This window comes from Tessaracoccus zhenghani (genome assembly GCF_055326325.1).
Genome location: NZ_JBUZNQ010000006.1, coordinates 1 through 57,671, shown reverse-complemented (window position 1 = coordinate 57,671; position 57,671 = coordinate 1). Strand labels below are relative to the sequence as shown.

The following is a 57,671-nucleotide window of genomic DNA, read 5'->3' as shown; positions in this document are numbered from 1 at the left end:
ACAGCGCCAGCAGCACCAGCGTGGGGAACAGTGCGGTGATCCCTGGCTCGGGGTGGAAGTAGAAGGCATGGATCTGCCACTCCAGCGACGCGACCAGCTCCGCCAGCACGAACGCCCGGGCGGTCACGTAGCCGGCGTCGCGGGCGTTGACCGTGGTGGCGATACCGACGAAGGCGAGCATGCACGCGGCCGCCAGCCCCATCCCGAGCGTCCACAGGTACTGCGGCAGCGTACCGGCGAACAGCTGCACACCGACCAGTAGCCCCAGGCCCCCGGCCAGGGCGGCCACCGTGCCGGCCACGCCCCACCGTCGGGGCAGGACGAGGATGTAGACGACGCAGGCGAGCCACTCCGCCAACCCCGTGAATTCCCGCGGGATGTTGGGCAAGATCTCGGTCACGCGGGGTTCCCGCCGAAGTAGGCGGACAGGGCCTCCAGGAACGGCTTCTTCCGCGCGCGGCTGACGGGCAGGGAGACACCGCCGGTGTGCTTGGATTCGCTGCCGCTGAACCCCTCCACATGGCGCAGGTTCACCAGCAGGAAGCTGTTGGAGCGGTAGAAACCCCGCGGCTCGAGTTGGGTGGCCATCTCCTTGAGCGTGCCGATCATCGACAGCTTCTCGTCCACCATGTGGAAGACGAGCCGGTGCTTGATGCTCTCGATGTAGATGACGTCAGCCAGGTTCACGCGCAGCATCTCGCCGCCGACGCTGAGCATGATGTGCTCGTCGCGGGCCTTGTCGAGACGCTCCAGCGACCTCTTCAACTCCTGCGAGAACGCGAAGTACGGAACGGGCTTCAACAGGTAGCTCAGGGCGTCCACCTCGTAGCCCTTGATGGCGAACTGCGCCATGTTCGTGACGAAGATCAGGATGACGCCGGGGTCCACCTCGCGGATCAGGCGGGCGGTGGCGAAGCCGTCCAGGTTGTCCATCTGGACGTCGAGGAAGATGATGTCGAACCGGGGGCGGTAGGAGGCGGTCAGTTCCGAACCGTCGGCGAACTCCTCCACCTTGAACTGGACGCCGCTTTCGAACTCGTACCGGGCCAGATAGCCCTGCAGGAGGTTGCGGCTCTCCGGCTGGTCGTCGACGACGCCGATGGTGATCATCAGTCCCTCCTCGCTCGCCCTCACATTACCAATCTGGCCCCTGTCCACGCTGGTAGCCTTACCCGGGAGCCGCAGCCGGGAGGGAACATGGATCTGTTGGTCGTAGGGTCCGGGCTCTTCGGGCTGACCATCGCGGAGAGGGCCGCCACCGAACTGGGCCTTCAGGTGACCGTAGTGGAATCCCGCAACCACATCGGGGGCAACGCCTGGAGCACGGTCGACGAGGCCACGGGCATCGAGGAACACCGCTACGGCGCGCACATCTTCCACACCTCCAACGACAACGTGTGGGGCTACGTCAACCGGTTCACCCGGTTCACTCCCTACGAGCACCGGGTCTACGCCCGTCACCGCGGCGAGGTGTTCCCGCTGCCCATCAACCTGGGCACCATCAACCAGTTCTTCCGTCGCGGGATGAGCCCCGACGAGGCTCGCGGTCTCATCGCGGAGCAGGCAGCTGAGCTGGGCGGGCGCGAACCGGGCAACCTCGAGGAGAAGGCGATCTCACTGATCGGCCGGCCCCTGTACGAGGCGTTCATCCGCGGCTACACGGCCAAGCAGTGGCAGACGGACCCGCGCGAACTCGCGTCGGGCATCATCACCCGGCTTCCGGTGCGCTTCACCTACGACAACCGCTACTTCAACGACACCTACCAGGGCATGCCCCTGGACGGCTACGCCGCCTGGCTGCAGCGCATGGCGGACCATCCCCGGATAGACGTCCGGTTGGGCGTGGATTTCCTCGAGCCCGGGCACGAATTCAGCCGCGGCTCCGCCGTCGGCCAGGTGCCCGTGGTCTACACCGGCCCGCTGGACCGCTACTTCGGGCACCGCTACGGGACCCTCGGCTGGCGGACGCTGGATTTCGACCGTCGCGTGCTCGACGTCGATGACCATCAGGGCACCGCAGTCATCAACGAGTGCGACGAGGACGTCCCCTACACGCGCACGCTGGAGTTCAAACACTTCCATCCCGAGCGCACCCACCGTTCCGGCACCGTCGTGGTGCGGGAGTTCTCCCGCTTCGCGCAGGCCGCAGACGAGCCGTTCTACCCCGTCAACACCTCCGAGGACCGGGCCGTCCTGGAGCAGTACCGGCAGGCCGCCTCGGACGAACCACGCGTGTTGTTCGGCGGGCGGCTGGGCACCTACCAGTACCTCGACATGCACATGGCGATCGGCTCGGCGCTCAGCCGCTTCGACAGCGTCGTGCGCGCCTGGTTCTGACCCCGGACACACAGCTGCGGGGCCCGCTCGGAAGCGGGCCCCGCAGTTGTCGTCAACCTTCGGTGTGGGTCAGGCTGCGCTGACCTCACCGGAGTGCCTGCGCACCCGGCGCCACACCAGGAACGCGCCCAGGAGGACCAGGGCGCCCAGCACGGCGGTGACCGCGTACTGGATGTAGACCCAGGTGGGGGGCGTGTAGTCCACCGTCGCGCCCGGGGCCAGCCCGTTCATCGCGTTGGAGTTGGCCACCGTGAACAGGATGTTGTGGGTGGCGTTGCGGATGTCCGTGACGGCCTTCGCCGACGTCGTGTCCACGAAGGACTTCGACGGCTGGAACGTCAGCGTCAGGTCCGTGCCCGCGCTGATGCTCTGGTTCGGGTTCATGTACGGGTACAGGTTGAAGTCCGAGATCGCGAAGCCCTGGAAGCCCCATTCGTTCCGCAGCACGTTGGTCATCAGCGCCTCGGAGCCGCCGGCCCACGTGGCGCCGATGCGGTTGAAGGAGCTCATGATGCCCGCCGCGCCGATGGTGGTGTCGGTGCGGGTGCCATCGGCACCCGAAATGTAGGACACGTCCATCGAGATGTTCTTGACGGCCATCTCGAAGGGCTTGAGGTACAGCTCGCGGATCGTCTGCTCGGTTGCCCACGTGGCGATGCCGTTGTTGACGCGGTTGGTTTCCTGCTCATTGAGCGCGAAGTGCTTGAGCATCGTGTAGACGCCCTTCTCGGCGACACCGTTGGCCACAGAGGTCAGCAGCGCACCCGACAGCAGCGGGTCTTCCGAGTAGTACTCGAAGTTGCGGCCACCGAACGGCGAGCGGTGCAGGTTGGCCGCCGGGGCGTACCAGCCGTTGATGCCCTTGTGGAGCGCCTCGTTGCCGAGCATGCGGCCCATCTCGGTGCCCAGGTCGACGTCCCACGTCTGCGCGATGAGGAACTGCGACGGGTAGGCAACGCCGTTGATGGACGAGTTGATGAACGACGAGAAGCCCGCGGGGCCGTCCGGCTCCAGGGTCTGCGGCTTGGCGATCGAGCCGATGCCTGCGGTCTGGTAGGCGCCGTTGAGCAGCAGGTCGGACATCTCGGAGACCGTCAGCGAATCCAGCAGTTCGGCCCACTGGGGATCATCCTTGGCCAGGCCGCGCATGTCGATGAGGGTCAGGTCCGACCCCTTGCCGGTGGCAGGCTTGTCGCCGTCGAACTCGTCGGCCGCAGCCTCGTGGTCCCACGGTGCGAAGCCGGCGACGATGGCGTCGCCCGCCACGTACTGATCCTCCGAGGGGGCGGTCGGGAAGGTGCCCGCGAAGTCGGCGCGCGACATCGAGACGACCTTGCCGTCCTGGGGCTCGGCGGCGAACTGCTCCGAGACGCCGTCGAACTGGTTGGTGACCTCGGTGAGGTCCGTGGAGCGGTGGTTGTCGCCGGAGTACACCACAGTTTCGTCCACGGTGTAGGCGATGGGCTCCACGCCGTCGGCGAGGGTGTGCGAGTCGGTGCGCAGGCTGATCTCGTAGTCGCCGGCCTCCAGGACGTAGGCGCGGTTCTCCAGGTGGTCGTAGGACGCCATGTCCTCGACGGCGAACTCGAGCGTGAGGGTCTCCGAGGCGCCCGGCTCGATCATGTCCGTCTTGGCGAAGGCCCCGAGGACCACCTCTGCCTTCTCGATGCCGCCCGGCGTGTAGGGCGCCGAGTAGTACAGCTCGACGACGTCGCGGCCGGCGACGGCACCGGTGTTGGTGACCTCCACCTCCACCGAGATGGCGCCGTCCACGGCACCCGCCTCGGAGGACACGACGCGCCAAGCGAAGTCGGTGTAGCTGAGGCCGTGGCCGAACGGGTAGACCACCGCGTCGTCGTAGTCGATGAAGCCCTCAGCGGCCGCCGTCTCGTAGTAGCGGTAGCCGATGTAGATGCCCTCCGCGTAGTTCACGAACGGGGCGTCAGAGGTCAGCGTCGCGTTGGAGGTGGCGCGCTCCACGGCCGAGACCGGGAAGGAGGCCTCGATGTTGTTGTAGATGAAGTTGCCGAAGTTCGCGTAGGTGGGGTCCTTCGTGAAGTCGGCGGCCCAGACGTCGGCGGTGCGGCCCGAGGGGTTCACGTCGCCCGCGAGGATGCCGCCGAGCGCGGAGAATCCGCTGGCGCCAGGTGAGCCGGCCAGCAGGATGGCGTCGACCCCGGCGTCGTCCTGGAGATCGCCCAGTTCCATGGTGGTGGAGGCGTTGACGACGACCACCACGGTGTCGAACGACGACTTCGCGAGCTCGATGAGGTCGCGCTCGTCCTGGTTGAGTTCCAGCTGGTGCTGACCATCGACGGCGTTCTCGTCCCAGCCCGCCATGTCACGGGTGAGGTCGCCGCCCTCGCCGCCGGGGCGGCCGATGAAGACGATGCCCGCATCCGCGAAGTCCTGGAACGAGCCCTGGAGGGCCTCGTACTGTGCGACGGGGAGCTCACCGATGGTGTAGCTGGAGGCCTCGGGGTTGTCCATCTCGATGTGGCCCCGACGGTTCTCGGCGGCGAACGCCTCGATGGCCGTGTAGACCTCTTCGTTGATCTCGAACCCGGCGCCCTCGAGCCCGCCGCGGGCGGTCACCGCGGAGCGGGTGTCGACGGAGCCGGAGCCGGCGCCGCCGAAGACGGGGTCCGCGGCCGCGCGGCCCAACATGGTGACCCGCCGGGCCGAGGCGAGCGGCAGGGCCGCGCCATCGTTCTTGGCGAGCACGATGCCACCTGCGGCGATCTCCTCGACGAGTTCCTTGGCCGCCGCGTCGACATCATCGATGGTGGCGAAATCGGCCGTGTAGTACTCGGTGTCCCACCCCTCGGATTCCTCCGAGTTGGTGAAGGTGTACGTACCAGAACCGAGCTGGGAGGCGACCCAGCCGCCGCCGACCACGAGCGCCACGTTGGCGGCGATGATCAGGGCGGTCACCGTCACGAGGACGGGGACCCAGATCCACAGGAACCTCTTGTTCGGCATTGGCGCCTTCCGGCGATCAGAGACCTTCTTCGGTCTGGCGTTCACTACTTGTCTCCTTCGAGCACAGGTTCAATGATGAGGTGTGGGGGCGGTTACTCGGAAACTTCGGAGATTTCGCCGTCCTGGTCGATCTGCCAGGTCTTGTCGTCGGCGGCGGAATCGGCTTCGATGGTGAACTTGCCGTCCTTGATCTCGATGGTTCCCTGCACGCGGGAGGTCTTCTCCGAGAAGCTGTAGGGCATCACGAGCAGGCCGTACTTCACGGTGGGGGCCTCGACGTCGCTGGCCAGCATGACCTGGTTCCAGTCGTCGTCCTTGAGTGCTTCGAGCACGGTCTGGCGGGCGTTCTCCAGGTCTTCGGCCACGTCCACCTCGCTGGCGGCGGGCGCGCTGGCGGCGGGGGCGGCGGCGTCGTCCCCGGCGGAGCAGGCGGTGACGCCCAGGGCGCCGGTCATCGCGAACAGGAGGCCGAGTCCGGTGGTCAGAATCTTGTTGGTCTTCACTTCTTGTTCCTTATCGTCTGTGGCTCCGGGCGGGTCCCGGTGCCGGGAACGGGTGGCGGGCCGGAAGGGGATTCGGCCCGCCACCCGGGCGGTGGGGTGGGTCAGCCGGCGATGGGGCCGGCGTAGTTCAGGCCGAAGCCGTAGTCGTAGGCGTTGCCGTTGGCGTCGGTGTAGGGCGTCACGTCCTTGGCGACGTCCTCGAACTGCTTCTCGACGGTGTCCATGTCCGCGGGGAACTGGATGGGCAGGCGGCCCTTGGGCTCGTACAGGCCCAGGGAGACCTCGATCAGCGCTTGGTCGCTCGTGCCGAAGCCGACGACGATGGCATCGGATTTCGCCTCGAACTCCGCCGGGATGACCGGGTTGGCCGCCTTGAGGACGGTCACGACGGGGATGTCCTTGCCGCTGGCTTCGACGGCCGCGACGGCCCGCTCGAACGAATCCAGGTCGGCCTCGTTGGAGATGCGCGAGGTGTTGCCGAAGTAGGAGCGATTCTGCTTGGTGCCGTCCTCGAGAAGGTCGCCCGAGATCGACACCTTGCGGACGTTCTCGCCGTCGGCGGTGTAGGGACGGTACTGCAAGGACAGCGGGTACCACTCGCCGGTCGCGGCGTCGAAGCCCGAGTTGCCGAACACGGCGCCGGCCACGGGGCTGTCCATGCCGACGAGAACGAGGTCGACATCGCTCAGGTCTGGCGCGGTGTAGCCGACGACCTTTCCGTCAGCATCCTTCTCCACCTCGTCGGTGACGACCTTGGAGAAGTACTTGGCAGCGACGTCGAGGTCCATGGTCGGGCCCTCGGTGTAGGCCGGTTCGCCGAAGATGCTCGCCGTGCCGACGTCGTAGGACTGGGGGATGTACACGGTCTTGTCGGACCACTGTGCCGCCTCGGCCGCGGCGATGGTGCCGTCGTCGTTCTTCAGCATGACCACCGAATCGAGTTGGGCGGCGTAGCCGGCCTCCACCTTGTCCTCGCTCGCCAGTGTCTCGGCCGACTGCTCGGGGTCGAGGAAGGCGCTCTCGTAGAGGCCGGGGTTGAAGAACATGGTAAGGATGCGGGCGCCGGACTCCTGGAAGCGGGTCTCCGCGTCCATCTCGAGCTCGCCGGCCTCGAACTTCTGCTGCCACAGGTCAGCGGCCTCGAGCAGGAAGGTGGCGTCGTTCACGCCGCCGAACATGTCGTGGCCGGTGCCCAGCACCTCGACGTATCGCTCCGCCGGGCTGAGCTCCTCCGCGCCCCACGCGGTGCCGATGAAGGCGCCCTCGTCCTTGGCCCCCGTCATGACTCCCCAGTCGGTGACGATGACGCCCTGGTAGGAGTTGTCCTCCCGGAGGATCGCCATGCGGCTGGCGTCGTACGCCGTGCCCATGCGGTCCTCGAACAGCGGCTCGCCGTCGGCGTCCAGCGCGATCGAGTAGGCCGTCATGACTGCTGCGGAGTCGAGCGCACCCTGGAAGACCGAGACGTGCTCGGCCAGGTTGTCGCCCGGGTAGACGCCGTACTTGCCGGCGTCGGTGTGGGCCTCGCGGCCACCCTCGCCCGGCCCGTCGCCGGCGAAGTGCTTGATCATGGCGTTGACGGACTCCGTCCCCCAAGCGTCTTCGCCCCCGGTGCCCTGGAAGCCGTCGACGTAGGCGGCGGCCAGTTCGGCCGCCTGGGCGGCGTCCTCACCGAAGGTGCCGCCGACGCGCAGCCAGCGGGGTTCGGTGGCGAGGTCGATCTGGGGGCTCAGCGCGGTGGAGATGCCCAGCGCACGGTATTCAGCAGAGGCCATCTCACCGAAGTTCTGGGTGTGCTCCGCGTTGAACGTTGCCGCCAGGCCCAAGTTGGAGGGCCAGCGGGAGATGTCGGCGCCATCGGCGTTGTAGCCGCCGGAGCCGGCGGTCGACCGCGGGTCGGAAGCGAAGTTGACCGGCACGTAGGGGGTGTCCTCCGTGGACAGGGTCTCGACGAACGCCTGCATCTCGTTGACCCACGGCACGGTGACCTTGGCGTCGCTGCCGGCGGCGTTGAGGACGGCGCGCAGGTTGGACTCGGACAGGTAGGTCTTCTGCGCGTCGGTGAGGCCGTCCGCAGGGGTGCGCTCGTGCGAGCTGAACAGCATGAGGCCGGCGATCTGCTCGACCGACATCTGGCCGGCGAGGTCGGCGGCGCGTTCGGTGGCGTCGACCCGCCAGTCCTCCCACGTGTCCAGCTCACCGTTGGCGTTCATGTCCTTGAACGCGTACGTCGCACCCTCGATCTCTTCCTCGAGCAGGGTGACGCCGCTCTCGGCGCCGTACGACAGGGTGGGGCCGTCACCAGGGTTGTCGACGACCTTGAAGGTGGTGGTGCCGTCGGTGACCTCACGCTCTGTGTAATCGCCGGTGGTGGTCTCGCTGACCGATTGCGCAGCCGAAGGTGTCGGGGACTGGGTCCCCTGCTGCGCCGGGGCTGCGGTGCAACCCGAAAGAGCCATGGCCGCGACGCCGGCGAAAGCCAGGACACGCACGGCGGAGCGCTTCATCGGATGCCCCCCTGCACCCTCACGCTGAAGTACCTTCATCTATTTCTCCTCGTCGAGTGGGACGCGGCCGGACGGCCGCGTGTTACCGCGAGAAACTCAATCAGCCGTCCGGAGAGGCGCTCGCCGCCTGAGCACAACCTGTCGGTCTGTGCGCACAATCGGCCGGGAGGGGGCCCATATACGGGCCGGAGCGGCAGCCATCAGGCTGCCGCTCCGGGTGTCGTCGATGCGAGGTGGATCAGGTGAACTGGACAATGTTGTTGAAGAGCCACGTGTCCACGACGCGGTAGGTGGTTGCGCCGGCCGACACCGGCTCAGCCACCTTCGCCATCGCGTACGCGCGGCAACCGTTGCGGCCTGAGGTGGCGGTGTCGCACTCGACGCGCCACCTCCGCCCGTCCGTGGCGGTCCACTCGCCCTTGTAGCCGACGGTGCCGTTGCCGCCCACCGGGTTGCCCTTCCACAGCGCGCGCGGCGACGGCTTGTACGTCAGGTTGTTGAACGCCCAGCCGTCGAGCCGGTTGAACGTGCCCGCCTGGTAGAGGATCTGGGTGGCCCAGATCTCCGTGCGGCACCGCTCCGTGGCGGAGTACGCCTCGCACGTCGTGCGCCACTTTCGGCCGTTGAGGTCCCACGTGCCGGGGGTGGTGTAGACGTTGAACAGCTTGCTGTCCATGGCGAGCTTCCAGTCCATGAACTGCTGCGGCGTGCCGACAGGGGTGAGGCCGGTCTCGCCGTGGGTGACGTTGACCACCCGCATCTCGTAGCGGCCGGAGACCAGCCCGACGGGGAGCTGCCCGCGGAGCTTCGTGATGCCGGCCCCGGCGCCCTGGACGGGCCCGTTGGCGTCGAGCGGGACCCACTTCGTGCCCTGCTTGAGCTGCACGCTGTAGCGCCCCGAGCTCGACGCGTTGTACAGCAGGCGCGTGAACGCACCGTCCTTCGTGGGGGCTGCCTCGAAGCCGCGGTCGCGGGGCCGCTTGCTCACCAGGGAGACGCGGTCCATCCCTGCGTACCGGTCCGCCGAGTTGAGCACCATGCCGCGCACGGGCCGCCAATCGCTGGGCTGCACCGCGATCGTCGCCTGCGAGGTGTACTCGCCGGGCAACGCGCGCGTCTTGATGCTGGCGCGTGCGACGCCGACGGTGTCGGTCGCCTTGACCTTCCTGGGAGTGACCATGACCGGGTCCGAGAGGGGGGCGAACATCACCCGGTTGTCGGCGTCGCGGACCTCGTAGACGATCGCGCTCAGCGAGACGGTCACGCCGGGCACGCCGCGGACGGACACCTGCAGCGTGACGCCCTCCTCCGGGCTGGTGGTGAGGAACTGGGAATCGATCGCGATGGAGCAGGTGGAGCCGTCGGTGGGGACGCCACCGCACAGCTTGATGGTCTCCTCCCCCGCCGTCGCCTGCGCTGCCGGGGAGCCGAAAGCGAGACCAGTCACGGCCAGGGCCGCGGCGATGACCGCTCCCAGCCAGGCTTTCGTGGACTTCATGGGGATCCTGGTGCCGGTGAACCTGCCCGCCCGGTGGAGCACTGCGCCCCCCAGTGCCAGCACCGCAGTTGCTGCGGCGCTGAGAAACTTCTTCGCCATGGATCTTCCCTCTCGTTAGCGGATCCGAGGGCATTCTGTCTGGGTCCGGGGTCACCTGGGGCGCCCTGTCCAGACTGTCCACAGGCCGACGCCCGAGTTCTCGCCTCGCAGCCCGTACGCTTCTGCCATGACCAATCAGATCGCCGAACAGCACTCCGCCCTCGCCGGCAAGCTCGCCGCCATTGCGGCCAACGTCACCGACTGGGACGCACCCACCCCCGTGCAGGAATGGCGCGCCCGCGACGTGCTGGCCCACCTCATGGGCTGGCTCCCCGGCATGCTCAACGGAGCCGGGGTGGAACTGCCCACCGTCGAGGTGGGAGACGACGTGCTCGCCGCGTGGTGGAAGCACACCGCCAACGTGCAGGCCCTCGTCGAAGACGATGAGCAGGTGGCCCGCGTCATCGACGTCGGCCAGGGCGACCAGACGCTCGGCCAGGTGCTCGAGCAGTTCTACCTGTCGGACCTGTTCATGCACCGCTGGGACCTGGCGAAGGCCTCCGGCCAGGACGCCCAATGGGAACCCGAGGTGGTGGCCGGGATGGTCGAGGGCATGGCCCCCATCGCCGAGGCGCTGGGCGCTTCGGGCGAGTTCGGCACCCCCGTCGTGCTGGACGAGTCGCACACCCCTGAGGAGCGCCTCGTGGCCCTGATCGGGCGCGATCCGAACTGGGCTCCCGTCGTCCTCTGAGCCCGCGCCGGGCCAGGGATCTGTTGGAGTGCGGAGCTACCGGGTGACTTCACCCGATAGGTCCGCACTCCATTTGTCATTGGGTCTCGTTCATTGGGTCTCGACGGCCGGGCAGGCGGGGCACTGCTGCATCTGCTCTGACCAACCTCCGCGACGCAGGAGGGTCGCCACCTGGGTGGCCGCTCCACAGGGTTCGTCATTGGTGTTGTGCCAGCCGTAACGGAGCGTGCGGCTGTCGTCGTCCACGATGTTGGCGTTGTCGCGGCGCATGTCGCGGGACCAGTTGCCGTGGTCACGCTGACCGTCCAGTTCGAGGATGAGGCCGTATTCCTCGTACATGCCGTCGACGCGGCCCGCCTCGCGCTGGACCTGCCTGTCGGGCAGCGGCAATCCGTGGGCCTGCAGCACCTTCCGGTGGAACTGCCACTCGAGGGCCGACTCGATGCCCCTCCCAGCGGCCGTCGACAATTCCTCCAGCACAGCCCTGTGCCGGACGGCCCTCCGCTTCCCCACCGTCGCCAGGACGCGCCCCGGTGTCGTCTTCTTCTGTGCGAAGGCACGGGCCAGGGCCGAGACGGCCTCGTTCTCGTCTGCTTCGTCAGCGATGTCCAGCAGCGTCTCTTCGACGCTGGTGCGCCGCGGGGTGAGACGCCCGCGACGGCTGGACCTCCGGAACCGCACGCTCCACTCGCCGACCGCGAACCCCAGGTGCTCGCGCGGTGCCCAGATGGTCACGTCCGAGGGCTCGTCGCGGACCACGCCGTGCAGGAATCCGGCCGCCCGGCTGCCGACCGCCGCGTCAGCGCCGCCCCGGAGAACGCCCGACCAGGCCGCGCCGAGGAACGACGGCGGGTCGAGCAGGTACAGACCTTGGGCGACGCGGTGCCAGTCTCGCGCCATGCGCGAGATCACATCCTGGCTGAGCCCTCCGTCGGTCAGTTGTGCGGTGGTGAGTACTCCTGATTGGTCGTCAGCGAGGCGCCGGAGGGGTGGGGGTAGAGACTGTCGAGGTCGCATACGCCCACCTTGAGCGCGCCGTCGGAGCAACAGCCAGCGTTTCGAGCGAACGGACAACACCCGACCGGGAACGGACAACACCTCAGCGTCCTCAGACAACACTCCCCCCAGCGCGGAGCAACCCGCCATCGAGAAAGCCCCACTCAAGTGCGGAGTTCCTGGGCGTGTATGCCCAGGAACTCCGCAGTCGGAAAACGGTTAGCCGCTGAGCTCAGCCAGCCACCGGTGGATCCGCTCCACCTGGTACCCGCCGCCGCCCTCGTGGCCGTTGAAGGGGTACACCTCGATCGCCTTCTCGCCCGCGTAGTGGTGGTAGGCGGCGTACACCGTCGACGGCGGGGTGATCTGGTCCATCAGCGCCACCGAGAACAGCCCAGGCGACTCCGCCCGCGCGGCCATCGACATCATGTCGAAGTACGACAGCGTGCGCATCACCTGCTCGGCTCGCTGCGGGTAGACCGCCAGGTAGTCGGCGACCTCCTTGTACGGATAGGCGTCGGTCAGCCCGATGGCCCGGCGGAAGTGCGACATGAACGGCACGTCGGCCGCGCACCCGGCGATCCGCACGCCCCGGTGCCGAGCCAACCCGGCCACCGCCAGCGCCATGGCGCCGCCCTGGCTGCCGCCGGTGATGAACAACCGGTCGGCATCCACCCGCTCGTGGCCGGCGGCGGCCTCGGCCAACCGCACGGCGTCGACGAACAGGCGACGGTAGTAGTAGCCCTCCGGGTCCAGAACGCCGGCGGTCATGACGCCGGGCACGCTGCCCGACGTCCGCAGCCCCGGGTCTTCGCTGCCCGGCTTGGGGCTGCCGTTGCGCCATCCCTGACCCCGCGCGTCGATCACGAACTGCGCGTACCCGCCGACGGCGAAGTGGATGTTCTCGAACGGCATGCCGCGGCCCATGGAGTAACCGGTGTACTGCACGACGGCGGGCAGCGGCCCCTCGATGCCCCGGGGCAGCGCGAGCCACCCGTAGACGCGGTGGCCGTCGAAGCCGAGCCAGCTCACCTCGAGCGCGTCCAGCACCGCGAGGTGCGTCTCGACGGGTTCGCAGGTGAAGTCGAGCGGGCCGGAGCCGTGCTCCTCGAAGGTGCGGGCCCAGAACTGGTCGAAATCGGCGGGCTCGTCGAGTTCCGGCGCGTAGGTGGCCAGCTCGGTGGGAGTGAGGTCGAAGAATGCCATGGGATCAGCCTAGGGAGATCGACGGGACCAGGACACGACCCTCGCCCACTTCGCGCACCGCGCCTGTGAGGGTGAAGGCGCCCACCAGCGGCGTGTCCTCGCTGCTCGCACCCACCTTGACCTCCATGGCGCCGGGCTCGACGATGCGGGTCTTGGCCAGCCCCGTGAAGCTCATCAGATCCGCGTGCAGGCCGAACGTGACCGTCCGCGACTCCCCCGCCTCCAGCGGGACCTTCGCATAGGCGACCAACTGCTTCAGCGGGCGCACCACCTGGCCGGTGAGGTCCGAGAGGTACACCTGGACGACCTCGGCGCCCGCCCTGTCGCCGGTGTTGGCGACGGTGGCGGTGACGGTGAGCTCGCCGTCGACGGGCACCTCGCTGGCGGAGAGCTGGAGATCGGAGATCTCGAAGGATGTGTAGGAGCTGCCGTGGCCGAACGGGAACAGCGGCCGCGGGTCCAGGTTGGACACGCCGTCGGAGAACCAGCCCAGCGGGGGCGCGATGTAGGTGCCGGGCTGGCCGCCCGGATGGTTCGGGATGCCGACGGGCAGCTTGCCGGTGGGATTCACGCGGCCGGACAGCACCCCTGCCATCGCCATGCCGCCCTCGGCTCCGGGCATGAAGGCCTGGACGATGGCGGCCACCCGGTCCGCGAACGCGCCGAGCGAGTAGGGACGACCCGAGACCACGAGCAGCACCGTCGGGGTGCCGGTGGCGAGGACGGCCTCGACGAGGTCGGCCTGGGCGCCGGGCAGGCGGAGGTCGACGGCGTCGCAGCCCTCGCCGGAGGTGCCGTGCCCGAACATGCCGGCCTTGTCACCCACCGCCACGACGGCGACCTCGGCGTTCCTGGCCGCCTCCACCGCGGCGGCGATCCCGGAGGTGTCGGGCTCGAGGATGGGCACGCCCCGCTCGACGGCGACCTCAGCCCCCGCGAACTCCGCGCGCAGGGCGTCGGCCAGCGACAGCATGTCCAGGCCCATCTCCATGTCGGGGTGCCGCTGCATGACGTGGTTCGGGAAGGAGTAGCAGCCGAGGAAGGTCAGGGCGTCGTCGGCGATGGGGCCGACCAACGCGATGCTCTTCGCCTGGAGCGGCAGCAGGTTCTGGTCGTTGGCGAGCAGCACGATGGACTCTTCCGCCACGCGGCGGGCGATGTCGCGGTTGCGCTCACTGTCGAGGTGCACGGCGGCGCCGGCCGTGGCCGGGTCCCAGCCGTCGTCGAGCAGACCGAGCTGGATCTTCTGGCGCAGCACGCGGCGGGCGGCTTGGCGGATGTCCGATTCGGCAAGGATGCCGCGCTCGACGGCCTCCGCTAGGTGCCCGAACGCGCCGGTCTCGGGCAGTTCCACGTCCATGCCCGCGTGCAGGCTGAGCGCGCCGGCCTCGGTGAGGTCGTCGACGACGCGGTGCATCGCCTGCAGGAAGCTGACGGACCAGTAGTCGGACACGACGGTGCCCTCGAAGCCCCAGCGATCGCGCAGCACGTGCGTCAGCAGGTGGCGGCTGGCGGCGGCGGGCACGCCGTCGAGGTCCGAGTAGGAGTTCATGACGCTGGCTACCTTGCCCTCGCGCACCGCCATCTCGAACGGGGGCAGGAGGATGTCCTCGATCTCGCGGGTGCCGATGCTCACCGGGGCGTGGTTGCGGCCGGCGCGCGAGGCGGAGTAGCCCACGAAGTGCTTGAGCGTGGCGAGGACGCCCGCGCCCTGCAAACCCTTCACGTAGGCGGTGCCGACGGTGCCCACCAGCATGGGGTCTTCGCCGATGGTCTCCTCGACGCGGCCCCAGCGGTAGTCGCGCACCACGTCGAGCAGCGGCGACAGGCCCTGGTGGACCCCGAGCGCGGCCATGTCCTGCCCGATGGCCGAGGCCATCTCCTCGATGAGCGCCGGGTCGAACGTCGCGCCCCATGCGATGGCCGCGGGGTAGACGGTGGCTCGCCACGCGGTGAGCCCGGTCAGGCACTCCTCGTGCGCGATGGCGGGGATGTCGAAGCGGGAGTGCTCGACGACCCGGCTCTGGAAGCTGGCCAGGTTCCCCACCCCCTCCTCCACTGAGACGGGCGCGCTGCCGAACACGCGGGTGAGGTGGCCCAAGCCGTCGCGGCTGACCTCCTCGAACTCGCCGCTCGACATCACAGACTCCATGGGGGCGACCTCGCCGCCGCCCTCCGCGCGCTCCTTCGGCCGGGGCCAGAAGGCGCCGAGCTGGCCGGCCATCTCGGCGAGCGTCATCTCGTCGAGCAGGGCGTCCACCCTCTCGTCAAGGGGGTGTTCGGTGTTTGCCCAGGGGTTCATGTGGTGCTCCATCGTCATCGAGTGAGTGAGTCGGTTACGAAAACGTTACCGAAAACGTTTGACATCGTGCACTTAGCTTGCCAGGATTAGTCTCACGGCACAACTAAATGCCATCAAAGTCAATGCTGACTGGGAGGAACCACACATGAAGAAGGCCCTCATCGGAACCGCGATCGCGGCTCTCCTGCTGAGCGCGTGCGGCGGCGGGGCGACTGAGCCCGGCGAGACCAATGCGCCCAGCGACGCGGCAAGCTCAGCTGCCGGCGGCGAACCCGTCACCCTGAGCTTCTGGCACAACTCCACCACAGGCCCCGGTAAGGCCTACTGGGAGGACACAACTGCGGCATTCACCGCGGAGAACCCCAACGTCACCTTCGAGATCCAGGTGATCCAGAACGAAGACATGGACGGACGCCTGCAGACGGCGCTCAACTCCGGCGACGCGCCCGACATCTTCATGGCGCGTGGCGGCGGCAAGCTGGCCGACATGGTCGAGGCCCAGCAGATCATGGACATCACCGACGCCATCTCCGACGAGACCAAGGAGGCTTACGGCGACGCGATCGTCAACACCTTCAACGTGGACGGCAAGATCTACGGCCTCCCCACCTCGCTCCTGCCCGGCGGCATCTACTACTCGAAGGACCTCTTCGAGGCGGCCGGCATCGAGGGCACGCCCGAGAACATGGACGAGCTGAACGACGCCGTCGCCAAGCTCAAGGAATCGGGCGTCGAGCCCATCGCGCTGGGCGGCAAGGACGCCTGGCCGGCAGCCCACTGGTACTACTTCTTCGTGCTGCGCCAGTGCAGCCAGGACACCATCAACAAGGCCGCAGAGCTCGACTTCTCCGACCAGTGCTGGCTCGAAGCGGGCAAGCAGCTGAAGAAGTTCGCCGACACCGAGCCGTTCAACCAGGGCTTCCTCACCACCTCCGCCCAGCAGGGCGCGGGCAGCTCCGCCGGCCTCGTCGCCAACCACCTGGCCGGTATGGAACTGATGGGCGCCTGGAACCCCGGCGTCATCGCCTCCCTCACCCCCGACGAGAAGCCGCTGCCCGACCTCGGCTGGTTCCCGTTCCCGGCCGTCGAGGGCGGCGAAGGCGACCCGACGGCGATGATGGGCGGCGCCGACGGCTACGCCTGCCACATCGATTCCCCCGCCGAGTGCGCCGACTTCCTGAACTTCTACGCCAGCAAGGCGAACCAGGAGGCCTACGCCACGGCGTTCAACACCCTCCCCGCCAACGGCGACGCGGCAGACGCGGTGGAGGACCCCGCGCTGAAGGACATCCTCGGCGCCTACTCCAACGCGGCCTACATGACGGTCTGGCTCGACACCTTGCTGGGCCAGAACGTGGGCAACGCGCTCAACGCCGGCGTCGTCAACATGCTCGCCGGCCAGGGCACGCCTGAGGACATCGTGTCCGCAGTCGAGTCCGCCGCCGCCAAGGGCTGACACGGAGGCCGGTCGTGACTGAAACCACCACCACTACTGCTCGGGTCGGCGCCTCCACGGCGCCGGCCCGGGCCGGCCGGCCGCGCCGAGCACGGGCTGACTGGCTCAAGCGCGCGGAGATCATGCTCCTCGCGGGCCCTGCGATCGTGATGTTCGTAGGCTTCGTCATCTTCCCCGTGGTCATGGCGGCCTACTACGGCTTCTTCCGCTGGCGCGGCTTCGGCCCGCCCACCGAGTTCATCGGGCTGCAGAATTACGTCACCATCTTCACCGACGGTCTCTTCCTCTCCGCGGTGCAGCACAACGGGTTCATCGTCATCGCGTCCCTCATCATGCAGGGGCCCATCGCGATCGGATTCGCCCTCCTCCTCAACCAACAGGTCCGGGGACGCTCCGTCATCCGGGTGCTGATCTTCGTTCCCTACGTGATCGCCGAAGTCATCGTCGGCACCGGCTGGTCCCTGATGCTGCAGAGCACGGGAGCCATCAACGACTTCCTCGGCAAGATCGGCCTGGACGCGCTCCAGCAGGACTGGATCGCGAACCCGAAGATCGCCATTTGGACCCTGATGATCATCATCTCCTGGAAGTACATCGGCTTCGCCGTGATCCTCATGCTCGCGGGCATGCAGGGCATCCCCGACGAGCTGTACGAGGCCGCCGCCGTCGACGGGGCGTCCTACTGGCAGATCCAGCGCGCCATCACCCTGCCGCTGCTCGGCCCCACCATCCGCATCTGGGCGTTCCTGTCGATCATCGGCTCGCTGCAGCTGTTCGACCTCGTCTACATCATCTGGGGTCAGTACGTGGCAGACACCGCCGGCACCTCGACGATGGCCACCTACATGGTCCGTGAGGGCCGCCTCGCCGGTAACTACGGCTACGGCAACGCCGTCGCCGTCGTCATCTTCCTGATCTCGCTGGTCATCGCTCTGACCTACCAGCGCTTCGTGCTGCGCCGCGACACCGAGGGCGCCCTCACGGAGAAGCCCGGAAAGGACAAGAACTGATGTCCCAGGCCGCCCTCACTCAACGTAGCCGCGCCGCTCGCCGCCCCCGTGGAGGCAAGAGGCAGAGCAGTTCCAGCGTCCCCTGGGGTAGCCCCAGCCTCTACCTGCTCGCCACGGTGTTGATCGCGCTGTGCATCGGGCCGGTGCTGTACATCATCCTCGGCGGCTTCCGCAGCAACGCGCAAATCACGACGAATCCGTCCGGCCTGCCGAATCCGTGGATCCTGCAGAACTACACCGACGTGCTGACCTCCAGCACGTTCTGGATCCAGTTCGGCAACTCGACGATCTCCGCCACCCTGACGACGGTGGGCTGCGTCGCGCTGGCCCTGGCCGCGAGCTACGTCATCGCGCGCTACCAGTTCCGGGGCCGCAACGCCCTGTTCTCGCTGTTCGCCGCAGGGCTGATGTTCCCGCTGACGGTCGCCATCACGCCCCTGTACATCCTGATCCGGACCCTGGGGCTCACCGACAGCCTGGCAGGCATCATCCTGCCGCAGATCGCGTTCGCGCTGCCCGTCACCGTCATCATCCTCGTGCCGTTCCTGCGGGCCATCCCCAAGGAGATCGAGGAGGCCGCGATGATCGACGGTTCCGGCCGCGTCGGCTTCTTCTTCCGGATGGTGTTGCCGCTGTCGCTGCCGGGCGTCATCACGACGGGCATCCTGGCGTTCATCGGCGCCTGGAACAACTACATGCTGCCGCTGTTCATCCTGAGCTCCCCGGAGAAGTACACCCTCCCCCTGGGCGTCCAGGCGTTCGCGTCGCAGTACTCGGTGAACACCGCCGCGGTGCTGGCGTTCACGTCGCTGTCCATGCTCCCCGCGCTGCTGTTCTTCAGCATCTTCGAGCGCCGGATCGTCGGCGGTCTCAGCGGCGCCGTCAAGGGCTGATGGGGCTGACATGCACGTGTACGGTCTGTGGAGGGAGGGTTCATGCGTCGAGTGACGATCACTGATGTCGCCCGCGCCGCGGGCGTGTCGGTATCGACGATCTCGAAGGTCATGAACGGGCGCGACGGCATCGCCGCAGACACCCAGCAGCGCGTGCAGCAGGTCATCGATGAGCTCGGCTATGTCGGCAACATCGGGGCCCAGTCGCTGCGCGCCCGCCGCACGGGGGTCGTCGGGGTGCTGGTGAGCCAGTTCGAGCCCTACTCCGCCGAGATCCTCAAGGGCGTCGGCGCCGCCGCCGAGGGCACTGATCTGGAGATCATGGCCTGGGCCGGCGCCTCCCACAACCCGCACGCCCCCACCGGCTGGGAGCAGAAGCTGCTGGGTCGCCTGGCCGGCAGCCTGATCGACGGCGCCATCATCGTCACGCCCAGCGTCGAGGCAACCTCCGGGAACTTCCCGGTGGTGGCCGTGGACCCGCAGCGGCTGGACCTCACCCGGCCCGCCGTCTCGGTCAACGACGAGGGCGGCACGCGGTCCGCCGTCAACCACCTACTGGGGCTGGGGCACCGCCGGATCGGCTACCTGGGTGGCCGCGACGACCTGGCCTCCGCCGTCTCACGCGAGGCCGGCCTGCGCAAGGCCATGGCGGCGGCCAAGGTGCCCCTCAACGAGAGGCACGTGCTGTCCGGCGACTACACCGCCGTCGGCGCTGCCGAACCCGCCGCACGGCTGCTCGACGACCCTGACCGCCCGACGGCGATCGTCGCGGCGAACGACGTGTCGGCGCTGCAGGTGATCGCAGCGGCCCACGCTCGCGGCCTGAGGGTCCCCGAGGACCTGTCCGTCGTGGGCTTCGACGACGTGCCTGAGGCGGCGCGGCAGGGTCTGACCACCGTCGCCCAGCCGTTGCAGGCGATCGGCGCGATGGCGTTGAGCATGCTGCTCGACCTGCTGGCCGGGCGCGAGATGACGGACCCGCACCGTCAGTTGCCGACGCAGCTCATCCTGCGGGGCACCACCGCCGTGGTCGCCTCCTGACGCGAGGCTCGGTCGCCGCCCGTCAGCGACCGCGCGATCCCGCTCGGCCGGCGACTGCAGGTCAGTGCTGGGTTTAGCCCCGTCCTTGGACATGAACCCAGCACTGGCGTCGACCGCTCGGTCTCAGTGCTGGGTTTGGTGCCATACACGGGCTCAAACTCAGCGGTGAAACCCGACGGCGAACTGGGGTCGCCTGGCGGGCCGGGGGCGGCACCCGCCTCCGCGTTTGCTGCCTCTGTCAGCGCAACCGGATTCGGCCGCAACTCCCCCCGTCGGAGGTCGCCAGGGCTGGGGCGCTCGGGCGGACATGAGCTCGTCCCGGGTCAGGCGCTGGCGGCCGAGCCTGCCGTCACCTGCGCTGAGCAAGGCAGCAACCGCGAGTTCCCCGCTCGGCCGGAACTCGGCAGGCGACTTGTGTCCGCCAGCGGTCAGGCCCTGCAAGCCGAGGCTGCCATCACCTGCGCTGGGCAGGCAGCAAGCGCGTGATCCCCGCTCGGCCGGAACTCGGCAGGCGACTGCAGGTCACTGCTGGCTTTGATGCCGTCCTCAGACACAAACCCAGCACTGGCGTCGACCGCTCGGCCTCAGTGCTGGATTTGGCGCCGTAGACGGGCTCAAACTCAGCGATGAAACCCGACGGCGAACTGAGGTCGCCTGCCGGGCTCAGGCCACACAGGGTGTTGTCCAACCCGCGCCAAGTGTTGTCCCAGAGGACCTTCGTGTTGTCAGTTGCCCCTGAGGTGTTGTCCGTTGCCGCCATCCCCTCCCCATCGCACCCACGCGAGCACAGACTGGCGCCGTGCGACATCGACAACATCTCTCTTCATCCCTCGAGAAACTGGCCGCAGACCAGGCCGGGGTGCTCAGCACGCGGCAACTCCTCGACGGCGGGCTGAGCCGCAAGGTCATCTCACGCATGGCGCAGGGCTGGCGGCCGGTGGCTCAAGGGCTGTACCTCCTCGGGGCGCCGTCGTTCACAGCGGCCGCCTGGGCGGGAATCCTCCGAGGGGGGAAGGAGGCGGCGGTCGGCGGCCGTGCGGCGGGTCACGTGTACGACATCGTCCGTGAGGCTCCTACCGACGTGACCATCTGGGTCCCCACCGACCATCAGGACTTCGCCCTAGACGAGTGGCGCATCACCTTCCGCAGAGGCGAGCGCAGGCGGCTGTACACGCTGCCTCGGACGTCGGTGGAGGAGGCGCTCCTCGACATCGCCGACACTGGGGACGAGAACGAAACCGTCAGCGCAGTGGCCAGGGCACTGGCGAAGGACAAGACGACGACCCAGCGGATCAGCGAGGCCGTCGACGGCCGGTCGCGCGTCGGGCACCGTGTTGTCCTGGCCCAACTCTGCACCGAAGCAGCCAAGGGCATCGAGAGCGCGCTGGAGTGGCGGTTCCACACCAACGTCCTCGTCCCTCATGGCCTCCCCATCCCGGAGCGCCAGGTTCGCCGCGAGGCCGGACGTGTGGATGGGATCTACCGCGACTACAAGCTCATCCTCGAACTCGACGGGCTGGCCGACCACCAGGACGCCACGCGCGACATGGACCGGGACAACCTCAATGTCGTGCAGGACGACAGCCGGACCCTGCGCTACGGCTGGACCGGCGCGAATCAGGAAGCATGCGCCGCCGCCCGCCAGATGGCCACCGTCCTGGGGAGGGGCGGCTGGCCGGATCAGCTCCGACGCGCACCGTGCTGCCGGACATCCTGAGCCCTCCAGCGCTGGACGTGGCGCCAAGCCCTGCCCTGCGACGACCGATTGTGCCGCCGATGCGTCCGATCATGCAGCGGCCCTCCGTCCTGCACCCCACGAGGCCGGGTAATGATCATGTCCGCCACGACCTCCACGACGAGGCCCACGGCGGATGCGTTGGACAAATCCCAGCCCAGACGAAGGAGTCTCGGAATGATGCAACCCCTCACACGACGTGCCCTGCTCGGTTCGGCCGCAGCAATCCCCGCAGTGGCCGCCCTCCCGCAGGTGGCCTCGGCGTCCACCTCGGTGGGCTTCGACCTGAACGCGACCGTGCTCGACGGCGGCGAGCAGGTGACGTCGCTGACCATCCGGGCCGGCGCGCTCGGACAGTTCGACCCCACGAGCCTGACCCTCGAGACCTTCTCGGTGCGTGCACGGGCGGAGAGCCCGCTCCAGGCCTCCTCGAACCAGCTCACCCTCGGCACCTACGACGTCGAACGCGACGTGACCGGGGCCCGCATCGACAACCGGGGCAACATCACCCTCGAACTGGCAACCGCCGAGGGCGTTCCAGGGGGCGCCACCCTGGGCTACACGGTCCCGGCCGGGCGCAACGTCGAATTCAACCTGACCTACACGATCACGCAGAACGCCCCGCTCCGGCTGCGCAACCGGCGCCAGGTGACGATCGCCCGATTCGTCCAAGGTGAACTGATGAACCCCGAGGTGGACGCCTTCAGCTACGGCACCTCCGTCTCAGGGCTGAACTACCGTCTGTTCACCCCCCGGCACAACGGCCACGGCCAGGGCGGCAAGCACCCGCTGATCGTCTGGCTGCACGGAGGCGGCGAAGGCGGCATGGGCGCGCGCCAGACGAACGAGGCACAACTGCGCGGCAACCGTGGCGCAGTCGGTTTCGTGACGCCGGAGGCGCAGCAGATCTTCGGCGGCGCGTACGTCGTCGCCCCGCAGTCGCCCAGCGCGTGGATGACCGACGGCGACGGTTTCGCGCCGAAGATCGCCGCGCTCGTCAACGAGCTGCTCGCGTCGAACCACAAGATCGACCCGCAGCGGGTGCACGTCCTGGGCTGCAGCAACGGCGGCTACATGTCGCTCAAGATGGCGGTCGAGTACCCGGAGAAGTTCGCCTCCATCGTCCCCATCTGTCCCGGTGCGACGCCCAACTTCTTCACCGACGCTGAGTTGCAGAGCGTCAGCTCAACCCCGACGTGGCTGGTGCACTCGAAGGACGACACCGTCCTACCGTGGGAACCCAACACCGGGCGGGCGGCGGCGCTGATCGACGACGACATCGTCACGCTGTACGACACGGTGACGTGGCAGGGCCACCAGTTCATGGGGCACTGGTCCTGGATCTACGTCGCCCGCAACGACCCCCAGCACAACGGTCAGCACATCTGGCAGTGGATGGCCCAGCAGCACCGCTGACCTACACACCGCGGCCCGGGACGAGGGCCCGGCGGCTGACGGGTGTCAGTTCCGGGCCCTCCTGCGGGTTGAGCTCTGGAAGCCGAGGTCGCCTTTCGCCTGCGCTGGGCAAGGCAGCTAGCGCGTCAGGCCGCAGAGCCTGAGCCCGGCGGGCGGCTCTCGGCCGGGTGCCGAGTTTGATGCCGTCCTTGGACATGAATCCAGCACTGGCGCTGGGCCCTTGGTTGAGTGCTGACTTTTGTGCCATGGACGGGGTCAAACTCAGCACTGAATTGCGACGGCGAGCTGGGGTCGCCTGCCGGGCTGCGGTCCGCGCCGCCTGTCGCGAGGCTGCGTCTTTGAGGCCAAACCTGGTCGGCCTGACGGCTGCCGCCCGTCGTCGCGCTTCCTGGGCTATCAGCGGGAGTGGTGCTCGTGTGGCTTGAGCGTTGGAAGCCGAGGTCGCCTGTCGCCTGCGCTGGGCAAGGCAGCCAGCACGTGAGGCCGCAGAGCCTGAGCCCGGCGGGCGGCTCTCGGCCGGCTGCCGAGTTTGATGCCGTCCTTGGGCATGAATTCAGCACTGGCGCTGGGCCCTTGGTTTGAGTGCTGACTTTTGTGCCATGGACGGGCTCAAACTCAGCAGTGAAGGGCGACGGTGTGCTGGGGTCGCCTGCCGGGCTGCGGTCCGCGCCGCCTGTCGCGAGGCCGCGTCTTTGAGGCCAAACCTGGTCGACCTGACGGCTGCCGCCCGTCGTCGCGCTTCCTGGGCTATCAGCGGGAGTGGTGATCGTGTGGCTTGAGCGTTGGAAGCCGAGGTTGCCTCCGGCTGCGCTGGGCAAGGCAGCTAGCGCGTGAGACCGCAGAGCCTGAGCCCGGCGGGCGGCTCTCGGCCGGCTGCCGAGTGTGAAGCCGTCCTTGGGCATGAACTCAGCACCGGCGCTGGGCCCTTGGTTTGAGTGATGAGTTTCGCGCCATAGACGGGGTCAAACTCAGCAATGAAGGGCGACGGAGTGCTGGGGTCGCCTGCCGAGTGTGCGGTGCGCCGGCCTCGCGTTTGCTGCCTTGTCCAGCCTCACCCGACGCCGCCGAAGCCTCAGCGGAGCGTCAGGTCCTCAAGCTGGGCGTCGACGAGGTCGAAGTCCACGGCGACCCCATCAGCGACAGCCCGGTAGCGCCCCTTCCACCCCTCGACGGCGAGCCGACCCTCGGCGTCCGTCCGCAGCGTGGCCGGCGGCGTCCACCACTCCTCCTTCACCAGGCGACGCAGCGCGTCGTAGGCCGGCTTCGGGGTGCCGTCGAGCCGCACCAGCCCCGCGGGGGCGCCGAGCCAGGCGTCGACGTCGGAGATCCCCCAATACGTGGCCGAGACGACGCTGGGGTGCTGCCACAGCAGCCGCAGGTGCGCCTCGAGTTCCTCGGCCTGCCGGGCCTCGCCGTCGGGGGTGGTGGGCCAGGAGGCGACGACGTGGTCGTTGAGGTCGACGATGTGCTTGGGCATGAGGTCGCCTGAGACCAGCGTCATCTCGGTGAAGTGCAGCGGAAGGCCGTAGCGGGAGAACTTCTCCAGGATGCGTTCGGTCTTCTCCGGGCCCCACCAGCCCTGGTGCATGTGGCTCTGCAGGCCGATGGCGTCCACGTGGATGCCGCGCTCGAGGACCGCCTCGATGAGGGTGTCGTAGGCGCTGGACATGTCGAAGTCGTTGAGGAGGAGCGTGGCCGACGGGTTGGTGGCGCGGGCCTCCTCGAACGCCAGGCGGATGGTGCCGACGCGGCCGAGTTTGCGCGCGAGCCGGGTGATGCCGTTCTGCTCCGCGGTGAAGACCGGCATGATGACCACCTCGTTGATGGCGTCCCACATGTCAATGAGGCCGGCGAAATCCGCGACATCGCGGCGGATGCGCTCGCGCTGCACGCGTTCGATCTCGTCGGTGCTGAGGTCCAGCAGCCACTTCGCGTCGACGCTGTGCCACACCAGCGGGTGCCCCTTGAGCGTGACGCCGTGCCGTGCGAACCATTCAGCCGTGCGGCGGAGCTCCTCCGTGTGGGGCTTGCCGCGTTCGGGCTCGAAGCGGCCCCAGTAGAAGGGCAGGGTGGCCCAATTGAAGACGTCGAGCCAGAGTGCGGCGAGCGCGGTGAGGCGGCCGGCCTCGTCGCCGTCGGGCTCCAGTTCGTTGTTGTGGAGCGGGAGGAAGTCGAAGCCGATGCAGCCGAACCCGAACTCGTGCCGGGTCTGCTCGACGGTGACCTCGGCGTCGGCGAGGGGCGTGCCGTCGGCGCGGCGCAGGGTGAGGGTGCGGGCGGCGCGGCGGTGCGCGAGCGTCGGATCGGGCTGGGGTGATCGCTCGGGGTACATGTCTCTCCAGTGTTTTGTCCTACCTCACAACAATAGCTAGGACCTGACGCTGCGCTGAGGCTTCGGTGGCATCGGGTGCAGCTGGACAAGGCAGCAACCGCGGCAGGCCGGCGCGACCGCGGCCCCGGCAGGCGACCCCCAGCACTCCGTCGCAGCTCACTGCTGGGTTTGACCCCGTCAATGGCACCAAACCCAGCACTGAAACATCGCGCCCGGCTCAAGTGCCGACTTCATGCCCAAGGACGGCACCAAACCCAGCAGCAACCCGAGAACCGCCTGCCGGGCTCGGCCCGCACGGCCTCACGCGCTACCTGCCTTGCCCAGCGCAGGCGGGACGACCTCAGCTTTCATCCCCCAGAACGCAATCGCGGTCCGCCGGGCTTGACCCGACGGACCGCGACGACGTACTCACCCAGCCCTAGCTGCTCAGCATGACCTGACCGCCGGTGACCGGGATGGCCTGGCCCGTCTCGTAGGCCTGCTCGACGATGTAGTACACCGCGCGCATCACGTCGGCGCCGTACGTGCCGCGACGCAGCGGCACCTTGGCCTCGTAGAAGTCGCGGACCTCCTGGACGGTGGTGGCGCCGGGTACCTTGCCGGAGCGCAGGTACTGCACGAACAGGCCGCGGTCCGGGTCCGACCACAACGGGCCGTCGTAGAAGTTGCCCGGGCAGATCGCGTTGACCTTGACGCCGTGCTCCACCATCTCCAGCGCGAACGACTGCACCAGCCCGATGCCGCCGAACTTCGAGCCCGCGTAGGCGCCGTTCTTGTTCGAGCCGACGAGGCCGGACTTGGAGTTGATCTGGATGATGTCGGTGGTCCACTCGGGCGCGGTGCGGTGCTGCGCGGCGAGCAGGCGACCCAGGTGCTTGGTGACGAGGAAGAACGCCGTGTAGTTGATGTCGGTGGTGAAGGCGAAGTCCTTCAACTCCTGCTCCAACACCGGACCCGCCCGCACGACGCCGGCGTTGGAGACGACCAGGTCGAGGCCACCGGTGCGCCGGGCGATCTCCTCAGCCATCGCGGCGACGGAGTCCTCGTCGCCGACGTTGACCTTGATGGCCGCGGTGCGATCGGTGCCCAGCTCCTGGGAGAGGGCGGTGGCGCCGTCGATGTTGAGGTCGGCGATGTAGACGAACGCGCCGGAGTCGACGAGGCCGTGCACGATCTCAGCGCCGAAGCCCTGCGCGCCGCCGGTCACGACGGCGACCTTGCCGGCCACCACCTCGGAGCGGAACGCCGCGGAACGCGCCTCGGCCGACTTCGCGTCGGGCAGGACGGAGACGTCGCCGAGGGTCTCGACGGCGAACGAGTAGCTCTCCCCCGCCACCTCGACGGCGAGCTGAGCGGGGAGGGGGAGTTCGGCGCCCTGGAGGGCGTCGGGCAGCTCGTCGATCGAGGCCGCCTGGAGGCTGACGGGCACGGCGGGCTCGGCCGGGTCGCTCAGCGTGAGGACGACGGGGACGCCGTGCCGGGCGAGGTACGCGCCCCGCACCATCGGGGCGATAGTGGTGATGGTCATGGGTTTCTCCTTAACGGTTTCTGAGCCGGGCGGCTGGCTCAGGGAATGAGCCGCGCCGCGGCGTCGGCGACGGACAGGCCGTCCTGGACCATTTCCCGGCCGACGGCGGAGTAGCGCGCAACGCGCTCCTTCAGCGGCAGCCCGGCAAAGGGCGAGTTTTCGGCGAACAGGCCGAGCGAACGGTCGTGCTCGGCGAGCCGCTCATGGGCGACCATCGCCCACGTCGCGTCGTTCAGGTGGTCCAGCTCCGGGCGCTGCAGCTCGGAGCAGTTGAACACCTGACGCGGCGTGTTGATGTCCACACCGCTCACCTCGAGCAGCCCGTTGCGGTCCGCCAGGTCAGCGATCCGCGCCATCTGCGCGGATGTGTTGCGCGGCGGCATGTACGTGATGGCCGGCATCCCGATCTCGCCGAGGAACTCGACGAGCTCGTCGAGGAAGTCGTCCTCGAACTTCTCCGCCTTCTTGTCCCCCGTCGGCGACGCCGTGACGTCACCCAGGTACGCGTAGCACGGGATGGCGCCGATCGACTTGGCGAAGGCGATCACCTCAGCCATCGTCGGGCATTCGCCGCCGTCCTCGAACCGCCCGGGGATGACGTAGATCTGGTCGAGGAACTCGGCCTTCATCACGCCCAGGAGGTCGAAGGTGAGGTGCGGGTTGTCGACGTCGGCCAGCTGCGCCTTGGCCTTGTCGGACAGGTTCAGCCCCAGCTGCGCCAGCCCGTCGACCAGCGACCCCCCGCGCCCGAAGTGCGCGATCAGCTTGTCCGCCATCGCGGCCAGGAGGTGACGCTCGGTGACCGTGCCGCCGAGCAGGAACTGCGAACGCCCGACGATGTCGGTCTCCACATCGATCAACGGGGCGCCGAGCTTCTCCAGGATCGCATTGGCGTTCTCCACCATGGTGGCGGTGCGCTTCAGCCGCGCCTCGCGGATGGGCTTGAGGAACTCCGCCGCCGCGTCGCGCGACGACGCGGGGATGCCCTGCACCGTCATGTAGACGATGCCGGCGGTGTCCGGGTTGTTGAGTTTCCGGTCGTGGAACGGGGCGCGACCCGCCGCCACGTCGTCGGCGGAGTGCACGTAGACGCGGCACTCGAAGCCGGTCACCGAGCCGAGCCCGACGGCCTCAGCGGCCGCCGTCATCTCCGCGGCGCCGGCGGCCGAATCGTGATCGACCGAGCCGACGACGGTCAGCCCGGCCTCGCGGGCCCGCAGCGCCGCCATGGCCGGGGTGTACGGGCTGAAGCTGTAGATGGTGTGGACGTGGTTGTTGGATTCCGTCACGAAGGGCGGGAAGTCCGGGTTGGTGGCGAGGTGCTCCCGCAGCGCGTCGAGTCGCTCGACCGGGGTGGCATTCGGGTCGTTGATCGTGGTGGTCATGCTTCTCCTTCTCACTGCATCGCTGCGCACTTCGCAGACTTCGGCCGAACGTCGCAGACCTCCGTCGGACGTCGCAGACCTCGGCCGACGTCGCAGACAGAGGACTGTCTGCGACCCCGCAGGCCGTCTGCGACGTCACGCCCAGGTCTGCGACGTCACGGGCGGTCTGCGAGATGGTGGGCCGGGCGACACCGGAGCGGCGCCCGGCCCACCGACGTCAGAGGCCCAGCTTCGCGCGGCGGACGATTTCGCCGTCGGTCTGGTTGGACTCGGGCGTGTGCCCCTTCAGCGGGAGCATCCGCTCGTGGATCGCATCGACGATCCATTCGGGCTGCGGGAAGAACAGCTTCTCCAGCTCAGCGGCGGGCGTGATGATGTTGCGCGAACCCACCACGGTGACCGGAGCGTCGAGGCTGTCGAACGCCAAGGTCTGCACCCGGGAGGCGACATCGTGGAGGAACGAGCCACGATCCACCGCGTCCGACGACAGCAGCAGGCGGCCGGTCTTCTTCACCGACTCCAGCACCACCGTCAGATCGAGCGGGGCGATGAAGCGCAGGTCGATGACCTCAGCCGACACGCCATACTCCGACTCCAGCGTCTCAGCGGCCTCCATGGCCCGGTACAGCGTGGGGCCGAGCGTCGCGATGGTCACATCCGCGCCTTCGCGGCGGACGACGGGCTGGCCCTCCTCCACCTCGTAGTACTCGGTGGGCACGCCGTCCTCGACGAACTGCTCAGCCACGTCGTACAGCAGCTGCGACTCGAAGAACACCACCGGATCCGTGCCGCGCAGCGCCAGGTTCATCATGCCCTTGGCGTCGAACGGGGTGGAGGGGTAGTAGACCTTCAGGCCGGGCATGTGCGCCACGAGCGCGGACCAGTCCTGCGAGTGCTGGGCGCCGTACTTGGAACCCACGGACACGCGCATGACCAGCGGCATCTTCAGCAGGCCGCCGGACATCGACTGCCACTTGGGCGCCTGGTTGAAGATCTCGTCGCCCGCGCGGCCGAGGAAGTCGCAGTACATCAGTTCGACGATGGCGCGGCCGCCCGAGAGCGCGTAGCCGACACCGGCGCCGACGATGGCGGCCTCGGAGATGGGCGAGTTGAACAGGCGGTGGTGCGGCAGCAGCTCGGTGAGGCCGCGGTAGACGGCGAACGCGCCGCCCCAGTCGCGGTTCTCCTCGCCCCAGCCGGCGAGCGTCGGGTCCGTGGCGAAGCCGTGCGCGACGGCCTCGAACAGCGCGTCGCGGTAGTTGTAGGCCTTGGCCTTGGAGACCACCTTGCCGGAGGCGTCCTTGTAGAAGCGGCTCTTGGCGATCAGCGACTTGGCGCGGGCGTTCTCCGCCAGCGGCTGGAGGAGTTCCGGCTCGCGGGTGGTGTCCAGCGAGGGCTCGTTGCCGTCGGAGTACATGACGGATTCGATGAACGCGGTGTCGACGCGGGGGCTGGAGCCGTCGTCCTTCGTGGCGATGGCGATGATCTTGGTCAGGCGCTCGTCGAACGTGGCCTGGATCCCGTCCACCTCGTCCTGCGTGAGGACCTTGTTGTCGACGAGGTAGGTGGCGTAGTTCGTGAGGCCGTCGTGGGCCTGCCACAGCTCGACCTCTTCGGGCGTGCGGTAGGACGAGGCGTCCGACGGCGAATGGCCGGAGAAGCGGTAGGTGATGGTGTCGGTGAGCACCGGGCCGTGTCCGTTCTCGAGGATCTCGCGCTTGCGGGCGACCGCGTCGGCGACGGCGAGCGGGTTCAGGCCGTCGACGCGCTCGGCATGCATGGCCTCGGGGTTCACACCCATGCCCACGCGGGCGAGGATGTCGTAGCCCATGGTCTCGCCGGCGGTTTGGCCGCCCATGCCGTAGAAGTTGTTGAAGAAGTTGAACCAGATGGGCGGGTTGCCTTCGACGCCGTCCTTCCACAGGGTGCGGTACTGGTCCATGGCGGACATCATCATGGCTTCCCACACCGGGCCACAGCCCATGGAGGCGTCGCCGATGTTGGCGATCACGATGCCGTTCTGCCGGTTGATGCGCTTGAACAGCGCCGAGCCCGTGGCGATGTCGGCCGAGCCGCCGACGATGGCGTTGTTCGGCATGGAGCCGAACGGCGCGAAGAAGGCGTGCATGGAGCCGCCGAGGCCGCGGTTGAAGCCGGCGGAGCGGGCGAAGGTCTCAGCGACGGTGCCGTAGAGGATGAAGTTCTCGGCCAGGTCTGAGAGGTTCTCGAAGCCCACCTTCTCGGCGAACCCGAGGGTTTCTCCGCCCAGGAACTGCTTCATGATGTTCTCGAGCTGGTCTTCGGGCAGCTTGCGGGCCGCGGAGTAGCACTTGGCGAGGATCTCGCCGTGCGAGCGGTGGGAGCCGAAGACGTAGTCTTCCGGGTTCAGCTGCGAGGCCTGGCCGACGACGGCGGATTCCTGGCCGATGGACAGGTGCGCCGGGCCGCGGTGGTCGTACTCGACACCGTTCCAGGAACCGGTCTTCTTGATGGAGTCCAGCATGGTCTCGAACTGCCGCACGGCGATCATGTCGTGGAGGATGTCGATGAGGCCCTGCTTGCCGTACTTGGCGAGCTCCGCGTCGAAGTCCGGCTTGTACTGGTTGACTGGAACCTTGGGGGATTCGATGTACGAAGCCGAACGTACGTTGCTCGGGTCGACGATGAGTGACTTGGTCATGGGTGTGTATCTCCTGGGGTCAGATCTTCGCGGCCCAAGCCGCTTCTCGGATCAGTTCGCTGACGGTGGGGTGGGGGAAGACGACCTGGCGCAGGTCCGTGATGCTGAGTTCGGTCTCGAGCACGACGGAGGCGCCCCAGACCATCTCGGAGGCGTAGGTGCCGAGCACGTGGACACCGAGCACGGTGAGGCTGTCGGCGTCGTAGACGAGCTTGCAGGCGCCGGGCGCCTTGACGCCCTCTTCGGCGACGAAGCGGCCGGACAGGTAGGCCGGCACGACCACCTTGGCCACCGTGTAGCCGGCAGCAGCGGCCTGCTTCTCGGTGAGGCCGATGCCTGCCGCCTCCGGGGCCGAGTACACGGCCCACGGGATGGTGTTCCAGCGCATGATCTCGCCGCGGCGGTGCGCCTCGGGGTCGAGGATGTTGGCGACGGCGATCTCACCCATGCGGTAGGCGGCGTGGGCCAGCAGCGAGCGGCCGGTGACGTCGCCTACGGCCCACACATTGGGCAGGTTGGTGCGCATCCGGTCGTCCACGACGATGCCCTTGCCGGAGAACTCCAGGCCGGAGCTTTCCGCGCCCCAGCCCTGGACGGCGGGACGCCGGCCCACGGCCATCAGCACGACGTCGGCCTCGACGGACTCCTCCGCGCCGGCCAGGGTCTCGTACTTGACGGTGCCGCCGTCGATGCCGGTGACCTTGCATTCGAGCTTGAACTTCACGTCGGCCAGGCCCTTGCGCAGCTGCGCGGCGAGCTCGTCGTCCATGAACGGCACGATCTCCGGCAGCATCTCCACGACGGTGACCTGGGAGCCCAGCATCGCGAACAGGCTGGCGAACTCGAGGCCGATGACGCCGCCGCCGATGACGGCCAGGCGGGCCGGGATCTCCTCGATGGCGAGCATGCCGGTGGAGTCAACCACCTTCGGGTTGTCCTTGGCGCCGGGGATGGGCGGCATGACGGGGACCGAGCCGGTGGCAAGGATCACGTGCTTGCCGGTGTACTGCGTGCCGTCGACGGTGACCTTGCCTGGGCCGTCGAACGTGCCGTGGCCCTTGACGACGGTGACGCCAGCCTTCTTCTCGGCCTGGCCGACGCCGCCCACGAGGGTGTCGACGGTCTGCTTCTTCCACTTCTGCATGGTTGGCCAGTCCACCGAGATGTCGCCGGCGTTGACGCCCAGCTTCGCGCCGTGCTTGGCGTGGGCGTAGGTCTTGGCCGCGTTGAGGAGCGCCTTGGTGGGGATGCAGCCCACGTTCAGGCAGGTGCCGCCCAGCGCGTCGGCCTCCACGAGGAGGACCTTCTTCTTCGCGTGGCCGAGGCGCTCCGCGGCGATGTAGCCGCCGGGGCCGCCGCCCAGCACGATGACGTCGAATTCGTTCATTGCGTTTCCCCTTCTCAACCCAGGACCGTGATGTCGATGTTTTCGATGTAGCGCACGAGGTCCTGCAGGAAGCGGGCCGCGTCTGCGCCGTCGATCACGCGGTGGTCCGCGGTGAGCGAGAAGCCGATGCGCTGTTCTGCCCCGACGGTGCCGTCGTCGTTGATGACGGCCCGGGGGAAGATGGCGTCGACGCCCAGGATGGCCACCTGCGGCACGTTCAGGAGCGGGGTGAAGCTCTCGATGCCGAAGCCGCCCAGGTTGGTGACGGTGAACGTCGCCCCGGCCAGCAGGTCGGGGTTGATCTTGCCGTCGATGGCCTGGTAGGCGAGGTCCTTGCTGGTGGCGGAGAACTCGCGCAGGCTCATCTGCGAGGCGTTGCGCACCGTGGGCACGAGGAGGCCGCGCGGCGTGTCGACGGCCATGCCCAGGTGCACGTTCTGATACGTGGTGAGGACGCCGTCCTCGAGGTGGCCGTTGTGCTGGGTGTTCTTGGCCGCGGCCTTGACGGCAGCGAAGCCGACGAGGTCGCCGATGGTGACCTTGTTGAGGCCCAGTTCCTCGGGCGAGCCCTTGAGCTTCTTGCGCAGGGCCAGCAGTCCTGCGGCCTTCGCCGTCGACGTGTAGGTGAGCTGTGCGGAACTGGCCAGCGAGTGCATCATGCGCTCGGCGATGACCTTGCGGATGCCCTTCACCGGGGTGGCGGTGGAGGGGCCGGGGTATTCGCGGGCGCCGGTCGAGATGAACGGCGCGGCCTGCGGGGCTTCGGCCGGGGCCTTCTTGCCGAGGTCTGTCGTGGCGATGCGGCCGCCGAGGCCGCTGCCCTGGCCGGGGAGCGCGCCTGCGCGGGCCGCGGCGAGCGTGGTGCCGCCGCCGTCGAGAACAGCCCGGACGTCGCGTTCGATCACGCGGCCGCCGGGTCCGGAGCCCTGCGGGACCGCGGCGATGTCGATGTTGCTGGAGTTGGCCAGGGTGCGGGCCCGCGGGCTCATCCCGGCGTTTCCTGAGCCAGCCGCCTGCGGCTGGTCGACGGACGCGGGAGCGGACTGCGCGCTCGCAGAGCCGGCCGCCTGCGCCTGCTCGACGGGCGCAGAAGCCGACGCGGCCTCAGCCGGAACTGCTTCCTCAGCGTCGCCGTCCTTGCCCTTCCAGCCTGCGGCATCGAGCGCGGGCTGGGGATCCTCCCCCGCCGCGCCGACGACCACCAGCGGCTCCTTGACGGGTACGTCGTCGCCCTCGTCCCACAGGATGGCCAGGACGGTGCCCGCCTCGGTGGACGGCACCTCCATGGAGGCCTTGTCTGTCTCGACCTCACACAGCACGCCGTCGACAGCGACCTCGTCGCCGACCTTGACCTGCCAGGAAATGATCAGGCACGACTCGACGCTGTTGCCGAGTTGCGGCATGACTACAACGGTTGCCATTGCGGTTTCCTTCTTGTTAGACGACGCACACCTGGGTGTGCTCTTGCAGCGCTTCCAACGCCCCTTCGGGCAGGCCGGAATCCGTGATGATCCCGGTGATGCCGTTCAGGGGCAGAAAACTGACGAACCCGGCTTGGCCGAACTTCGTGGAGTCCGCCACGAGCCAGGTTTCTTCGGCGCGGTCCCGCATGGTGGAGGCCACCTGGGCGCCCTCGACGAACCGCGTGGTGAGGCCCCGCTCCGGGGAGAACCCGTCGGTGCCCAGGAAAGCGATGCGGGCGTTGAACTCCCCGATCGCACGCTCCGCGAGCGGGCCGACGAACGACTCGGACTCGCGACGGAAGACGCCCCCGGTGAGGATGACGTTGACGTTGGCGTTGATGCGGGCGTTGTTGAAGACCAGCGCCGAGTTGGTGACCACCTGGACGCCGCGTCGGGCGCTGAGGTTGCGCACCACCATGGCGCACGTGGTGCCGGCCTCGATCATGACGGCGTCGTCGTCGCGGATCATGGCGGACGCGGCCGCGGCGATGCGCGTCTTGGTCTCGACGTTGAGTTGTTCGCGCTGGAGGATCGATTTGAGCGTGGTGGGCCTGGCCCCGCCGCGGGTGCGCACGAGCATCCCTTGCTGCTCCAATGCCCGGAGATCGCCTCGGATGGTGACCTCTGACACCCCCAGATCCGCCGCGAGGGAAGACACCGTGAGCGCGCCGTCATCGCTGAGGCGCGACATGATCTCGCTCTCGCGGCCTGCGCGTTCGACGGTCACTGTCGATCACTTCACTTTCGTTGGGGTTACGAATCGCTTTCGATACCGCCACTATACGCCTCCTTTCGAGCCTTCGCACCGGGGGGTCACCGATTCTTCAGGACGACTTTTCGCTCATCGAGCCTGGTCACCTCCCCAGGGGTGGGTCAGACGTCCGACGTCTTTACATAAGATGCGGGGACCCACTCAAAGAGGAGAAACCGTGCACATAACGCGCACCGCGAGGCTCTGGCTCACCGCCGCCCTCGCCTTCTGCCTGGCCCTCATGGGCCTTGTCGCGCCGCAGACGGCGCAGGCCGAGGTGACGATCACCCCGATCGGCGCCTGGCTCCCGTACACCAACGGCCAGGTGCGCATCAGCACTGTGAGCCCAGAGAAGGCGGCGTATTCGGTCGGCGATGTCGTAACCGTCCGCCTCCGCATGGAGTCCAACGCCGCCGCCCCGGCGCGCAACCTGGACGCCTCGTCGACCACGCTGACCAATGCGAACAGCTGCGACTGGGCCGCCTTCCCCGGCGGCACCGGCGGCAAGTACGACTGCGCGCGCACCGGGATGGCCGCGCTCACCTACACGGTCACCGCTGCCGACGCCGAGGCCGGTCGTGCGGTCATCGACCTGACGTGGACGGAAACGCCCACTGCAGGGGGCACCCCCGTCGTGGTGACCATCCACGGCGCACTCCCGGTGAGCGCCGCGCCCGTCGAGTACCTCACGGTCTCGCTGGCCCGCACGGACGCCCTGGGCAGCCCGGTGCGCGTCGGTGACGTCCTGACGTTCAACACCACGTACACCAACCTGTCCACCGTGTCGATCACCGCCTTCCCCCGCACGTCGAACCTCGCCGGAATGCTGCCGCCCAACCCCCCGAACTGCCGTTGGGCGGGCCTGGCTGCCGGCGCCACCAACACCTGCACCACCGCCTCCCACACCGTCACTGCGGCCGACCTGGCTGCCGGGTCCTTCACCCCCACTGTCACGTTCGACGCCACCGCGGACCGCGATGGCACGCAGATCCTCCAGGCCGGCATCACCGCGACTCTTCCGGCGATCCCGATCACCGACGCCCCGCCGCCGCCGCGCGAAGAGGGCCAGTACGTCACCCTCGCCTCCGCCGGCTACGCAGGCTTCACCTGCCACCGCATTCCGGCGCTGACCCAGGCCAACAACGGCTGGATCCTCGCGTCGTGGGACGGTCGCCCCGGCGGCTGCGGCGACTCGCCGAACCCGAACTCCATCGTCCAGCGCATCTCGAAGGACGGCGGACAGACCTGGGGCGGCCCGGTTGTGATCGCCGCCGGACAGACGTCGCCCCGCATGGGCTACTCCGATCCGTCCTATGTGGTGGACCGCGAGACCGGCAAGATCTTCAACTTCTTCGTCAAGTCCTACGACGTCGGCCTCTGGGGCTCCGTCGAGGGAACCGATCCCACCGCCCGCAACATCATGCACGCCGCGGTGATCGAGTCCGCCGACAACGGCGAGACCTGGAGCGAACCGCGCGTCATCACGCCCAGCATCACCAACGAGTCCAACTGGTACACCCGCTTCGCCTCCTCCGGCGAGGGCATCCAGCTGCGCTACGGCGACTACGCAGGGCGCCTCATCCAGCAGTACTCCATCGGCATCACCGGGCAGAACGGCCTCCGTGCAGTGTCCGTCTACTCGGACGACCATGGCGTCACCTGGCACGCGGGTAACCCCACCGAGACCGGCATGGACGAGAACAAGACCGTGGAACTCTCCGACGGCCGCGTCATGCTGAACTCCCGCGCCCCGGGGACCGGGGCTCGTCGCATCACCATCTCTGAAGACGGTGGCGTGAACTACGGGCCGGCGTACATCGACCGCGCCCTCATCGATCCCGCCAACAACGCGTCGATCACCCGCGCCTACCCGAACGCCGCTGAGGGCTCGCCCCAGGCGAAGATGCTGCTGTTCTCGAACGCCGCCGCAGGCTCGCGCTCCAACGGCACCGTCAAGCTCAGCTACGACGACGGCCAGACCTGGTCCGTCGCCAAGGTGTTCGAGCCCGGCTCGATGTCCTACTCCACGCTGACCCCCCTGGCCTACGGCCCCGGCGCGCAGCCCGGCACGTACGGCCTGCTCTTCGAGGGCACCAGCTCCACGATCCGCTACATGCAGGTCTCGCTCGAGTGGCTGGGCGGCCTGCCCGTCTCGGTGGTCTCGACCGCCCAGACCGTCAACCGTGGCGTCAACACCGTCGAGTTCGAGTTGACCAACGTCGGCGCCGAGGATCTCACGGGCCTCACGCTGACCCCCACCCCGGCGGTGGGATGGACGGCCGCACCGTCCGCCGCCTTCGACTTGGCGGCTGGCGCCTCCACCACCATCTCGCTCGACGTGACGGTGCCGGACTGGGCCGACGCGGGCGCAGCAACGCTGCCCGTGACGGTGGCCACCGCAGACGGTGAGAGCCAGGGCATGGCCCGGCTCACCGTCGAGTTGCTGCCGCTGCAGAACCCCGCGGTCAGCGTGCCGGTGACTGTCGTGGGCGATCTGCCCTACCAGCCCGGCGAGGATCCGTCGAAGATGTTCGACGGCAACACCTCCACCATGTGGCACACACCGTGGCAGACCACGGTCGAGCTGCCGCTGAACATCAACCTCTCCGTCGGCGAGACCCCGCTGGAGCTGGCCTACCTCGAGGTGCTGCCGCGCCAGAGTGGCGGCAACAACGGCAAGATCACCGACTACGAGCTGTACGCCGGCGACTCGCTGGATGCGCTCGTCAAGATCGGTGAGGGCACGATGTCGCTCGACTCGTCGGTGAAGAGGATCCCCCTCGACACGACGGCCCGCTTCGTCCAACTGCGCGTCATCAAGGCGTTCTCGGATCAGGCCATGCAGTTCGTGTCCATCGCAGAACTCGCGGTGAAGGTCGCCGTGCCCGACTCCGTCGACACCACCGCGCCGGTGATCACCGCCGTCGCTGACGTGTCGGTGGAGACCGACGCGGCCGTCTCGGTCGCCATCGAAGCCACCGATGACGTCTCCACCGCGCTGACGTTCAGCGCCGTGGGGCTGCCCGCGGGTGTCTCGATCGACGCCGCCACCGGCGCGATCTCGGGCTCGGTTGCCGCTGCCGGCACCCACGAGGTGACCGTCACCGTGGAGGACGAGGCCGGCAACAAGGCCACCGTCGAGTTCACCATCACGGTGACCGCGCCGGTGGTGTTGGACACCACCCCGCCAGTGATCCAGGCGATCGGAGGAGTCACCCTCGTCGAGGGCGGCACCGTCGACGTCCAGGTGCAGGCCACCGACGCGTCGCTGCCGCTGACCTACGCCATCTCCGACGAAGGCGCAGGGCTCAGCATCAGCTCCACCGGTCGCATCACCGGCACGCCGGTGGTGGGCGAGTTCACCGTGACCGTCACGGTGACCGACGATGCTGACAACGAGGCCACCGCGCAGTTCACGCTGAAGGTCACGGCCAAGGCGTCGCCTTCGCCGAGCCCCTCGCCGTCCGCGTCGCCTTCGCCGAGCCCCTCGCCGTCTGCCTCGCCGTCGCCGTCTGCCTCGCCGTCGCCGTCTGCCTCGCCGTCGCCTTCGGTGTCGCCGTCGCCTTCGGTGTCGCCGAGCCCGTCGAAGTCCCCCTCGGTGAAGCCGACCACGACCCCGACGAAGCCCGCCGACACGTTCGTGCCGAGCGCCCCGTACACGAAGCCCGGTGCGTACCTGCTCAACGACCGTCGGTGGGTGACCACCTGTGAGGACTACTCGCAGACCGAGCGGTGCCGCACCGAGATCTGGGCCACCGTGGTCAAGGTCGAGAACGGCCAGTTCGTGCGGAAGACGGGGTGGGCGTTCAACAACCTCACCTACCTCCCGTACATGGACCGCGCTGCGTGGAAGGGCAACCCGCTCGGCCAGGCAGGCGAGTTCACCTCGGCTGGCCGTCAGTGGAAGACGGAATGTGACACTGCCGCCACCGGCCGTGGCGCGTGCCGCTCCTACACGATGACGACGGTGTACACCGCAACCGCGAAGCCTGCGGGTGGCTACACCTTCTCGCAGAGCAACGAGTGGGTGTTCAACAACATCGTGATGTTCAAGTAACCCTTCGAATGAAGGCCCCGGAGCGATCTGCCTGGATCGCTCCGGGGCCTTTTTCATTCAGCCGACCAGCGGCCAGATCAACCACAGCGACACCAGCACCACACCCACACCGGCGACCAATCCGGGCGCCGGCGCCCGGTAGCTCCGCCCGGAGCCGGGCGCCTGGAAGATCATCAGCCTCACCCGCTCCGCCGCCTGCTCCGCGGTGAGGTCCTCCCCCGGCGCCACCACCTCGACCCCCAGATCGATGAGTTCGTCCGGCCGCTCGAACCGCACCGCCACCGAATGGTCCACGGGCACCACGACGGTGGCCCGGTCCCGCCCGTAAACCTCGTCCACGAACACCCCGTGCGTGCGCAGCCCCGCCGGGGCGGCCGAGATCCGGCCGTCGGACCATGTGATGGCCGACCACGGCGCCGACGCGGCCATCAACACCAGAAAGACCACCGGCCACTCCACGGGCTCGCCCCAGAGGAACAATGCCACCCCCAGCACGGCCAGCACCCCTGCACCGCACGCCAGCGCCCAGCGGAGCCAGCCGGCGTTACGGTGCGCCCAGACGGGCAACGCCCGCATGGTGCGGTCGACGGTCCGGTGCGCGGCCGACGGCACACCCGCCTCGACGACGGCCCGGCGATCCTTGACCGGCCGACCGGCCGCGACCTCCGCGAACCAGACCTCGCCGCTCTCGCGCAGCAGGGCGACGGTGGAGCCCTGCGCCCAGTTGCCCACGAGGATGAACGGCTCGCCGTTGGCGGCGCTCTGCGGCCCGAGGAACGCCTCCAGGTCGGCCCGCTCCTCGTCGGTGAACTCGTCGTCGAACTCCTCGGCCTCCTGCTCCCGGATGAACTGTGCGATCTCGAACGCGCCGACCGGTAGTCCTGGGCCATCGTCTTCGTCGGACGCGGGCCAGTCATCCGCGGGGTGTGTCGAAGGACGGTCCTCTTCGACGTCCTCCTCCCCCGCGTCCAGCTCCCGCAATCCGGTGAGGTTGATCAGCCGCAGCGAGGGCACGGTGTCATCCACGGGCAGCGCCAGCGCGTCGAACTCCTCGAGCCGCAGCAGCCGCACCGTCGCAGAAGGCCCGCCCCGCTCCAGCAGGGTGCGACGCCGCGACCGACGCGTGCCCAGCCGCAGGCCGATGGCCGCACCCAGCAGCGGTGCGACGGCGGTGATCCCCAGCACGAAGGCCGGGTTCCCCTGCCCCTGGCCCACAGGCGTGGCCCGGTCGCCGTCGACCAGCACCTCGATGGCCTCGCCCGGCTGGGGCTCGGCCTGCTCCTCGTCGGTGTAGAACCGCTCGAAGGTGAACTCCCGCCCGCCGATCTCCACCACCATCTCGTACGGGTCCTCGATCAGCTCCACGACGGTGCCCGACGCGAGCTCGGCCCGCGCCTCGAAGCCGGCAACGTCGCTCAGCATGAAGTGGTGTACGCCCAACCCGACCAGCGTGAGCAGCGCGAACGCCCCGGCGACGAGGGCGCCGACCTTCGCGTCGATCCGCGCGTCGTCCGCCGCCCACGACCCCTCCCATTGAGTCCCGTTGGCCGGCACGACGTGGGGGCTGTGGGGGGTGCTGCGGGAGTCGCGCCAGAGGAACCAGACCAGCCCGGCGACGGCGAACACGGTGGCAGCCCAGCCGAGGCCGCGCACGTCGTCGTGCACGGGTGCGGCCTCGAACAGGACGCCGAGCAGGGCGCCGAAGGCGAACGTCAGCCGCGGAGCCCAGTGGAGCGTGACCACCGTGCCGAGCCAGGCCGGAAACAGCCCCATCAGCACGTACCCCGCGGAGCCGAGCGGTTGGCGCACCACGTCGTCGCCCAGCTGCATGGCGCCCAGCGCGAGGCCGCAGAGGATGGCGAGCACGAACCAGCCCGCCCACCAGGCCCACAGATAGGTGCGGCTGCGGCGCAGGTCCTGCGCGGAGAGACGGTGCATCGGCACAGGATAGGGCCCCAAATTGGGCATCTGCCCACCGGCCTCGCTTCAGCGAAGCCGCTGGCCGCGTGGTTGGATATCACCAGGGCACCCCTCACCCGAAAGGCACAGTCATGGACATCCTGTTCGACACGGCCAACCTGGACGACATCGAGCGGCTCACGCCGATCTACCCTGTCACCGGGGTGACCACCAACCCGTCGATCCTCAAGGCCGAGGGCAAGATCGACTTCTACGCGCATTTCCGCCAGATCCGCTCGATCATCGGCCCCAACCGCACCCTCCACGTCCAGGTGCTGTCCAAGGAGACCCAGGGCATGGTGGACGAGGCCCACCGCCTGCTGGACAAGATCGACGCCAACGTCTACCCGAAGATCCCGCTCACCGAGGCCGGTCTCCACGCCATGCGCATCCTCAAGAGCGAGGGCGTGAAGGTGACCGCCACCGCCATCTACTCCAAGACGCAGGGGTTCCTGGCCATCGCGTCGGGTGTCGACTACCTGGCCCCGTATTACAACCGGATGCAGTCGATCGACATCAACACCCGCGAGACAATCGAGGCCCTGGCAGGCTTCATCAAGCGGTTCGACGCCCCGAGCAAGATCATGGCCGCCAGTTTCAAGAACATCGCCCAGGTGTCGCACGCGCTGCAGAGCGGCGCCGACGCGGTCACGCTCTCCCCGCAACTGCTGCAGCAGGCGCTGTCCGCCCCCGACATCATCATGGCCGTGGACCGCTTCGTCGACGACTGGGAAGAGATCCACGGCACCACCGAACTGCCCTTCGAGTAGAAACCCGTTTCCCGATCACCCTCGCGACGAAATCAATTTGCCCTGCGGGACAATCGTTTGCTCAAACTGGTTGACAACCCTGGAAGGCGTGTCCTAACGTTGGCGTCACGACGTTGCGCAAACGTTTGTGCAACTGGACGAAGTTGTCCCAAGTCGGACGAATCAAAGGAGATCACGTCGTGGAAAGAATCCGGATCCCAGCCAGCGAATACGCTGATCGGGCCAAGCGCGCCGGAGAGCTGATGCGAGAGCGGAACCTGGATGCCCTGCTCCTCTACGGAAACGAGGCCGATTACGCCAACGCCCGGTACTTCAGTGGTTTTTGGCCAGTCTTCGAGCGCGCGGGTGTCGCCATCAACCCCGATGGCAAGACGGCGCTGCTCGTGGGCCCCGAGTCGGACATCTTCGCAAAGGACACCGCCGCAATCCAGGACATCTTCGTCTTGGCGGAGTACCGCGAAGCCGCGGACCCCGCCTATCCGCACCTCAGCCTCCAGACGTTCCAGGACGTCTTCGGCCACCTCGGCATCAGTGGCCAGCAGCTGCGTATTGGCGTGTGCTCGATTCTCGACACCAACGTGGTGGTCTGGAACTCCCTCCAGAGCAACTTCCCCGGTGCGGAACTCGTCGACGCCCGCGACATCATGGTTGAGCTACGTTCGGTCAAGTCCGACGCGGAGGTGGCCTGTCTCAGGGAGGCCGGCCGCATCACCGATCTCGCCGTCCAAGACGTCATCGCCGCCATCCGCCCGGGAATGACCGAACTCCAGCTCGTCGGCGTGGCGCAGAAGTCGATGTACGAGAACGGTGCGGAGTACGAGGGTCTCCCCCAGTACTGCTTCGCCGAGGAGAGCACCAAGCACGCTATCTCCCGCTCCGGCTATCGGGTCCTCAAGCCGGGCGACATCATCCAGCTCAACCTGTCTGCCGCGGTGGATGGTTACAGCCCCGCCATCGGGCTGCCCATCTCCCTCGGCCCGCTCAAGGGCGAGAAGAAGGACATCGTGGACTTCATCCTCGAGATGCACATGTGGACGGAGCGTGAATTCGCGGCCGGCCGCGTCGCCGGCGAGATCGCCCGCGACTACGAGCAGAAGTTCCTGGACGCCGGCCGTAAGGACGCCTACGTCTACGGCCCTGCTCACGGCCTCGGCCTCACCGAGGTGGAGGCACCGTGGATGGAGACCAGCTCCGAGTACACCCTGAAGCCCAACATGACCTTCCAGCTCGACACGTTCGGCATCGGGTCCAACTTCGGCGTCCGCTGGGAGAAGCCGGTCGTGGTCCGTGAGGGCGGAGTGGACTTCCTCGCCAACCAGATCGGCACGATCTACGAAGTCGGTATCTGAGTCCGCTGGTGTGCGGCCGCCCCCCAGGCCGCACACCAGCCCCATCGCCCGCATCTGAGAAGGTGCACCCTCCAAGCTCCTTGCAGAGCAATGCAGCACCGCAAGGCACAACGCCCGACACAGCGAAGGGCACCTAGCCAGGTCCGCCAGGACCGCACGTAACGGACGAGGAAGCCTGCCAACGACGGCGGTCAGATCGTTCCCCGACCGGAAACCTCCTGTCGCACCCAGACCGTGGGAGCACCCTTCCACGGCCACTACCTCTGGGTTGGTCCGAAGCCGACCCGCCACCCATTTCATGAATGGAGCAGTTATGCGACTCAAGTCTGCAGCAGTGGCCATGCTGGCCGCTGGCGCCCTCACCCTCACGGCCTGCGGAAACGCGACAAGCGACCCCACGGCCACCGAACCCGCCAACGGCACGACGACCAGCACCACCGAGGCAGCAGGCTCGGACGGGCACGTCTTCGGCGAGGACGAGACCCTCATCGGCGGCAGCATCTTCACCCTCCAGTACGCCTGGTTCCTGGGCGCTCAGGAAGGCATGGAGAAGTGGGCCGAGGAGAACCCCGAGGCGAAGGTCCGTTTCCAGTTCGAAGACAGCCAGCAGGACATCCAGACCAACATCTCCAACCTGGAGAATCTCGTTGCCGCAGGCGCCAAGGGCATCGTCGTCTTCCCCACGGATTCCCGCGCCATCATCCCCACCATGGTCGACCTGCACAAGCGCAACGGCACCCAGTTCGTGGTGGGTGACTACCCGCAGCAGCCCGACGACCCGGCGGACGCCGTCTGGAACACCTTCGTGGGCCACGACATGGTGGCGCTGGGCGAAACGGCGGGCCAGGTTGCCGTCGATTACTTCGAGAGCGCCGGCAAAAAGGACCCGACCATCGTCTACATCTCCGTCCCCACCTCGGGCGAGGTCAGCATCGACCGCTTCGAGGGCTTCAGCAAGGTCGTTCTCGAGGCCTTCCCGGACGCCAAGATCATTGAGGAGGGCGACACCGGCGGTGGCGACCGCAACTCTGCGCAGAGCCTCATGGAGAACGTCCTGCAGCGCGAGCCGGTCATTGACCTGGTGGCCGGCCACAACGACGCTGAGGTCATCGGTGCCTACAACGCCGCCGTCGGCGCCAACCGGGCAGCCGAGATCAAGTTCGTGGGTATCGCGGGCGACAAGGAAGTCCTCCAGTACATCCAGGACGGTAACGAGTCGTGGATCGGAGAGGTTCTCCAGGATCCCGTCGTGCTGGGCTACACCGCGATGGACGCCCTGTGGAAGTCCATGGCCGAGGGCGAAGAGATGCCCGAGCAGTACGACCTCCCCAAGCCTGAGGCCATCACGCCGGCCAACGTCGCCGACTACGACTGGCAGAACTGGAGCTGGCTGGGCTGACCGGCCGCCGTGTGGGCGGGCGGGATTCCCGCGAATCCCGCCCGCCACCCTCCCATCCATGAAAGGTTTCCCGCCATGATCAGCATCCTGCCCGAGCCCAAACACCTCATTCACCACGACGGTTCCACGCGAGCTTTCACCCGTCTGCGGCTGACGGCCGAGGCTGTGGACGCGCTGACGCCCGACGAGGTCCGGGATCTCGCGGTGCTCCGCTTCCACAACTACCCGGGCATCTTCGCCGATGCCCCTGACGCGTTCCCCGTCCACGTGCACCAGGGCAGTATCGAGGACGCGGCAGTGAACCTGGCCAAGCCGGAGATGTTCGCGGAGCAGGGTTACGTTCTGGACATCCGGGACGACGGAGTCAGGCTCTCGGCCCAGGCAAGGGACGGACTGATCAATGGCCTCACCTCACTGAAGCAGCTCCTCGCCGAGCGCGAGGTGCGCGGTGACAACCCGCCCGGCACCCTCTCGCTGCCCACCTGCCTCATGGTCGATTACCCCTCCATCCCCGTGCGCGCCGTCGCACCCACCTTCAGCTGGTACGCCGGCTACGGACGGATCGGGTTCGACATGCAGCTGTGGGGCTACGACGAATGGGAGTTGTTCCTGCATCAGTGCGTGGACCAGAAGATCAACCAGCTGAACATGGTGATGTACGGCTATTGGCCCTTCGAGTTCCCTGAGTATCCCGAAACCTCGTTCACCGACATCCCCGTCGAGGTGTGGAACCAGGAGAACGGGCGCTTCATCAAGGTCAAGTACTCCCACCCCAACGTTGCCGACAACTACCTGCCGCGTTTCATCGAACTCGCCCATCGCATGGGTGTGAAGATCATGGCCTACGTGGGCCTCAACTCCTACAACGGCGGATGGACCATCGCGCACCCCGAGAAGCGGATGATCCCCCCGGCCGGCAGCGACTTCCTCAACGACTTCGACTCGGTGTGCCTCTCGGACGAGGAGTCCGTCAGCTACATCCTCACCGCGATGCGCCGCATCGCCGAACTCGGCTTCGACGGCTACACCCTGGAGGAGAGCGAGGAGGGCTTCTGGTTCTGTACCTGCCAACGCTGCACCGAGCGGTGGGGGCAGCACGCGGACACGCCCGGCGAAGCGAAGCACCAGGCGAACCTGGAGCTGCTGATGAAGATCCGGGAGGAGGTGCGACAGGTCAACCCGGACATCATCATCGGGATCCGGGCCTTCCGCCAGCCACCCCTCGAGAAGGACCCCGCGTGGCTCCAGGCCACCGCCCACGCCCTGCCGGACGACATCGTGCTGTTCTGGGCCCCTGCGCTCTATGTGCCCCCGACGGAGTTCCAGAAGTGGGTCAAGGCGTTCGGCAAGCACCGGATCTGGGCGCGAGACACGGAGTCCAACTCCATCACCTCGACGATGGGCCGCCTCTACCGCACGTTCGAGTCCAACATGATCCGCTACGAGGACGAGCCCAACGTCCAGGTCATCGAACGAGACATCGAGCAGCACATCGGCAGCGTGGAGGCCGATGTCCACGGCATCAACGGCTACATCTTCGAATGGTTCGGCCTGTTCGTGCATCTCTTCGCGCACGGCAACTACGGCTGGGGCTCACGGCTGGAACAGGACGAGTTCTTCGACCGCGTGGGCACCACCACCTTCGGCCCGGCCCTAGGCGCCCGCGTGCTGCGGGTCATGCGGGAGATCCTCACCATCCACGAGAGCCAGATCCCCCTCTACACGACGCCGTTCCCATTCCAGTCGAACAAGATGACCGACGCAGACATCCCCCGCATCGAGCAGGCCGTCGCCAACCACGAGCCGCTCCTGGCAGAGATCCGGGCGATCCGGGCGGAGCTGCAGGACAACCCGCGCCTGAAGGTGTGGTCGAAGCACTTCGATCGCCTTGAGAACGCCGAGCGTCGCAACCGGGTCATCTATGACCTCGTCCTGGCGGCGTTGGCTTACGAACGCGAGCGCGATCCCGAGAAGAGAGACCTTCTCCTGGAGGAGGTGCTCCATCTCAACGAGCGCGATTTCGACATCGCCAAAGAGATGTTCTTCGATCTCATGCCGGTGGGATGGACCGGGGTCCGCAGCTGCATGATGCCGTACCACGAGATGAAGCGGCTCATCCACAACATCCGTCACCCGGAGCACCCGGACGACGACATCATCTGCTCCGGCATCGAAGCGCTGGGGTGGCTCTGGCTCTCAGACAAGGACGCATCATGAGCGCGGTCGCGCAAGAAGTGACCCCCCAGGAGATCATCACCACGCCGCTGGTCGAGATCCGCAACGCCCGCATGGAATTTCCCGGGGTACTGGCCCTTGACGGCGTCTCGTTCGACCTGCGCCCCGGCGAATGCCACGCGCTGGTCGGCGAGAACGGCGCGGGAAAGTCCACCCTGGCCAAGTGCATCATCGGCGAGAACACCCTCACTTCAGGCGAGCTGTTCGTGGGAGGAGAGAGGGTCCCGAAGCACTATGACGTGCGGGACTCGCAGGCCCTAGGGATCGCCGTGGTCCATCAGGAGTTCCAACTGATGGAGGAGATGACCGCGCTGGAGAACATCTACGTCGGCAACTACTCGAAGCGTGGGCCGTTCATCGACCGACGCGCCCAGCGTGCCCGCGCGGCTGAACTGCTCACGTACCTGGGCGTTGACATCCACCTCGACGTGCCCGTCAAGTACCTGCGCACCGCCGAGAAACAACTCGTGCAGTTGGCGAGGGCGCTGTCCCAGGAGGCCCAGGTGATCATCCTGGACGAGCTGACCGCAGTGCTGCCCGAGAACGACATCGAGAACATCTTCCGCATCGTCGAGCTCCTCAAACGAGACGGCAAGGGCATCATCTACATCTCCCACCGTTTGGATGAGATCTTCAGCGTCTGTGATCGTTACACGGTGTTGATGGACGGCCGCCACATCAGGACCGGGGACGTGACCGAGTTGACGAAGCCCAAGCTCGTCGAACTGATCGCGGGACGCGAATTGAGCCAGGTGTACCCCACCCTCAACCCCCCGGGCGACGACGTGGTGTTGCAGGTGGAAGGGCTTACCAGCGACACGTTCTTCGACGTGGACCTGGAAGTGCGCCGGGGCGAGGTTGTGGGTATTGCCGGCCTTGTGGGAGCTGGTAAGTCCGAGTTACTGCTGGCGATTTTCGGGGATTACAAAGTCAAGAAGGGCACCATCCGTGTCAACGGCGAAGCGGTCTCCATGACATCGCCGCGCAAAGCCATCCAGCACGGGCTTGGCCTCATCCCTGACGAACGCAAGCGCCTTGGCCTGAACAGCGCGCTGGATGTCCGGAAGAACGCCACCCTTCCTTCGATGCGCAAGTTCAAGAAGTGGGGTGTGTTCATGGACGACGAGGCTGAGCTGCGGAAGTCCTACGACACCCTGGAGTCGCTTCAGCTCCGCTACTCCAACCTATGGCAGCCCACCACCAAGTTGTCCGGGGGGAACCAGCAGAAGATCGTCATCGGGAAGTGGCTGATCGCCGACACAGAGATCTTCCTGATGGATGAGCCCACCCGCGGAATTGATGTGGGGGCGAAGAGCGAGATCTACAGACTCATCGCGGCCCTCACCGCCGAGGGCAAGTCGGTGATCCTCGTCTCGCCCGAGATCGAGGAACTGCTCGGCCTATCGCACCGCATATACGTCCTCTATGAGGGGCGGATCCGTGACTCCTTCGAAGGAGACCGGTTGAACCAATCTGAAGTAATGACCAGTCTGTTGGGAGCAGAGAGATGACCAGCGCCACCGCAACCTACGCCGCGAAGAGCACCCGCTTCTCTGGAGGCGTGAGGGCCTTCGTCAATGAGTGGATGATCCTCTTCCTCTTCCTGGCGTTGTTCGCCATCTGCTCCGTGACCATCGACCGGTTCCTGGAACTCGGGAACCTCATGAACATCGCCCGCCAGATCTCTTTCCTGTCGATCGTGGCGCTGGGCCAGTTCTTCGTCATCCTCATCGGACACCTGGATCTGTCGATCGGCTCGGCCATCGGCCTCCAATCGGTTCTCCTGGCCGGTCTCGTCGCGAACCAGGGGCTCAGCATCTGGGTGGCGCTCCTCCTGGTCATGCTGAGCTCGATCGTGCTGGGGATGGTGAACGGGCTGTTCGTGATTTACGGCAAGGTGCCATCCTTCATTGCGACGCTCGTCACCATGAACGTTCTGACGGGCATCGCGTTCCTGTACTCGCGCGGGCTTCCCATCAGCGGGCTCCCGAGTTGGCTCAACTATCTGGGCATGGGGTACCTGTTCTCGGTGCCTGTGCCGGTCTACCTGATGGTGCTCGTCACGGCGGCATGCTACGTCTTCACGCAGCACACGGAGCTGGGGCGGAGCTTCTACGCAGTTGGCGGCAACGCCGATGCGGCGCGGCTGTCCGGGATCAACGTGAAGTTCATCGGCATGGTGGCCTTCATCATCTGTTCGTTCCTGGCCACGTTGGGCAGCATCGGCCTGACGGCTCGGACGATGTCGGGCTCCGCCACGCTGGGTGACGCGATGCTCTTCGAGGTGATGACCGTCGTCGTCCTCGGTGGAACCTCACTGTTCGGCGGCCGCGGAAACGTCCTCGGAGTTGTGTTGGGCGCCTTCCTCATCGGTGTCATCTCCAACGCGATGGTGCTCATCGGCGTCAACACCTACTTCCAGTGGATCGTCAAGGGCCTCATCCTGATTACGGTGGTGCTCATCGACGTGAACTCGAAACGCAAGTAGAGCCACAGGTGCATTACCAAGGCGGTGAGAGATGCCCACTCTGAGAGACATAGCCAACGAACTCGGCGTCAGCGAATCCACCATTTCGCGGGTCCTGAACGGCAAGGGGCGGGTGAGCGAGGAGACTCGCGAGAAGGTCCTGGCGTACGCAGACAAGATTCACTACTTGCCGAATCAGATGGCCCAGGCCCTGAAAATGCAGCGCGTGAACTCACTTGGCGTAGTGGTGCCAGACATCAGCAACGAGTTCTACGCCCTCCTCTTCAAGTCCATCGACCGGTTGGTGAGCCACGCCGGGTACACCCCGATGCTCTTCAACATCGGGGAGGACGCGGAACGCGAGGAGGCCTTCGTCACGCATCTCCGCTCGTCGACGGTGGGCGGGCTCGTAGTCGCCACCGCAGGGGCCGACGTGTACTCGTCGCTGCCCGAATCGCTCCTCCAGCAGATCGTCTTCGTTGACAACCTGCCGAAGGGGGACTTCGCCTGCAACTTCGTGGGTGCCGACAACGTGGGATCCTCCTACAGCCTGACTCAGCACCTCATCGACCGGGGCCACCGCCGGATCGCCACTGTGGTGGGGCCGGCCGGCGAATCCTCCGCTCGTGAACGTCTCGACGGGTTCGAGGGGTGCCTGGTGGCAAATGGCCTGCCGTTGAATCCGGAGTGGATCGTGCGCACCAACTTCCAGTACGCCGACGGGTACGCCAAAGTGGGCGCCATCATGGAGGGCGATGATCGCCCGACTGCCGTGATCGCGCAGAACAACGTTCTGGCCTATGCCACCGTCCGGATGGCGCGCCAACGAGGAATGACGGTCCCCAGCGACCTCGCCGTCGCCTGTTTCGACCACATCGACACGTACGGATTCATGCGACCCGTCATCACCACGATGGTTCAGCCCGTGGACCAGATCGCCGAAAAGGCCTGGGAACTGCTCCAGAACGGCATGGACGGCCACTACAGCGGCGAGACACACCTCTTCGATGCCGAGTTCCATCTCGGCGAAACCACCTGAGCAACATGCGCAACGAGGCAAGAGAGAAAGACAATCACATGAATCAGAACCCCATCACCGTGGTCATCGGCACCGACATGGAGACCGACGTCGGAAGCTTCACGCCCTATTACGAGGGCCTGACGAAGGGCACGCCGCTCCTCCTGGATCTCTTCGAGGAGACGGACGTGACCACCACCTTCCTGTTCACCGGGGATTCGGTGAAGGCACATCCCGAGGTGGCCCGTGAGTGCCTCGCCCGTGGCCACGAGGTGGGATCCCACTCGCTGCAGCACGAGACCGTCGGCGACCCGCTCTTCGACCTGCCCGGCACCAAGCCGATCCTGGAACACGAGGTGCTGCCCCGCCTCAGGCTCAATACCGAGCTGGTCGAGCAGGCCACCGGGGTCCGCCCGGTCTCGTTCCGCTGCCCCCGGCTGTGGGGCTCCACCGCAGTGGTGAGGGCCCTGGACGAACTGGGCTACGTGGCGGATCTCACCTACCCCATGTACTTCCACCGCGAGCAGTTCGCGCCGTACTTCTCCAGCCTCGAGGACTGGACCCAGCCGGGCGATTCTTCGGTCCTGCAGATCCCGAACTTCGCCGACATGGTGATGGAGTCCAAGGACCCTGGCCTGGAGCGAGATCGAGATCAATGGCCCCTGTTCCGCACCAAGGGCGGGCGGTACATGCTCGAGCGCTCGATGGCGTTCAAGCAGTTCTGCGACGACAAGCAGATCGACACCTACCTCTGCTTCTACATCCATCCCTGGGAGTTCTGGCCCATGGAGAAGAGCTACAACTTCGGTGAGGCCACGGTGATCCCGGAGTCGTTCATCACCGAGAACGTGGGTCCGGGCGCCATCGATGAGCTGCGCATCCTCATCGAGGGCCTCAAGGCCGAGGGGGCGGTCTTCATGCAGGCGAAGGACGTCCCCACTCTTGTCAGGGAGCGGCAGTCACAGCGGGTGGGTGTGTGATGGCGGGCAAGAAGACCTGGTACTTCCCCGACGGGGAACTGCCGCCCCCGGGCGACGGGGACCCGCAGGGGCACGAGTCCATCATCATCCTCAACCCCAACCCGGAGGAAGCCCGGGTGGAGGTGGCCCTGTACTGGGCGGACAAAGCACCTGACAGGTTCACCGTCGACGTCGAACCGGAGCGGGTGCGGTGCCTGCGCACCAACGTGACTGCCGACATGGGCGGGTTCGAACTCCCGCGCGAGGTCCAGTACGGCATCCGCCTCACCTCCGACGTGGGCATCGTCGCCCAGTACGGGCGCCTTGATGTGCGGCAGCCGAACATGGCGTTCTACACCACTCCCGGATATCACGAAGACTGACCCAGAAGGAGACGCCATGGAAACACCGCTGCGCAGCATCCTCCTGCGTGAGGCCATGTTCGAGGCCCACGAGCAGCCCCTGCTGGACTCCCCCGGCGTGGCGGTGTCCACGTTCCGCTACGCCTCCGGCGTAGCCGCGCTGCGGCTCGTCACCGAGCGTGTCGAACTCATCGTGTTGCCATTCCGCGGGCAGCAGGTGTGGCGCTACAGCGTCGACGGCGAGCCTCTGACGATGATCAGCACGTTCGACGAGCCTTCGGCGTCAACCGCGTTCGGAGAGACGTACGGCGGCTTCCTCCTGCATTGCGGGCTCTCGGGCCTGGGCGCGCCCGGGCCCGAGGACACTCACCCGCACCACGGCGAACTGCCCAACGGCCTCTTCAGTGACGCTCGCCTCCTTCTCGGTGACGGATGGGTAGGGGTTACCGGGCAGTTCCGACACCGCGTGAGCCATACGGCCGACGTCACGTTCCAGCCAACGCTCACGCTCCGCGAGGACGGCACGGGTCTCGAACTCAACATTCAGATCTCGAATCATCGCAGCAGCCCCTTCGGCTACACATACCTCTGCCACGTGAACTGGCCGCTCTTCGAGGGCGGGCAGCTCGTCCAACAGGTCCCGTTCGACGATCAGCACTTCGAACTTGCTCCACACCCCGCACAGGAGCCCGCGACGGCCGCGTATCTGGAAGGCATCCGCTCTGACCTGCGCAAGGGGGACTCCGTCGACCCCCAACGACGGATCGTTCCCGAGTACTGCGCGATCCTCCGGCCGACACCAGACGCCGACGGATGGGCCCACTTCATGCAGACCCGACCTGACGGGCGGGCGGCGTGCGTGAGCTACGAAACCGAACATCTTCCGTTGGCGATCAGGTGGATCTCGAACACGGGCGAGGAGCAGGCCGCCGGCTTCTGTCTGCCCGCAAGCGCTCACCATCGCGGCAGGGCGGCCGCGGACAGGGACGGTCTGATCCGCTGGATCCCGGGTGGATCCAGCGTCGCCTTGAACATTGAGGTGGACTTCCGCGACGCTGATGCGACTCACGCCCGGCTCCTGTGATGACCCCACCGGGGTAGTCGCGGCCAGCGCCTCAGTGCGAGGGTGCAGTCTACGATTGGGCGCGTGCTGAGAACCTGCATACCACACGACGAATGCATGCAAAGCGTCGGGTCGCTTAGCATGAAATGTGGTTCAGCTAGGGACTTTTCCCGCCCAAGCACTCATGACAATTTGGCACTTCCCGTCGGACGCGATATATGGTAGGCCCCGTGGGGGAATGGGATGCAGCCGACGATGAAACCAACAAGCCAAGAGGGTCTAACGCTCTGAGCGCGCTCATGTACCGCATGCCCGCAGCTGTCCGGCGCCTGATCCTGATCATGTGGGATGCGCTCGCCTGGGTGCTCGCGGTGATCGTCTTCCTGTCGATGCGCAACGCGGCGCTCGAGCCCGTTCAGGCCCGGTGGGTGCTCATCTACACCGCTGCCGCCGTGCTGCTCCAGGTGATCGGCGGCCTGGGTTCGCAGCTGTACCTCGGGCGCAACCGCATCGGCAGCTTCGCTGACGCGGCGAGCATGGGCTTCACCGTCGCCGGTATCGCGGTCCTCAACGGCACCACCTTCCTCCTGGCGGCCGACCACTTCCCCATGCGAGCCGCAGTGGCGTTGCCGTCCCTGGCCCTGATCTTCATGGCCACGGCGCGCCTGGTCTTCCGCTCTATCGTGGACAGCCGGCCCCGCAGCGCGGCGGCGAACGCCATCCCGACGCTCGTCTACGGCGCCGGTAATGCCGGCCACCAGGTGGCCACGCTCATGGACCTCGCCGAGGATGCGCCTTACCGCATCGTCGGTTTCATCGACGACAACCGCGACAAGCGCAACCTGCGCGTCAGGAACCACAGGGTGCTCGGCCTCGGCAAGGACATCATCAAGGTGGCCCAGGAACGGGGCGCCCAGGCCGTCATCTTCGCCATCTCCGCGGCCAGCCCCGATCTCATCCAGCGCCTCAGCCTCGCCTGCGAGGAGCACGGCCTGGACCTGCTGATCATCCCGCCGCTGCGGGAGATGGTGGGCGGCCAGGTAACCATGGGATCGCTGCGCCAGCTCAACGTGGCCGACCTCCTCGGCCGCCGCCCCATCAAGACCGACATCAGCGCCATCGCCGACTACGTCACCGGCAAGGTGGTGCTCGTCACCGGCGCCGGCGGCTCCATCGGCTCCGAGCTCGCCGCCCAGGTGCACCGCCTCGGTCCCGCCAAGCTGATCCTGCTGGACCGCGACGAGTCCGCCCTGCACGGCGTGCAGCTCGATCTGTACGGCAACGGCCTCCTCGACACCGAGGACATGGTGCTGTGCGACATCCGCGACGAGGACGCCCTCGAGCGCGTCTTCAGCAAGCACCGCCCGGATGTGGTGTTCCACGCGGCGGCGCTCAAGCACCTCCCGATGTTGGAGCGCTTCCCCCTCGAGGGATGGAAGACCAACGTGCTGGGCACCCGCAACGTGCTGCGTGCCGCCTACTCCGTAGGCGTGGAACGGTTCGTGAACATCTCCACCGACAAGGCGGCCGCCGCCACCAGCGTGTTGGGCCGCACCAAGCGCCTCGCGGAGCGGCTCACGGCCTGGTACGCCACCGAGTACCAGGTGCCGTACCTGTCCGTGCGGTTCGGCAACGTGCTCGGCTCCCGCGGCTCGGTGCTGATCTCTTTCCAGAGCCAGATCGAGAAGGGTGGCCCGGTGACCGTCACCCACCCCGACGTCACCCGCTACTTCATGACCATCCCCGAGGCGTGCGAGCTGGTGATGCAGGCCGGGGCCATCGGCCTCCCCGGCGACGTCCTGGTGCTGGACATGGGCGAGCCGGTCAAGATCCTCGACGTGGCCAAGCGCATGATCGCTGAGTCGAAGAAGGACATCGAAATCCACTTCACCGGGCTGCGCGACGGCGAGAAGATGCACGAGGTGCTCTTCAGCACAGTGGAGGCGGGCGCCCAGAGCGAGCACCCCTTGATCAGCGAGGTGCAGGTTCCTGCGCTCAACCCCGCAGAGCTTGCCGCTGACAGCGATGAAGGCGTGATGCAAATGCTCGATTCGGACCCGACCATCTACCCATTGCCCGCCATATCCACAAGGGTGGCTCGTCGCGCATGACGCTGTCCGTTCTGCTCTCTCTTGCAGTGGCAGCCGCGGTAGCGCTGGCCGCCCCATTTGCCATCTACCCGGTACTGGCCCGAGTGGGCGTCATTGACATCCCCAATGAACGCTCGTCTCATACGCGAGCGACGACGCGCGGGGGCGGTGTTGCACAACTCGCGGCGCTCACCCTAGGCGGGGCTGTCGCAGTAACCGGCGTGACCGATCTCGATCGGTGGTTGATTCTTGTCGTTCTGACGTCGGCGGTGCTAACTGGCGCCCTGGGGCTCATCGAAGACATTCGAGGCGTAGCCATTTCGACCCGTGCAACGGCACAGTTGGCGATTGGTGCTGTGGCCGCTGTGTGTACTGCGGCCCTGGCCGAAGGGCGCTGGTGGCTCGTCCCCTTCGCCGGACTGGCCTTCGCCGCCTATGTTAACTTCACCAATTTCATGGACGGCATCAACGGAATCTCCAGCCTCCACGGTGCCATCGTTGGCGCCAGCTACGCCCTATTGGGGACCTTGACGGACGCCCCATGGCTCACAGCAGTTGGGGGGCTCGTCGCGGTGGCCTTCATGAGTTTCCTGCCTTGGAACTTCACCCCACCTGGGGTGTTCCTGGGAGACGTCGGCAGCTACTTACTGGGAGGTGCAATCGCCGGTGCAGCGGTCGCCGCCATCATTCTTGACGTGCCCGCAACCGCCGTCGCTGCCCCGCTTTCGATCTACATCGCCGATACCGCCACAGTGATAGTCAAGCGCCTTCTGAAGCGAGAGAAGTGGTTCGCCCCGCACCGCCAACATGTTTACCAGAAGTTGGTCGACGGAGGATTTTCGCACGTGCGAACCTCGATCCTCGTTACATGCTTCACTCTCCTCGCCTCGATCGCAGGCCTAATCACCGTGCGTGGTCCGGCCATGGCAGCGCCCCTCTCGTGGGTCGTCATCGGTGCTCTGGTAGTGATTTACCTCGGGCTTCCCCAACTGATGCTGCGGGCTGGCAAGAAGGATCCGATGGCATGAGAGTACTCGTCACTGGAGCGACCGGATTTGTGGGGCGTCACCTTGTGGAAGCCCTGTCTCAACGCCACGAGATGATCGCCCTATCCCGGCAGACCTCAGCAACCTTTCCAGCAAACGTTGAGGTCAGGAAGGCTCCATCGATTGGTTCGGCTACTCAGTGGGATGGACTGCTTCGCGATGTCGACGTGGTGGTACATCTAGCCGCGCGTGTCCACGTTATGCACGACACCGCTGCTGACCCGCTCGATGCCTTCCTAGAAGTTAACGCGTACGGGACAGAGCGCCTGGCTCAAGCGTGCGCAACACAGGGCGTGCGTCGGCTCGTGTTCATGAGTTCGATCAAGGTCAATGGCGAGGAATCTGACGGGCAGCCTTACAGCGCCATGGACACGCCCCAGCCTGTTGACCCTTATGGCCTATCAAAACTTGAGGGTGAGCGCCGCCTCATGCAGATCGCGGCAGAGTCCGGCCTGGAGGCTGTGATCCTTCGTCCACCCGTCGTTTACGGAGCCGGGGTGAAAGGCAACATCGGGCGGCTAGTGAGACTCGTGAGGATCGGAATTCCTCTCCCCCTTGGTTCGATCGACAACTCACGGACGATGGTCTCTGTGCACAATCTCCTTCGTTGGCTGGAGGCAGCAGTCGAGAGTCAAACGACACCGGCGAGCCCGGTACTGGTCGGCGATCCGGCACCATTGTCCACACCGGAGCTCGTTCGGTTCCTTGGGGCTGGGATGGGAAAGCGGACCCTCCTGCTACCGTTTCCGGTGCCTCTCCTACGCTGGCTGAGCGTCATCGCACATCAGGAGCGGTCTCTGCAGCGCCTCACAGGGAGCCTGGTGATCAAGCCTACTTTCGAGGCGTATCCCGAGGTCGAACGCTGTCTCCGCACTGCCGGAGAAGAAATCGAAGCTTTGGGACGCCTCACCATGGCCGAAGGAAAGTGAGCGGCTGTGAAGATTGTCATTGTGACGCAGTACTACCCCCCCGAGGGCCTGCACATTCCTGCTGACCTCGCACATGGGCTGGCACAGGCTGGGCACGAAGTACGCGTCGTGACAGGCTTTCCGAACTACCCAGAGGGCGTCATCTATGATGGTTTCAAGCAGAAATGGCGCCAGTTGGAATCCGATGGCTCCGTCATGGTCCTTCGCGTACCTTTGTGGATTGACCATTCGCAGAACGCCCCAAAAAGAATATTGAACTATATATCCTTCGCTCTTTCCTCTGCGACTACCCGGAGATTTGCGACTGGTGCGGATGTGGTCTACGTCTACGCCACTCAGATGACTCCGTCATTGGGTCCATGGCTTTGGCGGCTCACAGGCGGCGCACCGTACGTTCTCCATGTCCAGGACCTATGGCCAGATTCAATAACCGGATCGTCCCTCGTCCAACATGGCTTGGCATCCAAGATCATCTCCTCTTTCCTTGATCCTTGGCTTCGAAGCTTGTATCGCCATGCTGCCGGAGTGATTGCCATCGCGCCCACCATGGTGAAGACGCTAATCGAACGGGGGGCACGACCAGCGAGGACCCACTTGGTCTACAACTGGGCCGCAGGCCATACGGTCAGTTCGGAAGTGCGTGCCTCGCCCGTTCGCGGGACAGAACACGCTGTGCACATCCTCTACGGGGGCAACGTGGGCGACATGCAGGATCTCGGGACTGCAGTCAGGGCAATACACGAAGCTCGCGAGCATAATGTCCGTCTAACAATCGTTGGAGAAGGAGTGGCCCTGCCAGCAGTGAAGCGGATCGCGGATGAGCTGGGCACCACAAACGTAGACTTCATGGGACGTGTTTCTCGCGACGAAATGTCCAAGCTTTACGACAACGCGGACTTCGCACTGGTAACTCTAAAAGATCTAGCCACCTTCCGTGGGACCATACCATCAAAGTTCCAAGCTTCCCTCGCGCACGGATTGCCCGTCATTACGAGCGTTCAGGGCGATGTGCGAGAGCTAGTGAATTTGCGCAACCTGGGCCTTACAGCAGATGCAGAGGACGTGTCTTCCCTCCGTCAGGCGTTTGAAAAGGCGGCCAACATGACTCTAGCTGAGAGGCAGCAGTTGGCACGCAATGCGTCTGGGACTTACCGAGAGATTTTCTCGGAACGTGCTGCGCTAGTGAACCTCGAGCGGATCCTCTCCTCTGCCGCTGAGGCTACGTCGCACAATCCTGTTGCCCTACCGCACGGCGAAGATTCTCTCGGCTAATCCACCGGCGCCGCGACGGCAGCCTGAACCTCCCTGCCTGCCACCGCAGGCACTCATGCACACTCCATCTGGGACTGTCGGATTCTCTGTCAACGCCGGGCCAAAATGGCTCTTCACAATCGAGGGTGTAGGTAGGGGACTGCTGCAGCAGTCCCCGACCCCGAACCGGTCACGATGATCGTCGATGAATTGAACTACCACGGCAGTCGCGGGTCGAGCTCCCGCGCGAAGAACGAGGACGCCGCCAACAAAATCTCATTGGCACGCTTCAGCTCCCGCACTTCGGCCTCGAGCGCCTTGATGCGCTGCGCCTCGCTCGTCGTGGTTCCGGGACGTTCGCCCGCGTCGATCGCGGCCTGTTTGCACCAGCCTCGCAGCGTGTCGGGATTGACCCCGACGCGCTGCCCGACCCGGATCACCGCCGCGTTCAACGACAACTCCGGATCCTCTCTCCTGGCCTCGGCAACAAGCCGCATCGCACGCTCACGAAGCTCCGGC

The 57,671-nt window shown here is 66.9% G+C and carries 40 protein-coding genes and 1 pseudogene (1 of these 41 running past the window's edge); 23 read left to right on the top strand and 18 right to left on the bottom strand.

Going from position 1 to position 57,671, the window contains the following annotated elements:
- Together ACZK4S_RS12430 and ACZK4S_RS12425 are read right to left on the bottom strand one after the other, a co-directional pair.
- Window positions 1-400: the start of an ATP-binding protein gene (locus tag ACZK4S_RS12430; protein ID WP_076062705.1), read on the bottom strand. It extends 902 nt beyond the left edge of the window; 400 of the gene's 1,302 nt are visible here — the first part of the coding sequence; it begins with the start codon at window positions 398-400; its stop codon lies beyond the left edge, outside the window.
- Window positions 397-1,110: a LytR/AlgR family response regulator transcription factor gene (locus ACZK4S_RS12425; RefSeq protein ID WP_463644477.1), complete on the bottom strand. Its 714-nt coding sequence runs from the start codon at window positions 1,108-1,110 to the stop codon at window positions 397-399. Before ACZK4S_RS12425 ends, ACZK4S_RS12430 begins: the two co-directional genes overlap by 4 nt.
- Before the next feature lie 87 nt (window positions 1,111-1,197).
- On the opposite strand from ACZK4S_RS12425, the gene glf reads away from it, so the two are divergent.
- The gene (glf, locus tag ACZK4S_RS12420) at window positions 1,198-2,337 is read left to right on the top strand and encodes a UDP-galactopyranose mutase (RefSeq protein WP_463644476.1); all 1,140 of its coding nucleotides are present in this window, start codon (window positions 1,198-1,200) and stop codon (window positions 2,335-2,337) included.
- A 69-nt stretch (window positions 2,338-2,406) separates the two neighbouring features.
- Here glf and ACZK4S_RS12415 read toward each other — a convergent pair whose 3' ends face one another.
- The 4 genes from ACZK4S_RS12415 to ACZK4S_RS12400 all read right to left on the bottom strand — a co-directional run bounded on the left by ACZK4S_RS12415 (window position 2,407) and on the right by ACZK4S_RS12400 (window position 9,926).
- A complete protein-coding gene (locus tag ACZK4S_RS12415) occupies window positions 2,407-5,364 on the bottom strand; it encodes a glycoside hydrolase family 3 C-terminal domain-containing protein (RefSeq protein WP_463644475.1) in 2,958 nt (985 codons plus the stop codon).
- 47 nt (window positions 5,365-5,411) lie between these two features.
- Window positions 5,412-5,822: a hypothetical protein gene (locus tag ACZK4S_RS12410; protein WP_076062697.1), complete on the bottom strand. Its 411-nt coding sequence runs from the start codon at window positions 5,820-5,822 to the stop codon at window positions 5,412-5,414.
- A 101-nt stretch (window positions 5,823-5,923) separates the two neighbouring features.
- Window positions 5,924-8,368: a glycoside hydrolase family 3 N-terminal domain-containing protein gene (locus ACZK4S_RS12405; RefSeq protein ID WP_463644474.1), complete on the bottom strand. Its 2,445-nt coding sequence runs from the start codon at window positions 8,366-8,368 to the stop codon at window positions 5,924-5,926.
- 199 nt (window positions 8,369-8,567) lie between these two features.
- Window positions 8,568-9,926 (bottom strand): hypothetical protein, encoded by a 1,359-nt coding sequence (locus tag ACZK4S_RS12400; protein WP_463644473.1) that lies wholly within the window; start codon window positions 9,924-9,926, stop codon window positions 8,568-8,570.
- A gap of 127 nt (window positions 9,927-10,053) precedes the next feature.
- Here ACZK4S_RS12400 and ACZK4S_RS12395 point away from each other — a divergent pair, with 127 nt between their 5' ends.
- Window positions 10,054-10,617 carry a maleylpyruvate isomerase N-terminal domain-containing protein gene (locus ACZK4S_RS12395; RefSeq protein WP_463644472.1) on the top strand — a complete coding sequence of 188 codons (564 nt, stop codon included), beginning with the start codon at window positions 10,054-10,056 and terminating at the stop codon, window positions 10,615-10,617.
- A 90-nt stretch (window positions 10,618-10,707) separates the two neighbouring features.
- Here ACZK4S_RS12395 and ACZK4S_RS12390 read toward each other — a convergent pair whose 3' ends face one another.
- From ACZK4S_RS12390 to ACZK4S_RS12380, 3 genes are all read right to left on the bottom strand, one after another.
- A complete protein-coding gene (locus ACZK4S_RS12390) occupies window positions 10,708-11,517 on the bottom strand; it encodes a putative endonuclease domain-containing protein (protein ID WP_463644471.1) in 810 nt (269 codons plus the stop codon).
- A gap of 315 nt (window positions 11,518-11,832) precedes the next feature.
- Window positions 11,833-12,819: an acetylxylan esterase gene (locus ACZK4S_RS12385; protein WP_463644470.1), complete on the bottom strand. Its 987-nt coding sequence runs from the start codon at window positions 12,817-12,819 to the stop codon at window positions 11,833-11,835.
- 4 nt (window positions 12,820-12,823) lie between these two features.
- Entirely contained in the window at window positions 12,824-15,121 is a 2,298-nt protein-coding gene (locus ACZK4S_RS12380) for a beta-glucosidase (RefSeq protein WP_463644469.1), read from the bottom strand.
- A 145-nt stretch (window positions 15,122-15,266) separates the two neighbouring features.
- On the opposite strand from ACZK4S_RS12380, the gene ACZK4S_RS12375 reads away from it, so the two are divergent.
- From ACZK4S_RS12375 to ACZK4S_RS12350, 6 genes are all read left to right on the top strand, one after another.
- Window positions 15,267-16,577, top strand: coding sequence for an ABC transporter substrate-binding protein (locus ACZK4S_RS12375; protein ID WP_463644468.1), 1,311 nt, complete (start codon window positions 15,267-15,269; stop codon window positions 16,575-16,577).
- Between the two features lie 14 nt (window positions 16,578-16,591).
- A complete protein-coding gene (locus tag ACZK4S_RS12370) occupies window positions 16,592-17,587 on the top strand; it encodes a carbohydrate ABC transporter permease (RefSeq protein ID WP_233120791.1) in 996 nt (331 codons plus the stop codon).
- Window positions 17,587-18,480, top strand: coding sequence for a carbohydrate ABC transporter permease (locus ACZK4S_RS12365; protein WP_076062674.1), 894 nt, complete (start codon window positions 17,587-17,589; stop codon window positions 18,478-18,480). Before ACZK4S_RS12370 ends, ACZK4S_RS12365 begins: the two co-directional genes overlap by 1 nt.
- Before the next feature lie 42 nt (window positions 18,481-18,522).
- Window positions 18,523-19,521 carry a LacI family DNA-binding transcriptional regulator gene (locus ACZK4S_RS12360; RefSeq protein ID WP_463644467.1) on the top strand — a complete coding sequence of 333 codons (999 nt, stop codon included), beginning with the start codon at window positions 18,523-18,525 and terminating at the stop codon, window positions 19,519-19,521.
- 799 nt (window positions 19,522-20,320) lie between these two features.
- Complete coding sequence (locus ACZK4S_RS12355) at window positions 20,321-21,238, top strand: type IV toxin-antitoxin system AbiEi family antitoxin domain-containing protein (RefSeq protein ID WP_463644466.1); 918 nt, start codon at window positions 20,321-20,323, stop codon at window positions 21,236-21,238.
- 195 nt (window positions 21,239-21,433) lie between these two features.
- Complete coding sequence (locus ACZK4S_RS12350; RefSeq protein WP_463644465.1) at window positions 21,434-22,672, top strand: prolyl oligopeptidase family serine peptidase; 1,239 nt, start codon at window positions 21,434-21,436, stop codon at window positions 22,670-22,672.
- A 1,072-nt stretch (window positions 22,673-23,744) separates the two neighbouring features.
- Here the strand turns inward: ACZK4S_RS12350 and ACZK4S_RS12345 are convergent.
- From ACZK4S_RS12345 to ACZK4S_RS12315, 7 genes are all read right to left on the bottom strand, one after another.
- Window positions 23,745-25,004, bottom strand: coding sequence for an endo-1,4-beta-xylanase (locus ACZK4S_RS12345; RefSeq protein WP_463644464.1), 1,260 nt, complete (start codon window positions 25,002-25,004; stop codon window positions 23,745-23,747).
- A gap of 418 nt (window positions 25,005-25,422) precedes the next feature.
- Window positions 25,423-26,532, bottom strand: coding sequence for an SDR family NAD(P)-dependent oxidoreductase (locus ACZK4S_RS12340; protein WP_076062662.1), 1,110 nt, complete (start codon window positions 26,530-26,532; stop codon window positions 25,423-25,425).
- 38 nt (window positions 26,533-26,570) lie between these two features.
- Window positions 26,571-27,917, bottom strand: a complete 1,347-nt coding sequence (locus ACZK4S_RS12335) for a PHP domain-containing protein (protein ID WP_463644463.1) — start codon at window positions 27,915-27,917, stop codon at window positions 26,571-26,573.
- Between the two features lie 217 nt (window positions 27,918-28,134).
- On the bottom strand, window positions 28,135-30,597 hold the full coding sequence (locus ACZK4S_RS12330) for an alpha-ketoacid dehydrogenase subunit alpha/beta (protein ID WP_463644462.1): 2,463 nt from the start codon (window positions 30,595-30,597) through the stop codon (window positions 28,135-28,137).
- A 19-nt stretch (window positions 30,598-30,616) separates the two neighbouring features.
- Window positions 30,617-31,984, bottom strand: coding sequence for a dihydrolipoyl dehydrogenase (gene lpdA, locus ACZK4S_RS12325; protein WP_463644461.1), 1,368 nt, complete (start codon window positions 31,982-31,984; stop codon window positions 30,617-30,619).
- 14 nt (window positions 31,985-31,998) lie between these two features.
- On the bottom strand, window positions 31,999-33,405 hold the full coding sequence (locus ACZK4S_RS12320) for a dihydrolipoamide acetyltransferase family protein (protein WP_463644460.1): 1,407 nt from the start codon (window positions 33,403-33,405) through the stop codon (window positions 31,999-32,001).
- Window positions 33,406-33,421: 16 nt separating this feature from the next.
- Entirely contained in the window at window positions 33,422-34,174 is a 753-nt protein-coding gene (locus ACZK4S_RS12315) for a DeoR/GlpR family DNA-binding transcription regulator (RefSeq protein ID WP_233120790.1), read from the bottom strand.
- Window positions 34,175-34,376: 202 nt separating this feature from the next.
- Between ACZK4S_RS12315 and ACZK4S_RS12310 the strand changes: the two genes are divergently transcribed.
- The gene (locus ACZK4S_RS12310) at window positions 34,377-38,255 is read left to right on the top strand and encodes an exo-alpha-sialidase (RefSeq protein ID WP_463644459.1); all 3,879 of its coding nucleotides are present in this window, start codon (window positions 34,377-34,379) and stop codon (window positions 38,253-38,255) included.
- 57 nt (window positions 38,256-38,312) lie between these two features.
- On the opposite strand, the gene ACZK4S_RS12305 is transcribed toward ACZK4S_RS12310, so the two are convergent.
- Window positions 38,313-40,193 (bottom strand): hypothetical protein, encoded by a 1,881-nt coding sequence (locus tag ACZK4S_RS12305; RefSeq protein WP_463644458.1) that lies wholly within the window; start codon window positions 40,191-40,193, stop codon window positions 38,313-38,315.
- A gap of 113 nt (window positions 40,194-40,306) precedes the next feature.
- Here ACZK4S_RS12305 and ACZK4S_RS12300 point away from each other — a divergent pair, with 113 nt between their 5' ends.
- The 14 genes from ACZK4S_RS12300 to ACZK4S_RS12235 all read left to right on the top strand — a co-directional run bounded on the left by ACZK4S_RS12300 (window position 40,307) and on the right by ACZK4S_RS12235 (window position 57,173).
- Window positions 40,307-40,984 (top strand): fructose-6-phosphate aldolase, encoded by a 678-nt coding sequence (locus tag ACZK4S_RS12300; protein WP_463644457.1) that lies wholly within the window; start codon window positions 40,307-40,309, stop codon window positions 40,982-40,984.
- A gap of 179 nt (window positions 40,985-41,163) precedes the next feature.
- On the top strand, window positions 41,164-42,333 hold the full coding sequence (locus ACZK4S_RS12295; protein ID WP_463644456.1) for a M24 family metallopeptidase: 1,170 nt from the start codon (window positions 41,164-41,166) through the stop codon (window positions 42,331-42,333).
- A 313-nt stretch (window positions 42,334-42,646) separates the two neighbouring features.
- The gene (locus tag ACZK4S_RS12290) at window positions 42,647-43,732 is read left to right on the top strand and encodes a sugar ABC transporter substrate-binding protein (RefSeq protein ID WP_076062631.1); all 1,086 of its coding nucleotides are present in this window, start codon (window positions 42,647-42,649) and stop codon (window positions 43,730-43,732) included.
- A 75-nt stretch (window positions 43,733-43,807) separates the two neighbouring features.
- The gene (locus tag ACZK4S_RS12285) at window positions 43,808-45,949 is read left to right on the top strand and encodes a glycoside hydrolase family 20 zincin-like fold domain-containing protein (RefSeq protein ID WP_463644455.1); all 2,142 of its coding nucleotides are present in this window, start codon (window positions 43,808-43,810) and stop codon (window positions 45,947-45,949) included.
- Window positions 45,946-47,478, top strand: a complete 1,533-nt coding sequence (locus ACZK4S_RS12280) for a sugar ABC transporter ATP-binding protein (protein WP_463644454.1) — start codon at window positions 45,946-45,948, stop codon at window positions 47,476-47,478. The genes ACZK4S_RS12285 and ACZK4S_RS12280 overlap by 4 nt, the downstream gene beginning before the upstream one ends.
- Window positions 47,475-48,455, top strand: coding sequence for an ABC transporter permease (locus tag ACZK4S_RS12275; protein ID WP_463644453.1), 981 nt, complete (start codon window positions 47,475-47,477; stop codon window positions 48,453-48,455). Before ACZK4S_RS12280 ends, ACZK4S_RS12275 begins: the two co-directional genes overlap by 4 nt.
- 31 nt (window positions 48,456-48,486) lie before the next feature.
- Window positions 48,487-49,473 carry a LacI family DNA-binding transcriptional regulator gene (locus ACZK4S_RS12270; protein ID WP_463644452.1) on the top strand — a complete coding sequence of 329 codons (987 nt, stop codon included), beginning with the start codon at window positions 48,487-48,489 and terminating at the stop codon, window positions 49,471-49,473.
- 38 nt (window positions 49,474-49,511) lie between these two features.
- Window positions 49,512-50,432 carry a polysaccharide deacetylase family protein gene (locus tag ACZK4S_RS12265; protein WP_463644451.1) on the top strand — a complete coding sequence of 307 codons (921 nt, stop codon included), beginning with the start codon at window positions 49,512-49,514 and terminating at the stop codon, window positions 50,430-50,432.
- Window positions 50,432-50,794 carry a sensory rhodopsin transducer gene (locus tag ACZK4S_RS12260; RefSeq protein WP_463644450.1) on the top strand — a complete coding sequence of 121 codons (363 nt, stop codon included), beginning with the start codon at window positions 50,432-50,434 and terminating at the stop codon, window positions 50,792-50,794. Before ACZK4S_RS12265 ends, ACZK4S_RS12260 begins: the two co-directional genes overlap by 1 nt.
- Window positions 50,795-50,810: 16 nt before the next feature.
- Entirely contained in the window at window positions 50,811-51,857 is a 1,047-nt protein-coding gene (locus ACZK4S_RS12255; RefSeq protein WP_463644449.1) for a DUF4432 family protein, read from the top strand.
- Window positions 51,858-52,144: 287 nt separating this feature from the next.
- The gene (locus ACZK4S_RS12250) at window positions 52,145-53,947 is read left to right on the top strand and encodes a polysaccharide biosynthesis protein (RefSeq protein ID WP_463644448.1); all 1,803 of its coding nucleotides are present in this window, start codon (window positions 52,145-52,147) and stop codon (window positions 53,945-53,947) included.
- Entirely contained in the window at window positions 53,944-54,954 is a 1,011-nt protein-coding gene (locus ACZK4S_RS12245; RefSeq protein ID WP_463644447.1) for an MraY family glycosyltransferase, read from the top strand. Before ACZK4S_RS12250 ends, ACZK4S_RS12245 begins: the two co-directional genes overlap by 4 nt.
- Window positions 54,951-55,901, top strand: coding sequence for an NAD-dependent epimerase/dehydratase family protein (locus tag ACZK4S_RS12240; RefSeq protein ID WP_463644446.1), 951 nt, complete (start codon window positions 54,951-54,953; stop codon window positions 55,899-55,901). The genes ACZK4S_RS12245 and ACZK4S_RS12240 overlap by 4 nt, the downstream gene beginning before the upstream one ends.
- Before the next feature lie 6 nt (window positions 55,902-55,907).
- Window positions 55,908-57,173, top strand: coding sequence for a glycosyltransferase family 4 protein (locus ACZK4S_RS12235; RefSeq protein WP_463644445.1), 1,266 nt, complete (start codon window positions 55,908-55,910; stop codon window positions 57,171-57,173).
- 212 nt (window positions 57,174-57,385) lie between these two features.
- On the opposite strand, the pseudogene ACZK4S_RS12230 reads toward ACZK4S_RS12235, so the two are convergent.
- Window positions 57,386-57,559, bottom strand: a pseudogene (locus tag ACZK4S_RS12230) (transposase); the annotation flags it as partial.
- Between the last annotated feature and the right edge of the window lie 112 nt (window positions 57,560-57,671).

Bases quoted from the DNA above. Each gene is read 5' to 3' on its own strand.
- ACZK4S_RS12425 (WP_463644477.1), bottom strand. From the start codon at position 1,110: ATGATCACCATCGGCGTCGTCGACGACCAGCCGGAGAGCCGCAACCTC.
- glf (WP_463644476.1), top strand. From the start codon at position 1,198: ATGGATCTGTTGGTCGTAGGGTCCGGGCTCTTCGGGCTGACCATCGCG.
- ACZK4S_RS12405 (WP_463644474.1), bottom strand. From the start codon at position 8,368: ATGAAGGTACTTCAGCGTGAGGGTGCAGGGGGGCATCCGATGAAGCGC.
- ACZK4S_RS12400 (WP_463644473.1), bottom strand. From the start codon at position 9,926: ATGGCGAAGAAGTTTCTCAGCGCCGCAGCAACTGCGGTGCTGGCACTG.
- ACZK4S_RS12395 (WP_463644472.1), top strand. From the start codon at position 10,054: ATGACCAATCAGATCGCCGAACAGCACTCCGCCCTCGCCGGCAAGCTC.
- ACZK4S_RS12390 (WP_463644471.1), bottom strand. From the start codon at position 11,517: ATGGCGCGAGACTGGCACCGCGTCGCCCAAGGTCTGTACCTGCTCGAC.
- ACZK4S_RS12385 (WP_463644470.1), bottom strand. From the start codon at position 12,819: ATGGCATTCTTCGACCTCACTCCCACCGAGCTGGCCACCTACGCGCCG.
- ACZK4S_RS12380 (WP_463644469.1), bottom strand. From the start codon at position 15,121: ATGAACCCCTGGGCAAACACCGAACACCCCCTTGACGAGAGGGTGGAC.
- ACZK4S_RS12375 (WP_463644468.1), top strand. From the start codon at position 15,267: ATGAAGAAGGCCCTCATCGGAACCGCGATCGCGGCTCTCCTGCTGAGC.
- ACZK4S_RS12365 (WP_076062674.1), top strand. From the start codon at position 17,587: ATGTCCCAGGCCGCCCTCACTCAACGTAGCCGCGCCGCTCGCCGCCCC.
- ACZK4S_RS12360 (WP_463644467.1), top strand. From the start codon at position 18,523: ATGCGTCGAGTGACGATCACTGATGTCGCCCGCGCCGCGGGCGTGTCG.
- ACZK4S_RS12350 (WP_463644465.1), top strand. From the start codon at position 21,434: ATGATGCAACCCCTCACACGACGTGCCCTGCTCGGTTCGGCCGCAGCA.
- ACZK4S_RS12345 (WP_463644464.1), bottom strand. From the start codon at position 25,004: ATGTACCCCGAGCGATCACCCCAGCCCGATCCGACGCTCGCGCACCGC.
- ACZK4S_RS12340 (WP_076062662.1), bottom strand. From the start codon at position 26,532: ATGACCATCACCACTATCGCCCCGATGGTGCGGGGCGCGTACCTCGCC.
- ACZK4S_RS12335 (WP_463644463.1), bottom strand. From the start codon at position 27,917: ATGACCACCACGATCAACGACCCGAATGCCACCCCGGTCGAGCGACTC.
- ACZK4S_RS12330 (WP_463644462.1), bottom strand. From the start codon at position 30,597: ATGACCAAGTCACTCATCGTCGACCCGAGCAACGTACGTTCGGCTTCG.
- lpdA (WP_463644461.1), bottom strand. From the start codon at position 31,984: ATGAACGAATTCGACGTCATCGTGCTGGGCGGCGGCCCCGGCGGCTAC.
- ACZK4S_RS12320 (WP_463644460.1), bottom strand. From the start codon at position 33,405: ATGGCAACCGTTGTAGTCATGCCGCAACTCGGCAACAGCGTCGAGTCG.
- ACZK4S_RS12305 (WP_463644458.1), bottom strand. From the start codon at position 40,193: ATGCACCGTCTCTCCGCGCAGGACCTGCGCCGCAGCCGCACCTATCTG.
- ACZK4S_RS12300 (WP_463644457.1), top strand. From the start codon at position 40,307: ATGGACATCCTGTTCGACACGGCCAACCTGGACGACATCGAGCGGCTC.
- ACZK4S_RS12290 (WP_076062631.1), top strand. From the start codon at position 42,647: ATGCGACTCAAGTCTGCAGCAGTGGCCATGCTGGCCGCTGGCGCCCTC.
- ACZK4S_RS12285 (WP_463644455.1), top strand. From the start codon at position 43,808: ATGATCAGCATCCTGCCCGAGCCCAAACACCTCATTCACCACGACGGT.
- ACZK4S_RS12280 (WP_463644454.1), top strand. From the start codon at position 45,946: ATGAGCGCGGTCGCGCAAGAAGTGACCCCCCAGGAGATCATCACCACG.
- ACZK4S_RS12275 (WP_463644453.1), top strand. From the start codon at position 47,475: ATGACCAGCGCCACCGCAACCTACGCCGCGAAGAGCACCCGCTTCTCT.
- ACZK4S_RS12270 (WP_463644452.1), top strand. From the start codon at position 48,487: ATGCCCACTCTGAGAGACATAGCCAACGAACTCGGCGTCAGCGAATCC.
- ACZK4S_RS12265 (WP_463644451.1), top strand. From the start codon at position 49,512: ATGAATCAGAACCCCATCACCGTGGTCATCGGCACCGACATGGAGACC.
- ACZK4S_RS12260 (WP_463644450.1), top strand. From the start codon at position 50,432: ATGGCGGGCAAGAAGACCTGGTACTTCCCCGACGGGGAACTGCCGCCC.
- ACZK4S_RS12255 (WP_463644449.1), top strand. From the start codon at position 50,811: ATGGAAACACCGCTGCGCAGCATCCTCCTGCGTGAGGCCATGTTCGAG.
- ACZK4S_RS12250 (WP_463644448.1), top strand. From the start codon at position 52,145: ATGCCCGCAGCTGTCCGGCGCCTGATCCTGATCATGTGGGATGCGCTC.
- ACZK4S_RS12245 (WP_463644447.1), top strand. From the start codon at position 53,944: ATGACGCTGTCCGTTCTGCTCTCTCTTGCAGTGGCAGCCGCGGTAGCG.
- ACZK4S_RS12240 (WP_463644446.1), top strand. From the start codon at position 54,951: ATGAGAGTACTCGTCACTGGAGCGACCGGATTTGTGGGGCGTCACCTT.